The 55580-nt window shown below is 70.9% G+C and carries 52 protein-coding genes and 1 pseudogene (2 of these 53 running past the window's edge); 27 read left to right on the forward strand and 26 right to left on the reverse strand.

Annotated features, from left to right (window positions below):
- The 7 genes and pseudogenes from ACZ4N5_RS25270 to ACZ4N5_RS25300 all read left to right on the forward strand — a co-directional run.
- Positions 1-36: the final stretch of a bifunctional acetate--CoA ligase family protein/GNAT family N-acetyltransferase gene (locus ACZ4N5_RS25270; protein WP_467759335.1), read on the forward strand. It extends 2676 nt beyond the left edge of the window; 36 of the gene's 2712 nt are visible here — the last part of the coding sequence; its start codon lies beyond the left edge, outside the window; its stop codon occupies positions 34-36.
- Between the two features lie 12 nt (positions 37-48).
- The gene (locus ACZ4N5_RS25275; protein WP_467759336.1) at positions 49-780 is read left to right on the forward strand and encodes a CBS domain-containing protein; all 732 of its coding nucleotides are present in this window, start codon (positions 49-51) and stop codon (positions 778-780) included.
- 16 nt (positions 781-796) lie between these two features.
- Positions 797-1306, forward strand: coding sequence for a flavodoxin domain-containing protein (locus ACZ4N5_RS25280; protein WP_467759337.1), 510 nt, complete (start codon positions 797-799; stop codon positions 1304-1306).
- A 185-nt stretch (positions 1307-1491) separates the two neighbouring features.
- A pseudogene (locus tag ACZ4N5_RS25285) lies at positions 1492-3232 on the forward strand (sensor histidine kinase).
- On the forward strand, positions 3178-3366 hold the full coding sequence (locus ACZ4N5_RS25290) for a hypothetical protein (RefSeq protein WP_467759409.1): 189 nt from the start codon (positions 3178-3180) through the stop codon (positions 3364-3366). The pseudogene ACZ4N5_RS25285 and the gene ACZ4N5_RS25290 overlap by 55 nt, the downstream one beginning before the upstream one ends.
- Positions 3367-3689: 323 nt before the next feature.
- Positions 3690-4313, forward strand: coding sequence for a hypothetical protein (locus ACZ4N5_RS25295; RefSeq protein ID WP_467759338.1), 624 nt, complete (start codon positions 3690-3692; stop codon positions 4311-4313).
- A 191-nt stretch (positions 4314-4504) separates the two neighbouring features.
- Positions 4505-5392, forward strand: coding sequence for a universal stress protein (locus tag ACZ4N5_RS25300; protein ID WP_467759339.1), 888 nt, complete (start codon positions 4505-4507; stop codon positions 5390-5392).
- A 153-nt stretch (positions 5393-5545) separates the two neighbouring features.
- Here the strand turns inward: ACZ4N5_RS25300 and ACZ4N5_RS25305 are convergent, their stop codons facing one another.
- Positions 5546-6223, reverse strand: a complete 678-nt coding sequence (locus ACZ4N5_RS25305; RefSeq protein ID WP_467759340.1) for a DUF4389 domain-containing protein — start codon at positions 6221-6223, stop codon at positions 5546-5548.
- Between the two features lie 264 nt (positions 6224-6487).
- Here ACZ4N5_RS25305 and ACZ4N5_RS25310 point away from each other — a divergent pair, with 264 nt between their 5' ends.
- The 3 genes from ACZ4N5_RS25310 to ACZ4N5_RS25320 all read left to right on the forward strand — a co-directional run bounded on the left by ACZ4N5_RS25310 (position 6488) and on the right by ACZ4N5_RS25320 (position 8951).
- A complete protein-coding gene (locus ACZ4N5_RS25310) occupies positions 6488-7558 on the forward strand; it encodes a zinc-dependent alcohol dehydrogenase family protein (RefSeq protein WP_467759341.1) in 1071 nt (356 codons plus the stop codon).
- Positions 7559-7576: 18 nt separating this feature from the next.
- Positions 7577-8356 carry a helix-turn-helix domain-containing protein gene (locus ACZ4N5_RS25315; RefSeq protein WP_467759342.1) on the forward strand — a complete coding sequence of 260 codons (780 nt, stop codon included), beginning with the start codon at positions 7577-7579 and terminating at the stop codon, positions 8354-8356.
- Between the two features lie 154 nt (positions 8357-8510).
- Entirely contained in the window at positions 8511-8951 is a 441-nt protein-coding gene (locus tag ACZ4N5_RS25320) for a pyridoxamine 5'-phosphate oxidase family protein (RefSeq protein WP_467759343.1), read from the forward strand.
- Between the two features lie 184 nt (positions 8952-9135).
- Here ACZ4N5_RS25320 and ACZ4N5_RS25325 read toward each other — a convergent pair whose 3' ends face one another.
- Together ACZ4N5_RS25325 and ACZ4N5_RS25330 are read right to left on the reverse strand one after the other, a co-directional pair.
- Positions 9136-9717, reverse strand: coding sequence for an Rv1733c family protein (locus ACZ4N5_RS25325; RefSeq protein ID WP_467759344.1), 582 nt, complete (start codon positions 9715-9717; stop codon positions 9136-9138).
- A 196-nt stretch (positions 9718-9913) separates the two neighbouring features.
- Positions 9914-10789, reverse strand: a complete 876-nt coding sequence (locus ACZ4N5_RS25330; RefSeq protein ID WP_467759345.1) for a universal stress protein — start codon at positions 10787-10789, stop codon at positions 9914-9916.
- Positions 10790-11136: 347 nt separating this feature from the next.
- Here ACZ4N5_RS25330 and ACZ4N5_RS25335 point away from each other — a divergent pair, with 347 nt between their 5' ends.
- From ACZ4N5_RS25335 to ACZ4N5_RS25345, 3 genes are all read left to right on the forward strand, one after another.
- Positions 11137-12861: a sensor histidine kinase gene (locus ACZ4N5_RS25335; protein WP_467759346.1), complete on the forward strand. Its 1725-nt coding sequence runs from the start codon at positions 11137-11139 to the stop codon at positions 12859-12861.
- A 126-nt stretch (positions 12862-12987) separates the two neighbouring features.
- Positions 12988-13743 (forward strand): CBS domain-containing protein, encoded by a 756-nt coding sequence (locus ACZ4N5_RS25340; RefSeq protein ID WP_467759347.1) that lies wholly within the window; start codon positions 12988-12990, stop codon positions 13741-13743.
- Between the two features lie 19 nt (positions 13744-13762).
- Positions 13763-14326 carry an Rv1733c family protein gene (locus ACZ4N5_RS25345; RefSeq protein ID WP_467759348.1) on the forward strand — a complete coding sequence of 188 codons (564 nt, stop codon included), beginning with the start codon at positions 13763-13765 and terminating at the stop codon, positions 14324-14326.
- Positions 14327-14413: 87 nt separating this feature from the next.
- Here ACZ4N5_RS25345 and ACZ4N5_RS25350 read toward each other — a convergent pair whose 3' ends face one another.
- The 7 genes from ACZ4N5_RS25350 to ACZ4N5_RS25380 form a co-directional block, all read right to left on the reverse strand.
- The gene (locus ACZ4N5_RS25350) at positions 14414-15034 is read right to left on the reverse strand and encodes a CBS domain-containing protein (RefSeq protein ID WP_467759406.1); all 621 of its coding nucleotides are present in this window, start codon (positions 15032-15034) and stop codon (positions 14414-14416) included.
- 59 nt (positions 15035-15093) lie between these two features.
- Positions 15094-15552: a Crp/Fnr family transcriptional regulator gene (locus ACZ4N5_RS25355; protein ID WP_467759349.1), complete on the reverse strand. Its 459-nt coding sequence runs from the start codon at positions 15550-15552 to the stop codon at positions 15094-15096.
- Positions 15553-15672: 120 nt separating this feature from the next.
- Positions 15673-18084, reverse strand: a complete 2412-nt coding sequence (locus ACZ4N5_RS25360) for a glycoside hydrolase family 65 protein (RefSeq protein WP_467759350.1) — start codon at positions 18082-18084, stop codon at positions 15673-15675.
- Between the two features lie 57 nt (positions 18085-18141).
- Positions 18142-19017 (reverse strand): universal stress protein, encoded by an 876-nt coding sequence (locus ACZ4N5_RS25365; RefSeq protein WP_467759351.1) that lies wholly within the window; start codon positions 19015-19017, stop codon positions 18142-18144.
- Positions 19018-19208: 191 nt separating this feature from the next.
- Positions 19209-20129 carry a pyridoxamine 5'-phosphate oxidase family protein gene (locus ACZ4N5_RS25370; RefSeq protein ID WP_467759352.1) on the reverse strand — a complete coding sequence of 307 codons (921 nt, stop codon included), beginning with the start codon at positions 20127-20129 and terminating at the stop codon, positions 19209-19211.
- Positions 20130-20223: 94 nt separating this feature from the next.
- Positions 20224-20511: a DUF1876 domain-containing protein gene (locus ACZ4N5_RS25375; protein ID WP_467759353.1), complete on the reverse strand. Its 288-nt coding sequence runs from the start codon at positions 20509-20511 to the stop codon at positions 20224-20226.
- Positions 20512-20756: 245 nt separating this feature from the next.
- A complete protein-coding gene (locus ACZ4N5_RS25380) occupies positions 20757-21575 on the reverse strand; it encodes a universal stress protein (protein WP_467759354.1) in 819 nt (272 codons plus the stop codon).
- Between the two features lie 192 nt (positions 21576-21767).
- On the opposite strand from ACZ4N5_RS25380, the gene ACZ4N5_RS25385 reads away from it, so the two are divergent.
- Together ACZ4N5_RS25385 and ACZ4N5_RS25390 are read left to right on the forward strand one after the other, a co-directional pair.
- Positions 21768-22637, forward strand: coding sequence for a universal stress protein (locus ACZ4N5_RS25385; protein ID WP_467759355.1), 870 nt, complete (start codon positions 21768-21770; stop codon positions 22635-22637).
- A 91-nt stretch (positions 22638-22728) separates the two neighbouring features.
- Positions 22729-24204, forward strand: coding sequence for a bifunctional aminoglycoside phosphotransferase/ATP-binding protein (locus ACZ4N5_RS25390; protein ID WP_467759407.1), 1476 nt, complete (start codon positions 22729-22731; stop codon positions 24202-24204).
- Between the two features lie 212 nt (positions 24205-24416).
- Here ACZ4N5_RS25390 and acsA read toward each other — a convergent pair whose 3' ends face one another.
- Positions 24417-26249: an acetate--CoA ligase gene (gene acsA, locus ACZ4N5_RS25395; RefSeq protein WP_467759356.1), complete on the reverse strand. Its 1833-nt coding sequence runs from the start codon at positions 26247-26249 to the stop codon at positions 24417-24419.
- Between the two features lie 313 nt (positions 26250-26562).
- On the opposite strand from acsA, the gene ACZ4N5_RS25400 reads away from it, so the two are divergent.
- From ACZ4N5_RS25400 to ACZ4N5_RS25420, 5 genes are all read left to right on the forward strand, one after another.
- Positions 26563-27747, forward strand: coding sequence for a 4Fe-4S dicluster domain-containing protein (locus ACZ4N5_RS25400; protein WP_467759357.1), 1185 nt, complete (start codon positions 26563-26565; stop codon positions 27745-27747).
- A gap of 61 nt (positions 27748-27808) precedes the next feature.
- Complete coding sequence (locus ACZ4N5_RS25405) at positions 27809-28627, forward strand: FAD/NAD(P)-binding protein (RefSeq protein ID WP_467759358.1); 819 nt, start codon at positions 27809-27811, stop codon at positions 28625-28627.
- A gap of 1 nt (position 28628) precedes the next feature.
- A complete protein-coding gene (locus ACZ4N5_RS25410) occupies positions 28629-29528 on the forward strand; it encodes an NADH-quinone oxidoreductase subunit B family protein (RefSeq protein WP_467759359.1) in 900 nt (299 codons plus the stop codon).
- Positions 29525-30871 (forward strand): Ni/Fe hydrogenase subunit alpha, encoded by a 1347-nt coding sequence (locus ACZ4N5_RS25415; RefSeq protein WP_467759360.1) that lies wholly within the window; start codon positions 29525-29527, stop codon positions 30869-30871. The genes ACZ4N5_RS25410 and ACZ4N5_RS25415 overlap by 4 nt, the downstream gene beginning before the upstream one ends.
- Complete coding sequence (locus ACZ4N5_RS25420) at positions 30868-31356, forward strand: hydrogenase maturation protease (protein ID WP_467759361.1); 489 nt, start codon at positions 30868-30870, stop codon at positions 31354-31356. Before ACZ4N5_RS25415 ends, ACZ4N5_RS25420 begins: the two co-directional genes overlap by 4 nt.
- 72 nt (positions 31357-31428) lie before the next feature.
- Here the strand turns inward: ACZ4N5_RS25420 and ACZ4N5_RS25425 are convergent, their stop codons facing one another.
- The 5 genes from ACZ4N5_RS25425 to ACZ4N5_RS25445 are packed head-to-tail and all read right to left on the reverse strand — an operon-like array spanning position 31429 to position 37076.
- On the reverse strand, positions 31429-32085 hold the full coding sequence (locus ACZ4N5_RS25425) for a potassium channel family protein (protein WP_467759362.1): 657 nt from the start codon (positions 32083-32085) through the stop codon (positions 31429-31431).
- Positions 32082-32741, reverse strand: a complete 660-nt coding sequence (locus ACZ4N5_RS25430; protein WP_467759363.1) for a potassium channel family protein — start codon at positions 32739-32741, stop codon at positions 32082-32084. The genes ACZ4N5_RS25425 and ACZ4N5_RS25430 overlap by 4 nt, the downstream gene beginning before the upstream one ends.
- Positions 32738-35596 carry a cation-translocating P-type ATPase gene (locus tag ACZ4N5_RS25435; RefSeq protein ID WP_467759364.1) on the reverse strand — a complete coding sequence of 953 codons (2859 nt, stop codon included), beginning with the start codon at positions 35594-35596 and terminating at the stop codon, positions 32738-32740. The genes ACZ4N5_RS25430 and ACZ4N5_RS25435 overlap by 4 nt, the downstream gene beginning before the upstream one ends.
- A gap of 5 nt (positions 35597-35601) precedes the next feature.
- Positions 35602-36054: a CBS domain-containing protein gene (locus ACZ4N5_RS25440; RefSeq protein ID WP_467759365.1), complete on the reverse strand. Its 453-nt coding sequence runs from the start codon at positions 36052-36054 to the stop codon at positions 35602-35604.
- A gap of 32 nt (positions 36055-36086) precedes the next feature.
- Positions 36087-37076 (reverse strand): Acg family FMN-binding oxidoreductase, encoded by a 990-nt coding sequence (locus ACZ4N5_RS25445; RefSeq protein WP_467759366.1) that lies wholly within the window; start codon positions 37074-37076, stop codon positions 36087-36089.
- A 372-nt stretch (positions 37077-37448) separates the two neighbouring features.
- Between ACZ4N5_RS25445 and ACZ4N5_RS25450 the strand changes: the two genes are divergently transcribed.
- Positions 37449-37853 (forward strand): Hsp20/alpha crystallin family protein, encoded by a 405-nt coding sequence (locus ACZ4N5_RS25450; RefSeq protein ID WP_467759367.1) that lies wholly within the window; start codon positions 37449-37451, stop codon positions 37851-37853.
- 137 nt (positions 37854-37990) lie between these two features.
- Here the strand turns inward: ACZ4N5_RS25450 and ACZ4N5_RS25455 are convergent, their stop codons facing one another.
- Positions 37991-38638, reverse strand: coding sequence for a CBS domain-containing protein (locus ACZ4N5_RS25455; protein WP_467759368.1), 648 nt, complete (start codon positions 38636-38638; stop codon positions 37991-37993).
- A 238-nt stretch (positions 38639-38876) separates the two neighbouring features.
- Here ACZ4N5_RS25455 and ACZ4N5_RS25460 point away from each other — a divergent pair, with 238 nt between their 5' ends.
- Positions 38877-39764, forward strand: coding sequence for a universal stress protein (locus tag ACZ4N5_RS25460; protein WP_467759369.1), 888 nt, complete (start codon positions 38877-38879; stop codon positions 39762-39764).
- 49 nt (positions 39765-39813) lie between these two features.
- On the opposite strand, the gene ACZ4N5_RS25465 is transcribed toward ACZ4N5_RS25460, so the two are convergent.
- The gene (locus tag ACZ4N5_RS25465; RefSeq protein ID WP_467759370.1) at positions 39814-42255 is read right to left on the reverse strand and encodes a SpoIIE family protein phosphatase; all 2442 of its coding nucleotides are present in this window, start codon (positions 42253-42255) and stop codon (positions 39814-39816) included.
- A 269-nt stretch (positions 42256-42524) separates the two neighbouring features.
- Between ACZ4N5_RS25465 and ACZ4N5_RS25470 the strand changes: the two genes are divergently transcribed.
- Positions 42525-42722: a hypothetical protein gene (locus ACZ4N5_RS25470; RefSeq protein ID WP_467759371.1), complete on the forward strand. Its 198-nt coding sequence runs from the start codon at positions 42525-42527 to the stop codon at positions 42720-42722.
- A gap of 711 nt (positions 42723-43433) precedes the next feature.
- Positions 43434-43946 (forward strand): hypothetical protein, encoded by a 513-nt coding sequence (locus ACZ4N5_RS25475; RefSeq protein ID WP_467759372.1) that lies wholly within the window; start codon positions 43434-43436, stop codon positions 43944-43946.
- A gap of 214 nt (positions 43947-44160) precedes the next feature.
- Here the strand turns inward: ACZ4N5_RS25475 and egtD are convergent, their stop codons facing one another.
- From egtD to egtA, 4 genes are read right to left on the reverse strand one after another with little or no spacing between them, the layout of a single operon-like run.
- Positions 44161-45123 (reverse strand): L-histidine N(alpha)-methyltransferase, encoded by a 963-nt coding sequence (egtD, locus tag ACZ4N5_RS25480; RefSeq protein ID WP_467759373.1) that lies wholly within the window; start codon positions 45121-45123, stop codon positions 44161-44163.
- Complete coding sequence (gene egtC, locus ACZ4N5_RS25485) at positions 45120-45911, reverse strand: ergothioneine biosynthesis protein EgtC (RefSeq protein ID WP_467759374.1); 792 nt, start codon at positions 45909-45911, stop codon at positions 45120-45122. The genes egtD and egtC overlap by 4 nt, the downstream gene beginning before the upstream one ends.
- Positions 45911-47242: an ergothioneine biosynthesis protein EgtB gene (egtB, locus tag ACZ4N5_RS25490; protein ID WP_467759375.1), complete on the reverse strand. Its 1332-nt coding sequence runs from the start codon at positions 47240-47242 to the stop codon at positions 45911-45913. The genes egtC and egtB overlap by 1 nt, the downstream gene beginning before the upstream one ends.
- On the reverse strand, positions 47239-48576 hold the full coding sequence (gene egtA, locus ACZ4N5_RS25495; RefSeq protein WP_467759376.1) for an ergothioneine biosynthesis glutamate--cysteine ligase EgtA: 1338 nt from the start codon (positions 48574-48576) through the stop codon (positions 47239-47241). Before egtA ends, egtB begins: the two co-directional genes overlap by 4 nt.
- A gap of 256 nt (positions 48577-48832) precedes the next feature.
- Between egtA and ACZ4N5_RS25500 the strand changes: the two genes are divergently transcribed.
- The gene (locus ACZ4N5_RS25500; protein ID WP_467759377.1) at positions 48833-49666 is read left to right on the forward strand and encodes a TIGR02452 family protein; all 834 of its coding nucleotides are present in this window, start codon (positions 48833-48835) and stop codon (positions 49664-49666) included.
- Positions 49667-49848: 182 nt separating this feature from the next.
- Here ACZ4N5_RS25500 and ACZ4N5_RS25505 read toward each other — a convergent pair whose 3' ends face one another.
- From ACZ4N5_RS25505 to ACZ4N5_RS25515, 3 genes are all read right to left on the reverse strand, one after another.
- Positions 49849-50784: an RNA polymerase sigma factor gene (locus ACZ4N5_RS25505; RefSeq protein ID WP_467759378.1), complete on the reverse strand. Its 936-nt coding sequence runs from the start codon at positions 50782-50784 to the stop codon at positions 49849-49851.
- Positions 50785-50939: 155 nt separating this feature from the next.
- Positions 50940-51602 (reverse strand): DedA family protein, encoded by a 663-nt coding sequence (locus tag ACZ4N5_RS25510; protein WP_467759379.1) that lies wholly within the window; start codon positions 51600-51602, stop codon positions 50940-50942.
- Entirely contained in the window at positions 51572-52303 is a 732-nt protein-coding gene (locus ACZ4N5_RS25515; RefSeq protein ID WP_467759380.1) for a class I SAM-dependent methyltransferase, read from the reverse strand. Before ACZ4N5_RS25515 ends, ACZ4N5_RS25510 begins: the two co-directional genes overlap by 31 nt.
- A 118-nt stretch (positions 52304-52421) precedes the next feature.
- On the opposite strand from ACZ4N5_RS25515, the gene ACZ4N5_RS25520 reads away from it, so the two are divergent.
- Both ACZ4N5_RS25520 and ACZ4N5_RS25525 read left to right on the forward strand, forming a co-directional pair.
- Entirely contained in the window at positions 52422-53549 is a 1128-nt protein-coding gene (locus tag ACZ4N5_RS25520) for a sensor histidine kinase (protein ID WP_467759408.1), read from the forward strand.
- Positions 53546-54196, forward strand: coding sequence for a response regulator (locus ACZ4N5_RS25525; RefSeq protein WP_467759381.1), 651 nt, complete (start codon positions 53546-53548; stop codon positions 54194-54196). The genes ACZ4N5_RS25520 and ACZ4N5_RS25525 overlap by 4 nt, the downstream gene beginning before the upstream one ends.
- A 724-nt stretch (positions 54197-54920) precedes the next feature.
- On the opposite strand, the gene ACZ4N5_RS25530 is transcribed toward ACZ4N5_RS25525, so the two are convergent.
- A protein-coding gene (locus ACZ4N5_RS25530) for a translation initiation factor IF-2 (protein ID WP_467759382.1) crosses the window boundary here: on the reverse strand, positions 54921-55580 show its 3' portion. It continues 204 nt past the right edge of the window; only the last 660 of its 864 coding nucleotides appear in the window; its start codon lies off the right edge, out of view; the stop codon is at positions 54921-54923.

The following is a 55580-nucleotide window of genomic DNA, read 5'->3' on the forward strand; positions in this document are numbered from 1 at the left end:
CGCGCCCAGGACCCCTATCTGCGCCGACTGCGCTGAGGAGGAACGGACATGAAGCACGACAAGGTCGGATCCGTGATGACGACGGACGTCGTCCGGGCACCGTACGGCGCCCCGTTCAAGGAAGTGGCGCGGCTCCTCGCCGGCCACCGCATCAGCGGGCTGCCGGTCGTCGACGAGGACGAGAAGGTCATCGGGGTGATCTCCGAGTCCGACCTGCTCGTCCGGCAGGCGCAGACCGAAGACCCGTACGCTCCGAAGCGCCGCTTCCGGTTCGTGCTGCCCACCCACGGCGCCCGCCGGCAGGCGGTCAAGGCACGGGCCCGCACCGCCGGGCAGCTGATGTCCGTACCGCCGGTCACCGTCTACGCGGAGAACACCATCGCCGAGGCCGCCAGGGTGATGGCGCGGAACCGGGTGGAGCGGCTGCCGGTGGTGGACGAGGAGGACCGGCTCGTCGGCATCGTGACCCGCCGCGACCTGCTCCAGGTCTTCCTGCGTCCGGACCCGGAGCTCCGCTCCGAGGTGATCGACGAGGTCCTGGTGCGGTCGCTGTGGATGACACCGCAGACCGTGACTGTCACCGTCCACGAGGGGGTGATCACGCTCGACGGCCAGACGGAGCGCCGCAGCGAGGCCGAGATCGCGGTCGCCATGACCCGCCGGATCGACGGGGTCGTGGGCGTGGTCGACAAACTCACCTATCGCTTCGACGACGCGCACCTGCGTCCCGACGAGCCGGCCGTGCACGGAGTCGGCGAGAATTGGCTGCGCAAGCTGTGAGAGGAGGCGTACCACCATGCCGAGCAAGGTTCTGGTCGCCTATGGAACGACCAATGGATCCACGGCGCGGATCGCGGAGACGATCGCCGAGGTGCTGTGCAAGGAGGGAATGTCCGCCGAGGCGCTGCCCGCCGGCTCCGTGACGAGCGTCGAGCCGTACGACGCCGTGGTGGTCGGCGGCGGCCTGTACGCGGGGCGCTGGCACAAGGACGCCCGCCGCTTCGTGCGCCGGCACCGTAGCGCGCTCGCCGGGCTGCCGTTGTGGTTCTTCAGCAGCGGCCCGCTGGACGCGTCGGCCTCGGAACGGGACATCCCGCCCGTTCCCGCCGTGAAGCGGGCGATGGACCGACTCGACGTTTCGGAACACGTCACGTTCGGCGGGTGCCTCGAAGAGGGGGCGAAGGGGTTCATCGCCCGGAAGATCGTCTCCTCCGGGAAGGGCGGCGACTTCCGTGACTTCGAGCAGATCGAGGCGTGGGCCGCCGGTATCGGCACCGTGTTGACGACAGGGGCCCGGAAGGACTGACTTCCAGCCTCGCGCCACCGTGGCCGGACGAGGATCGTCCGGCCACGGCGGCGCGGCTCGAACCGTGGTCGGGTGGATGTCCGGTGCGGTCCGTCGCAATAAGGGGTGATGCCAGGTGCTTCGCGGACGGTACGGTGCGTGCAGCAGCGGGGGTGCCTTTTCTTCTGCGGCGGCCGGAGGATGCGATGCGCGGGGACGGGCGCGAACGCTCGGAGCAGGACCTTCCGAAGCTGCGTCTTGACGAGCTGTTGGGCGAGCTTCAGGTGCGCATCGACGCGGTCCGGGGTACCAGAGACCGGCTGCACAGTCTGCTGGAGGCGGTGCTGTCGGTCGGCCGGGAGCTGGACCTGCCTCAGGTCCTGCGGAGCATCGTCGAGGCTGCCGTGGTACTGGTGGACGCGGAGTACGGCGCCCTCGGTGTGATCGGCGGTGACCGGAAGCTCTCCGAATTCCTCACCGTCGGCATCGACGGCGAGCGGCGGGCGGAGATCGGGGCGCTGCCGAGCGGCCACGGCATTCTCGGCGAACTGATCCGGCACCCGGAGGCGCTGCGCCTGCCGGAGCTCTCGGACCACCCGGCCTCCTACGGCTTCCCGGCCAACCACCCACCGATGCATTCCTTTCTCGGTGTACCCATCCGGGTCCGCGACGAGGTGTTCGGGAACCTCTATCTCACCGAGAAGCGCAGCGACAAGGAGTTCGACGCGGAGGACGAGGCCGTCCTGTCCACGCTCGCCGTGGCGGCGGGCGTGGCCATCGAGAACGCACGCCTTTACGAGGAGACCAGGCTCCGTGAGCGGTGGCAGCGGGCCAGCGGGGAGGTCACCCGCCTCCTGCTCTCCGGTGCGCCGAGCGCCCAGGTGCTTGAACTCATCGTCGACGAGGCACGGAAGATCCTCTCCGCCGACATGGGGATGATTGCCGAACACCTGCCGGGCGAGGAGGCCCTGTGCCCGGCGCTCGCCGTCGGTGCGGGTGCGGAGCGACGCGACGGGATGGTGATGTCGGCGGTCGACGGGCTGGTGGCGGCAGCGCTCACCTCGGCGGAGCCGGTGGTCAGCGACGACGTCGGTCAGGACGGTCGCGTGGCGGACAGCGAGGCGCAATGGGCCGGACTCGGTCCTGTGGTGGCTGTGCCGCTCGGCGCCGGCGGGAAGGCTCGGGGTGTGCTGCTGCTCGGGCGGGTGCTGGGCGGGGTGCCGTTCGGTGAGGCGGCGACCGGGCCGCTGCTCGGGTTCGCCGACCAGGCCGCTCTGGCCCTCGAGCTGGCCGAGCGACGACGGGACGCCGAACAGGTCGCCTTGCTCCAGGACCGGGACCGGATCGCGCGCGATCTGCACGACCTTGCCATCCAGCGGCTCTTCGCATCCGGGATGACGCTGCAGAGCACGCAGCGTTTCATGGAGCATCCCGAGGGCAGACAGCGTCTGGCGCGTACGGTCGACGAACTCGATGACACCATCAAGATCATTCGCTCGACCATTTTCGGGCTGCGCGCACGGGGGCCCACAGGAGGGGAGCGGTCTGCGGGCCAGGGCATCCGAGGCGGTGAAGGCCGCGACGCTGACCTTGGGCTTTGCACCGGGGCTGCGGATCGAGGGCCTGGTCGACACCGAGGTTCCCGGCGAGATCGCGGACCACGCGGTGGCGGTGCTCGGGGAAGCGCTGAGCAACGTGGCCCGGCATTCCGGCGCCCGCGCCGTCGACGTCCGACTCCGTTTCGATGCGGGTGTATTGATCCTCACGGTCACGGATGACGGCTGCGGTGTGGCGACGGATGTGCCGCAGAGCGGGCTGAAGAACATGCGCGAACGAGCCGCCGGCCTAGGTGGGACGCTGACGCTCCGTGAGCGTCAGGAGGGCGGCGGTACATGGCTGCAGTGGCAGGTGCCGGTGCCGGTCGACGGCGCTGCGGCAATCGACTGAGGACCGGCCGCTTCGGGACTCAGCACGTGCAGTGGTGGTGGTCGGGCCGCTTCGGGGTGTTCGCGCCGGTCGGCCAGTACCACGGCCTGGACACGACGCCGGACGCCGAGTTCGGCCGCCGGCCGTCGATGTGATTCCTCACCGACTTCCCGGACGGACAGGGCTCCTTGCCGGTCTCACTTTCGTGAGCCCCTCCCCGACCAGCGCGAGGTTGTCCCGCTCGCGCCGCGGGAGACTGGAGAGCCCGGGCGAGAGGGTCGGCTCCTCGCGCAATGAACTCCGCCCCGAGCGAGCCGAGTTGAGTAACAGGGCCGCCGACCAGGCTGCCGGAGAGGGACGTTCGGCCCCGTCGGCAGGGACCCGCGACCCCTCTCAACTCCTGTGCCACCGCGAGACATTGAAGACGCAACGGAAGCAGGCAGGACCACGTCGAACATCTCTGGGAGGGATGAGCATCATGGCAGTCCACGAGCAGCCCCACCGGCACGCAGGGTTCCACTTCCCGTCGCTGCGCAGGACCCGTTCGGCGCAGGCACCGGGTGAGGCCGCGGCCACGTCGGCCACGGCGGTCAGCTCGTACGCCCTCGCGGGTCTGCGTCTGCTGACCGGGTTCGTCTTCCTGTGGGCCTTCCTCGACAAGACCTTCGGGTTCGGTTACGCCACCCCGTCCGGCAAGGGCTGGATCGACGGCGGTTCGCCCACCAAGGGTTTCCTCGGCGGGGTCGCGGCCGGGCCGATGGAGTCGACGTTCCACTCCTGGGCCGGTGCCGGCTGGGTCGACTGGCTGTTCATGGCCGGCCTGCTCGGTGTGGGTGTCGCGCTGGTCGCCGGTGTCGCCCTGCGGCTCGCCGCGGTCGCGGGCACCGTGATGATGGCGTTCATGTGGCTGGCCGAATGGCCGCCCGCGCGGCACCTGTCCGACGGCTCGCCGAGCATGTCGCCCAACCCCTTCACCGACTACCACGTGATCTACGCGGTCGTCCTGATCGCTCTCGCCGCCGCGGGCGCCGGCGCCACCTGGGGCCTCGGGAAGGTCTGGGAGCGGCTCCCCTTCGTGAACCGCACCCCCTGGCTCCGGTGACCGCACACCAGGAGGGCGACCCCGCGAGGTACGCGGGGCGTCCTCCTGCGCGCGTGCCGGAACCGTTCGGCGCGGCTGGGTCACAGAACCCACGGCATGGGCCGGTCGGCCCCCGTCGAGGACCAGCGGCCCCTGGTTCGAGGCCCGTGCGAACGCAAGACTGATCATGCATCTCTCAAGGAGGTCTCCAGATGTCCCGCAGCATCGTCGTCGGTCTGGACGGTTCGTCCGAGAGTCTCGCAGCGGCCGATTGGGCAGCTCGTGAAGCCCTGCGCACGGATGCTCACCTGCGCGTCGTCCACGCGTGGCTGTGGCACCCCCACGTGTACGCCCCGCTGGCCGGCGTCTCCATACCACCGCCCACGGCGGACGATCCGGAGCGTGAATGGGCCGAACGTCTGCCGCACGAGACCGCGGCCAAGCTCGCCGCACTCCATCCAGGCCTGTCGGTCAGCGCCGAGCGCGTAGCCGAACAGCCCGTCACCGTGCTGCTGGCCGCAGCCGAGAACACCGAAATGCTGGTCCTCGGGTCCAGGGGGCTGAGCGGTGTCCACGGGTTCCTCGTGGGCTCCGTCGCGCAGGCTCTGGTGGCCCGGAGCCGGACGCCGGTCGTCCTCGTACGCGCCGGGACAACCTCCGAGGACGACCACGAAGACCGAGACGTGGCCCTCGGTCTCGACCTGGAGCACCCGGACGCCTCCGTGATCGCATTCGCCTTCCGGGCGGCGGCCGAAAGGGCGACCGCCCTGCGCGTCGTCCACGGCTGGAGTCTGCCGGCCTACTACGGCTACGGCGGAGCCTTCGACGCGGGGGCCAACGCGGAGCTGCTCGCCGAGGCGCAGCGGCGGCTGACCGAGGTCCTGAGCCCCTGGCGGGAGAAGTTCCCCGACGTCGAGGTGCGCGAGCAGGCCGTGATCGGCGGTGCGGGCCCCCACCTCGTGGAGGCCTCGCGGAACGCCGCGCTGGTCGTGGTCGGTCGCCGCAACCGGCAGTCCCCGGTCGGCGCCCACGTCGGACCGGTGACCCAAGCGGTACTGCACCACTCCGCAGCACCGGTCGCGGTGATCCCGCACGACTGACCGTCGGTTCAGGCAAGTGCACTGACCGTCCGGGTCAGGTGAGTGCGATGAGGGGCCCCGGGGTACGCGACCCCGGGGGCCCCCTCGTTCCAGGACGCAGTACGGCTCCAGGAGCGCGGTTCCTCGTCCGCCGGCACCCGTGTCCGGCGCCGATCACCGGTCCTGCCACGGTCCCGTTTCCGGCGGGCTCTGCTCGGAGCCGCCCTGGTCCAGGCGGAACGGCGGATAGACGTCGGTCATCAGGGCGGCGTAGGCGGCCACCCGCAGCGCCCACCGGTTGAGGCCCATGATCAGGTCGTACAGGTCCTTGGGGTACTTCTCGGTGAAAGCCAGTGCCACGCCGGCGAAGAAGGTCAGCACGCCGATGAGGCCGACGTCCCACCAGCCGAGGTGGGAGGCGCCGAGGAAGAAGCCGACGACGATGTACTGCGGAATCGCCAGGAGCCACCACTTCACCAGCACCAGGCCGCGGGAGAGCCGCTCCGGGTAGGCGATGTCCAGGCGCGCCGGGTAGTCGGGTTCCTCACCGAGGCTGAACGGCGGATAGCGGTCGGTGCCGAGGGCGCCGTACGAGTAGTAGGCGACCCGCCAACTCCAGCGCAGCACACCGACGTTGAAGTCGAAGAGCCCGCGGGGGTAGCGCTCGGTGAAGAGAATGGCGAAGAACGCGATCACGCTCACCACGGTGAAGGCGATCCAGAGGAAGAACAGCACCACGTAGTGCGGTACGGCGAGGAGCCACTTCACCAGCCACAGCCACCGCGACAGCGGCGCGTCGAGACGGGCGTTCACCTTCACCGGGCGGTCGGGGAAGGCCGTCGGGATCGTCATGGGATCAGCTCCTCTGCGTGCCTGTGAGTGAGCGGGTGTCGCCTCCCCGTCCTCTCGGCGAGAACGGCGGAGTCGGCGTGCACTCTGTGCGCCGCGACGCACCGCACCTCCTCGCGACATCCCGGCAGTTCCAGGGGACCGCGCGGGCGCGTGCGCCGGCAGGGCCGCCCGGTCCCGAGTGGGGACCGACCGGCCCAAGCGTGAGCCACCCGCCCCCGGTCAGGCTGGAACTACCAGGTCAAGTCACGACTTGAAGGGGTTGTCATGAAGGCACTCGTGTTCCACGGCGCGGGCAGGTCCGCGTGGGAGAACGTGGCGGATCCCGCTGTCCAGGAGGCCACCGACGCCATCGTTCGGGTCGACAACGTCACGATCTGCGGCACCGACCTGCACATCCTCAAGGGTGACGTGCCGGAGGTCGCCCCTGGCACGGTCCTCGGTCACGAGGCCGTCGGCGAGATCGTCGAGGTGGGAAGCGACGTCCGTACGGTCCGGCCGGGCGACCGCGTCCTGGTCTCCTGCATCACGGCGTGCGGTCGCTGCCGCTTCTGCAGGGAGGGCGCCTACGGACAGTGCCGGGCCGGCGGCGGCTGGATTCTGGGCCACCTGATCAACGGCACACAGGCCGAGTACGTCCGCGTCCCGCACGCAGACCTCTCCACGCACGTTCTGCCCGGAGCAGTGGACAGCAAGGACGCGGTCCTGCTGGCCGACATCTTCCCCACCGCCTACGAGGTCGGCGTGCTCAACGGTCGGGTCCGTCCCGGAGACACCGTCGCCGTCGTCGGAGCGGGGCCCATCGGCCTCGCCGCGATCGCGACGGCGCGCCTCTACTCGCCCGAGAAGATCATCGCCGTCGATCTCGCCCCGGCCCGTCTCGACGCCGCCAAGCGCCTCGGTGCCGACGCGGTCGCCACGGCGGGTGAGGAGGCCGAGACGTTGGTCTCCGATCTCACCGACGGGCTCGGCGCCGATGTCGTCATCGAAGCGGTCGGTGTCCCGGAGAGCTTCGAGATGTGCACGCGCATGGTGCGGCCCGGCGGACACGTCGCCAACGTCGGCGTGCACGGCAAGCCCGCGACCCTGCACCTCGAAAGCCTGTGGATCAAGAACGTGACGATCACCACCGGACTGGTCGACACGTACTCGACCCCCACCCTGCTGCGCATGATGGCCGCAGGACGGCTCCCGGCCGCCTCCCTCGTCACCCACACGTTCCCGCTGGACCGCATGGAGGAGGCGTACGACATCTTCGCCCGGGCCGCCGACACCGGCGCGCTGAAGGTGGTTCTCGGCGGGCCGCAGCACGACGCCCTGACGGTCAGGACGCCCTGACGGAAGGAAGCGAAGGCCATGTCCGAACAGACACGGAAGGGCGTGCCCGGCGGGACACCGCGGGACGCGGGCGCACCCGGGACGACGCCCGTCGCGATGGGAGACGCAGGATCGGCACCACGGCCGACGGTCTCCACGCCGGCTTCGGCCGCGACGGCACCGGGTGACATCGGGCGGCGCATCGCCGCGCGACGTCAGGAACTCGGCCTGACCCGGGAAGACACCGCCGCCCGCGCGGGCACGGCCGCCGGATACCTCAGGTACGTGGAAGAACAGTCCACGGCCACGCCGGGGACCAGCGTGATGATCCGGCTCGCCGACGCCCTCGACACCAGCGTCGCCGCTCTGCACGGCGGCGAGGCCGACCTCCCGCCGGGCCTCGGGCAGGCCGCCGGCCATTCCGAGCTGATCGAACTCCGTCCCGAGGAGTGCCTGGCACGACTGTCCACGCACGGCGTCGGAAGGATCGCCACCGATACCCCGGGCGGGCTTGTGATCCTTCCCGTCAACTACAGCGTCATCGACGGCGCGGTCGTCCTCAGGACGGCTCCGGGATCGACGATCGCGACAGCGGTCGGTGCCCGTGTCGCCTTTCAGATCGATCACGTCGACGAGGCCCTGAGCCAGGGCTGGAGCGTACTTGTTCAGGGCAGCACCCGGGCTGTGACCGACCCCGACGTCAGGCGTCGACTCGACGCTCTCGCCCACAGCCGCCCCTGGGCGGGCGGCGAACGGCGTGACCTGTGGGTACGTGTCGAGCAGGACCGGATCAGCGGACGCCGGATCGCCGTGGGGTGATCCGCGCGCCGCGCGCGCCGACTCCAGGACGGAGCCCCCTCCGTTCGCCGGAGATCACCGAGGACCGAAGGGCCCGGCCCGCTCGCTTTCCCGCCGCAGGCTGAAGCGTCGCTTGTGGCCGAAGCCCCGTACCGCGTGAGAGTTGACTCCGCTGATGAATCCCCATGACGGCTTTCGCGAACTCGGCAGGCAGGAATGCCTGGACCGATTGGCCGCGGCGCGCATCGGCAGGGTCGTCCACACGCGCAACGCCCTGCCCGCCGTGCTGCCGGTCAACTTCAGCCTGGACGCCCAGTCCGCCGTCCTGCTGCGGACGTCGGCGGACTCGGAGCTGGTCCGTTCGATCGACGGTGCGGTGGTGGCGTTCCAGGCCGACGTGGTGGACGCGGCCGCGCACTCCGGCTGGAGCGTCGTCGTGACGGGGCGTGCCATGGTGGTGAGCGATCCCGTCGAGCACGATCATCTGACCCGGACAGGACCCCGTTCCTGGGCGGCCTCGCCCCAGGACGTCTTCATCCGTATCGCCTCCGAGCTGGTCACCGGCCGGGAGCTCACCGGTGACCGTACGCAATACGGCGTGGACGGGTCTTCCTGAGCTCCCACGATCGCGGGGTGGGCCGAAGGGTTCGCGACGGACTTCGGCATCGATCTTCTTCCCTCGAAGCTCCGCCATCCGGCAGATGCCCTCCCGGGCGCGCGCCGGCATGCAGCCACCCCGGCTCGGCATGGAGAAAGCTCCAGGTCGCCGTTCGACCTGGAGCTCCGTGCGCCGTGCGAAATCAGCCTGTCTTGTGGCCCCATCGCGGTCCCACCCGGTCCCATTCCTCGCCCCATCCCTCGATACGACGCCGGTCCAGTCGGTAGCGGGCGACAGCTCCGGCACCGAAGACGATGCCGGCGAGGCCGACGGCCGCCGCGATGCCCAGGAAGCCGGACTCGACGGCCGCGGCTGAGGGACTGGGCGGCGCGATGGTGAGCCGACCCTGCCGATCCTGCCAGACCGTGATCTTGGCTCCGGCCTTGAGACGGGCACTCACCTGGGTGCGGCCCGTGCGCGTGGCACCCTTCGGTGTCGTCCAGCGCACCGGGGCCATCCGTTGGCCGGTCGTCGTGCCGATCGCGGTGACGTCGCGTGGCGTGTCGCTCAAGAGCACGGCTGCGACGGGCTGCCGCTCGGCCCGCTGCTGCGTGAACACCTGATCTCCGGCGAGGGCCGTCACCAGCCCGGCGGTGGTGCCGCCCACCGCGACGATCCCCCACACGGCCAGCACGATCCAGGCTTCCGCGATGTCCTCGCGTCGGCGCAGCCGATTCTTCTTCCACCGCCAGAGCCGCTTCCTCGTGTGCTCTTCCGTGGCCATGGGTCTGCACCTCCTCGTCGCCTTGCTGACACGTTCGACGGTGACAGCCAGGACGGTCCGGGGGCATGGGCCCACCAGGTACCACAGGGGGGCCGGTCGGGTGCAACTCGACGCATGGGAAGGGCCGTTGAGCCCAGGGGGCAGCGTTCTGTCCATGCTCGCCGGAGCACGGCGTGCCCCTGCCGCTGGGGACGGTTCAGACCGTGTGCGGTACGACGGCCACCGGGCAGGCGGCGTGATGCAGCAGGGTGTGGCTCACACGGCCGAGCTGGAGACCGAAATGACCGGACCTGCGCCGTGCCCCGAGGACCACGAGGTCGGCGGCGGCCGAGCGGTTGACGAGCACCTTGCGGGCCGATCCCTCGATCGTCGTCCTGCGCAGCCGCACGTCGGGATGCTCCGCCGCCGCGTCGGCGACGAGTGCGTCGAGCTGGGCGGAGGCCTGCTTCTCGTGGTGATGCGCCGGATCCCCGGCGAGCGCCGGGTCGTCGGCTGTCTCGCGCGAGGGGCAGCGCCAGGCGCGGACGACGTCCAGCTCACACTCGCGTGCCTCGGCTTCCTGGAACGCGAACCGGACGGCCTCACGGCTCGTGTCGGGGTCTCCGGCACCGAGCAGGACGCGCCCGTGCGAGCCGGCCAGAGCGGCCTTGTCGCCCCTGACCACGATGACCGGGCAGGACGCGCGGGCCGCGACGGCCAGACCCACCGAACCGAGCAGCGTCCCCTTCAGCTCTCCGCGGCCTCGTGAACCGGTGACCAGGGCGACGGCGTTCCTGCCTTCTTCCAAGAGCGCTGACACCGGTTCGGCGGGCACTGCTTCCGCGGAGACCTTGAGATCGGGGTTTTGCCGTCGGACGCGTTCGGCGGCCGACCCGACGATGTGCTCCGCCAACACCTTCTCGGAGGAACGCTCCCGGCTCAACGTCGGCAAGGCTCCTTCGTACCGCTCCCACAGCGAGGCGTGGACCAGCCGCAGCGGAAGCCCCCGACGAGTGGCCTCGTCCACCGCCCAGTCGATGGCCACGAGGCTCCCGTCCGATCCGTCGACGCCGACGACGAGGGGGAGTGTCATTGTCTCCACCGCCTTCTCTGTTGCTCTCGTGCCGTATGGGGTACCACCTTTCACGGTTGTCCCCGGCGTCCGGCGGTGACAGGGGCCGTCCAGCCCTTTCGCGGGACTTCCGGCCCTGGACCGGATCCGGACGGCGGGGACGGTCAGGGGTCCTGCCGGGACGCGGAACGGCAGTGTCCGTTCCGGTTCGGGGACCGCTGTCCCAGGGACCGCACTGGTAGTGCCGAAGCGGTGGCCGGTTCCTCGGCTTACCGGCGCCGGTCGCGGAGGGCTACCGTGAATGGGCCCCCTGCGTGCGGGGTCCGCGCGCGGACCTCGACGCACGCAGAGAGGCCGGGAGGAGCAGCGTGGAAACCCCGGACGAGCTCCGCGGACTACTGCCGCAGTTGAGGCTCGACGAGCTGCTGGAGGAGCTGCAGGCCAGGCTCGACGCGGCCCGCAACACGCGCGACCGTGTGCAGAGCCTGCTGGGAGCCGTGCTCTCCGTCGGTCGGGAACTGGACCTGGAACAGGTCCTGCGCTCCATCGTCGAGGCGGCCGCGACCTTGGTCGACGCCGAGTACGCGGCGCTCGGCGTCATCGGACCCGACGGCACGACCCTGTCCGCGTTCCACACCGTCGGCGTCAGCGAGCGGCAGATCTCCGGGATCGGTTCCCTCCCCGAGGGGCACGGCATCCTCGGCGAACTGATCCGCCACCCGGAACCGCTGCGTCTGGAGAAGCTCTCGCAGCACTCCGCCTCGTACGGCTTCCCGGCCGGACACCCCCCGATGAACAGCTTCCTTGGCGTTCCCATCCGTGTACGCGACGAGGTGTTCGGCAACCTGTATCTGACCGAGAAGCGCGGCGGGGCGGAGTTCGACGAGGAGGACGAGTCGTTGCTGTCCACGCTGGCCGTGGCGGCCGGTGTGGCGATCGACAACGCCCGCCTCTACGAGGACTCCCGACTGCGCGAGCGCTGGCTGGAGGCGAACGCGGAGATCAGTCACAGCCTCATGTCCGGCAGTGAGCGCGCCGAGGCACTGGACCTGATCGCCGAACAGGCACGGGACATCTCCTGCTCGGCCCTGGCGGCGGTCGCGATGCCCGTCGAAGGCGGCGGGTCGCTCAGCGTGGAGATCGCCGTCGGAATGGACGCGGAGGCGCACCGGGGGCTGGTGCTGCCCTTGAAGGCGACCCTGGTGGGACTTGCGTTCTCCACCGCTGCCCCCGTCAAGAGTGACGATGTGACACAGGATGCGCGCATTTCTCCCGAACCGCCGCGTTTCCAGGGGCTCGGTCCCGCGGTGGCCGTCCCGATCGGCACCGGCGCGGGCGACGTGAGAGGAGTGGTGCTGCTGGCTCGCGAAGCCGGCCATCCTGTCTTCTCCGGACGGGAGACCGCGATGCTGCGGGGATTCGCCGTGCAGGCCGCGATCGCGATGGAACTGGCGGAGCGGCGGCAGGACGCCGAGCAGATCGCCGTGCTCCAGGACCGCGATCGGATCGCCCGTGACCTGCACGACCTGGCCATCCAGCGGCTGTTCGCCACCGGGATGACGCTGCAGAGCGCGGGCCGGTTCATCACCCACCCCGAAGCCTCCGAACGGGTGCTGCGGGCGGTCGACGACCTGGACGAGACCATCAAGATCATCAGGTCGTCCATCTTCGGTCTTCGTGTACGCGAGAACGACGCGACCGGCAGCGGGCTGCGGGCCGAAGTCGCCAGGGTCGCGCGCGAGGCCGCGTCGGGGATGGGCTTCGCGCCCAGCGTGCGTATGGAGGGCCTGCTCGACACCGACGTGCCGCGCGAGATCGCCGACCATGTCGTGGCCGTACTCATCGAGGCTCTGGCCAACATCGCCCGGCACGCCCGCGCGAGCCGGGCCGACGTGGCGTTGACGACCGACGGCCGTGAGGTACGCCTGAAGGTCTCCGACGACGGTGTGGGCATTCTTCCGCTGGACGGCCGCCGCAGCGGGCTGCGCAACATGGCCGAGCGGGCCGAACAGCTCGGCGGCCGGTTGGAGACGGGCGGTTCCCGCAACGGAGGCGCCTTGATCGAATGGCACGTCCCGCTTCCGGCGCAGTAGCGAGCACCCAAGGACGCGGGGCCCACAGGGGTAGGATTCGGGCCCGCTCGGCCCATGACGCGGACGGCCCCGAGGTGTCAGCCTGAAGATTGTCTCGTGACGGCTGCCGAGCCCTTGGAGGACGCCATGAGCGGCACTCCGACCGTTGTGAACGATGTGATGGCCCAGCGAGTTGTCAGCCTCCGCGCCGGAGCCGCCTTCAAGGACATCGTGAAGGCCATGCGCGAGTGGCGGGTCGGCGCCCTTCCGGTGCTGGATGACGCGGGAGTGGTCGTCGGGGTGGTCTCCGAGGCCGATCTGCTGGCCAAGGAGGAGTACAGCGACGGAGAGATCGGGCGATACGGGCAGGTGTGGCACCTCTCCGAGGCCCGCAAGGCCGAAGCGGTGACCGCCGGCGAGCTCATGACGGCCCCCGCCGTCACCGTGACGCCCGACACCACCCTCGCCCACGCCGCCCGCATCATGGCCCGCAACCGGGTCAAGCGGCTGCCGGTCGTCGATCGCGACGGCACCCTGAAGGGCATCGTCAGCCGCTCCGACCTGTTGAAGGTCTTCCTGCGGGCGGACAAGGACATCGCCGCGGAGGTGCGGCGGGAGGTCGTCGTACGGCTCTTCGGCACGCACACCCGAGCGATCCGGGTCGAGGTGCACGACAGTGTCGTCACGCTCGCCGGCCGGGTTCACGAGACCGGCCTCATTCCGCTGGCGGCCCGGCTCGCCCGGGCGGTGCCGGGAGTGGTCGACGTGCGATGCGCGCTGGCCGGACCGCCCCGCCACCCGAACCTCGACCCCGACCTCCCCGACCCCGACAGCCCCGCACGCAGTGAGGCGGAGCCGCAGGCACGACAAGGGGGCGGTGACGATGACACGGCCACGCCCTGAGAAGAGGACCACCGTCCGGATGTGGCGCTGGCGAAGCAATCCGCTGCGCCGGCACAGCGATGTCATCGAGGCCAGGATCGTGCTCGTCACCTGGATGCTGGCGGTTCTCGCCGGAGTTCTCGCGGGCGTGGTGGCCGCTCGGACCGTCGACTCGGACTTGTCGGCGCGCGCGGCCCGAGTCCACGCCGTGTCCGCCGTCCTCACCGACGACGCAAAGACGCCCCCGGCCACCATCGGAGGCAACGGCGCCGAACGGGTGTGGGCGGCCGTGCGATGGACCACCGCGGACGGAGCCGTCCACACCGGCGAAGCCAAGGTCGTGCCGGGCGCCCCGGCCGGCACGCGCGTCACGGTGTGGACCGACCGAACGGACCGGGTGGTGTCGGCGCCCGTGACAGGTACCGAGGCGACGCTGCGGACGACCCTGACCGGCGCCCTCGTCGCTCCGTCGGTCGGTGCGGCCGTCTGCCTCGCAGGATGGATGGCCCGAACGCGGCTCATCCGTCGGCGCATGGCGGAATGGGACGCGGAGTGGCGGCAGGTCGGTCCTCAGTGGGGGAACCTGAGCGGAGGCAGGGGCTGACCACCGAACCCGCGCGGCCGGCCGCGCGGGGGATCTTCCTCTGGACGATCGGCGCGGGAGATCCCTCCGGGGTTCTCGCAGGCAGTCTCACTCCTCGCCGGCCGCGGTGAGCCGGCAGTCCACGCCGACCACGCCCTCGACGCCCCGCACCAGGCGGACGGCAAGCGGTATCCGGGAGGCGTCCCGGACCCGCCCGGTCAAGGTCGCGACACCCTCGACCACCGTGATGTGTACGGGCTCGGCCGGAGCGGGGAACAGCACATCGAGGACGTCATGCCGGATCTCGTCGGCGAGGTCGTTGTCCGGGCGCAGGAACACCTTCAGCAGATCACTGCGGCTGACCACACCTTGAAGCACACCCTCGGCGTTCACGACGGGCAGCCGCTTGAAGTGCCGCAGTGCCATGATGCGCGCGGCCTCGGAGAGTGTGGCGTCGGCGTGCACGGTGACGGCCGGCGTGCTCATCAGCTCCTCGGCGCTCACCGCTCCGGCCTTTGCCAGGTCGGACAGCCGGTGTTGCTGGGTGGCGCGGTCCGGATCGCTGTCCCGGAATTCCTCCTTGGGCAGCAGGTCGGCCTCGGACACCAGCCCGATCACCCGGCCGTCGCCCTCCAGCACGGGGAGAGCACTGACCTGCCACTGCTCCATGCGTTCGACGATGTCCTTGAACAGGGCTTTGCGGCCCACGGCGACGACGGCATGCGTCATCACGTCACTCACCCTGTGCGGGCCGCTCTGCGTCGTCGTCCTGTCACCGGGCCGGGCGGTCACGTCAGGCCACCGCTGCCATAGGGGGCGTAGAGGTCCAGCAGCCGGATACGGGAGGCGTGCAGCCGCTGAGCGACCACGCGCCCGACCCAGACCGCGATCGCGCGGCCGAACTCCGGGTCTGCGGCACACAACTCCCGAACGGCCTCGGCCTCGAACTCGCCGGCCCGTACCGGACTCGTCGCCTCGGCGCCCAGATGCCAGATGTACGGCGGGAACTGCCAGGACCAGCCGACGAGTTCGCCTTGCCCGACCGTCTCGATCACGGCGGGCCGACGGCCCGGTACGTGCAGGTCGAGGGCGACGGTCCCGGTGCGCACGATCCAGAAGCGGTCGGCGCGCCTGCCCTCCTCGAACAGGCGCGTTCCCGCCTCGAAGGAGACAGCGCGGGCGAGCCTCATCAACCGCTCGCGATGTACCGGCTCAAGAGCCGCGGTCACGGTGGTGGCGGAGGTCATTGCTCAGGCTCCCTTCATGGCTTGTACTTCCAGACTGGGCGCGTCCGGGTTCCGGCGCCACAGGCCGCTCGGGCCCGGCCGGGTCCTCGGTCCGCCGTCGCATCGGCACGGTCCGCCACGTCACCGGGAATCACCGTCCGGCACTACGAGCGAGCAGGTTTCCCCGGGCGCGATGGTCACCGCTCGATCGGCCAGCATCACGCGAATCGCCGACTCCTCCGAGTCGGGCACGCTGATGTCCAGCCGACCGCTCCGGCGCCGCACGCCGATGCCCCAGTGACCGCGATAGCGCAGCGAAAAGCCGTACTCGGAGAGCGCCGGGAGAGGCACGGGGTCCAGCCACAGGGCGTCCTCACGTGTTTCCAGCCCCGTCAGGCCGCGCTGGACCAGATCGAGGGTGCCGGCCATGGCCCCCAGATGGATGCCCTCGCCGGTGGTCCCGCCTTGGATGTCGGCGATGTCGGCCTCCAGCGCCTCGTGGACGTACTGCCATGCGTCGGCCCGTCTGGCTCTGGCGAGGACCAGTCCGTGCACGAGTTCGCTGAGGGTGGAGCCGTGGCTGGTGCGCCGCAGGTAGTAGTCGACGGTTCTGCGCCAGGTGTCGTCGTCCAGGTCGTATCCGAGGCGCCGGAACAGCGCCCGCAGTTCCGCGGGTGAGAACAGGTAGCCGAGCATGAGGACATCAGCCTGCTTGGACGCCTTGTAGCGGTTGACCGTGTCGCCCTCGGCCTCCAGGATCCGGTCCAGCCGACGGATGGCGCCGTACCGGGCGCGGTAGGCGTCCCAGTCCAGTTCGGCAAGGTCGCCGTACCCCTCGAACTGGCTGATGACGCCCTGGTGGAACGGCACGTGCAGCCGCCGGGAGACCTCCTCCCACTGCGGCAGTTCGTCGGCGTCCAGCCGCACCCGGGAGAACAGTTCCTCGCGGCGCCATACGGGAAGTCGCCGCAGGAGTTCCAGGGTTCGGGCGATGACCCAGGCGGCGGTGACGTTGGTGTACGTGTTGTCGTCCAGCCCGGGCCGTTCCGCGCCCGGGTAGCTGTCGTGGTACTCGTCGGGGCCGACGACCCCATGGATCCGGTAGCGGCCGGTCGTGGGGTCGAAGACGGCGAGGTCCACCCAGAAGCGGGCGATCTGCAGCAGCGTCTCCGCGCCCTTGGTGTGCAGGTACTCCGTGTCGCCGGCGGCCTCGCAGTACTGCCACACGTTGTAGGCGACAGCCGAGCCCACGTGGTACTGGAGCCGGGAGTGGTCCGGCAGCCAGCGGCCCGAGGCGGGGTTGAGATGCCACTCCTGGGTCTCCTCGCGGCCGTCGCTGCCGCTCTGCCAGGGGTACATGGCCCCCGCCCGGCCGGCCGTGGCGGCCGCTCTGCAGGCCCGCGGGAGACGTCGGTGGCGGTAGTCGAGCAGTGCCCGCGAGATCTCCGGAAAGTGCAGGTTGAGATACGGCAGGACGAAGAGCTCGTCCCAGAAGACATGGCCCCGGTACGCCTCGCCGTGCAGTCCGCGGGCGGGGACGCCGACGTCCAGATCGGCGGTGTGCGGTGACAGCGTCTGGAGGACGTGGAAGAGGTGGAAGCGCAGGATGCGGCCTGCCTCGCCCGGCACCTGCAGGTCCGTTCGCCGCCACAGCCGTTCCCACGCGGCGGCGTGGGAGTCGAGCAGGTCGTCGAAGCCCGGCGCTGTGGACACCCGGTCCACCGCTTCGCCCAGCGGATCGCTGATCGCCGGGTCCCGTGAGGTGTGCAGCGCCACGGTCTTCTCCACGGTGACGGGCCGGCCGGGGGCCATGGGGACGATCAGACGGTGAACGGCCCGTTGGCGGGCCGGACGCAGCACCGATGAGACCGGAGACCGGTCGGCGCGGACAGTGGTCCGGGCGGCCAGCGCGACAGTGATGCCCGACGTACTGGTCCGGCAGCTCAGCCAGACAATGTCGGGGTCCTCCGCACCCGTCCGCACATGGGTCACATGGTGGCGGTCGAGGGCGCGGTACCGGTGCACGTTGGCGTTGAGCACCTCGCCGTCCAGGGAGCTCTCGATCTCGATCTCCCCTGACCAGTCCTCGGCTGTGAAGACCGTGCGCAGGGCGGCCAGATGCGCATCCCCCATGTGTACCAAGCGGGTCTGCTCGACGCTCAGCGAGCGGGTCGCGCCCTCCCGGTGGCGGAAGGTCCTGGTGAGCGTGCCGCGCCGCAGATCCAAGGTGTGCCGGTGGTCCAGGAACGCGTGCTTGCTCGGGGCGAACCAAGAACCCCAAGGTCCCCCGGCGCGGCGCAGACGGAACCGGAGGAGCAGCCAGTTCGGGATGTTGACGACGTCCTCGTTCACCACCTGCCGACCCGTCACGGTCGACTCGAGACGGTTGTAGCAGCCGGCCACATACGTCCCCGGATAGTGCACCAGGCCGGCCCGGCACTCGGGCAGCGCACCCCGAGTGGCGAAGTAGCCGTTGCCGAGCGTGCACAGTGATTCACGCAACCGCTCGGCGGCGGGATCGTAGCCCGTCCACTCCCACGTCCACTCCGACATCCGCCACCTGTCCCTCTCCACCGGAGGCCCTCGGGCCCAGGTATGTGCGGGCCGTCCTCAGACCGGCTGAGGGACAACGGCGACCGGGCACTGCGAGTGATGCAACAGGGTGTGGGCGACCCTGCCCAGCTGCAGGCCGAAGTGGCCGTGCCGGCGCCGAGCGCCGACGACGACCAGGTCGGCCTGGTCCGCCGCCTCCAGCAGAACGCGGTGGGTGGGGCCTTCGACCGTACGGCGACGGACATCAACCTGAGGGTGCTCCCGTACGGCCTCGCGCAAAGCCTCGTCGAGGCCGGTCGAGGCCCGCTCCTCGCGCAGCCGCGCGGCGTCGTCGGCGAGCAGCATGTGGTCCACGGGCTCTTGCGACGGGTTGCGCCAGGCCCGTACCGCCGTCAGGTCGCATCCGCGCGCCTGAGCTTCGCGGAAGGCGAACCCTACGGCTCCCGCGCCGCCCGCTTCCGCACCCACCCCGACCACGACGCGGCCGAAGCTCCCGCGGCGGTTGGATTCCGCACCCCGGATCACGATGACCGGGCAGACGGCTCGCGCCGCCACGGAGAGGCTGACCGACCCCAGCAGCATCCCGGCGATCTCGCCACGCCCACGTGAACCCGTGACCAGGGCGAACGCCTCGGGTCCCGCACGCAGCAGGGCGGACGCGGCATCCTCCGCGAGTGCCTTGCCCGACACGTTCACCTCGGGATCGCGACGCCGGGCCCGTTCCACACAGGAGGCGACGATGTGTTCGGCCATGACCTCCTCGGCGGAGCGGCCGGCGCTGAACGACTTTTGGACTCCCTCGTAGGTCTCCCACCGGGAGGCATGGACGAGACGCAGGGGCAGTTTGTGTCGTGCCGCCTCGTCCACCGCCCAGTCGACCGCCAGCAGACTGGAATCCGAACCGTCGACGCCCACGACCAGCGGAAGTTCCATCGCCGCCACCGCCTTCGCCCTTTCCGGCTGCCGAAAGTTCCGAAAGTTCTGTGAACACCGTCGCACTGCCTGCTCGGCGCCGCGACATGCCAACCGGTCCGGATCGAGGTCTCCGGCCCTCTTGCGGTGAGCCGGTCCGCGCGTTGCGGTGAGCCGGGCCACGCGCCTGCTTTCACGGCCCGTGGGACCGGCTACTGATCGGCCGGAGTGATACGGCGGCCCGTGAGACTCGTGGGCCGGATCGACACCCACATCTTGCGCTCACCGCCCGCCCAGGGTGTGGTGTGCGCGTCTCGGGTGAGCCTGCCCATGACCTCGGGGTCCGTCACCGGAGTGGCGGGGCCGACGGCGAGCACGCTCCAGCCCTGACTCAGAGCGTCGTCCACGTGGTCGACCTCGAAGGCGACCTCGGTTCCCGCGGCAGCCGCGGTCACGGTGCCGGGGGAGGTCCGGAAGACGATGGCGTCGCCGACGACGTCGTAGTTGACCGGGACGACCGCCGGGCGGCCGTCGGGCGGCGACACCGCGACGCGCCCCACGCCGTGCGTGGAGAGCAGGGTGCGGCATTCGTCCACGCTGAGGTCCCGCAGTTCAGGACGCAGGAGCGCGTGGCCCTGCCCGGGCGGGAGATCCGTGCCTCCACCGCGCAGAGCGGCGACGGTGGTGCCCAGCGCGTCGGCCAGTTTGATGAGAGTCGCCAAGGTCGGGTCGGCGGGCCGTTCCTCGAGGTAGGCGAGGTAGTTGGCTGACATGTGGGCGCGGCCGGCCGTCTCCTCCCGGCTCAGCCCCCGCCTTTGGCGCTCGACGGCCACCCTCCGGCCGATGTCGCCGGGGTCGGGTGCCCCGTCCGGTGCGGCGGCGACGGACGGGACCTCCGCCTCACCCGGGCCCGGCTGCACCTCCCGCGTGGTCATCGGCTGTTCGTGCTCGAGATGGCGGACGTGGGCATCAGGTCCGGGAAAGACGAGCGTCACCTCGTCCGTGTCCGACCAGCGCACGTCGTACGGGGGCGTTCCGTCCTCGTGGTGGAGTCCGACGATCTCGCCGTCGCGTCTGGCGGCGCCGGTCGCCTGGCTCTCGATGACGAGTTGGTCGCCGAGGTGAGCTCGCATGATCGCCGCCCTCTCCTCAGAATGGTGTCGTATCCAACCTGGCACGCGGGACACGGTGCCGCACGGGGCACAAGCCTTTGGGTTCCGTCCGGCTTCACATGGGCCATCCAACCGGCTGGGGGGTGCGGGGCCGCTCCGACGTCATGCTTTGGACGTCCTTTTCGGCGGCCTTGAGCAGTTGGTGGGCGAGGTCGTGCATGGCCCGGCCTGCCGCCAGTTCGTCGCCGACCTCCGGCACGTTCGTGTCCGTCGGACTGCAGTGCGCGGTTCCGCGGCCGGTCAGCGCCGTGGTGCCGGTGTCCAGCACGACATGCGCCTTCGTTGTTCCGTCGTCGTCCTCGAAGAGGTGGAGACGTACGTTCCACTGTCCCGTGTGCGACATCGCTCTCTCCTTGCCCGCGTGGCTCCGTGCTCTGAACTCCGTGTACCAGCGGTGTGCGAAGGGCCATCAGCGCACGGGCGGCATGTCTCCGAAGAGGTTGTCGGCCTCCCCGCAGGTGTCGGTCGGCTCTCCGGTCCCTCCCACGATCGAACGGCGGCGGTCCCCGGTCACAGGGCCGAAGGTCCCTGCGGGACCGGCGACCGGCCCGGAAGCCGACGCGGATCCGCCTCCTCGTTCCGCGGCCGTCACATCTGGGGGACGATGGCGACGGGACACGGTGCGTGATGCAGCAGTGCGTGGCTGACCAGGCCCAGTTGCAGACCCGGATGTCCAAGTCGCCGCCGGGCGCCCACGACCAGCAGGTCCGCGGTCGACGCGGCTTCCAGCAGTGCCTGGCGTGCCGGTTTCTCGATCAGCCGCCGGCTCACCGTGGCGTCGCCGTACTGTCCGGCACGACCGCGCAGGGCGTCGTCCAGCACCTGCGCCGGCGGACGCCGATGAGCCTCCATCAACCACGACGTGGCTCGCGGTGTCGTACAGGCACCGGCCGGTGCGTTCCAGGCGTGCATCGCCACGAGCTCACAGCGCCGCACCTGCGCCTCACGCAACGCGAAGTCCACGGCCGTGCCGCTGCCCTCCCCGTCCTCGACACCCACGACGACGCTCCCGAAACGGTCCGCGCGATGCTCCGGGGCGCCGCGGACCACGACGACCGGGCCGTCGGCGCGTGCCGCCACGGCAAGGCTGACCGAGCCCAGGAGCAGGCCGGTGAGGTTCCCGAGTCCTCTGGATCCCAGGACCAGGGCGAAGGCGTTGCGCCCCTCATCGACGAGGGCCGAGGCCGCGTCCTGGTGCGAGATCTCGCTGGACAACCGCACCGCGGGAGCGGTTTTCACGGCACGTACCGAGGCGGCATCGATCACCGCGGCCGCCTCCCGCTCACCGGCCGCCGCGTGCAGAAGGCGGAGCGGCACCCCGTGCCGGACCGCCTCGTCGGCGGCCCAGTCGACGGCCTCCAGGCTCGTCTCGGATCCGTCCACTCCGACCACAAGGGGAATCGCCACGCTCGTGTCACCTCTCATGCCGGATTCCGTGCCTTTCACTCCCTCTCCGTGGCTCCACATGCGCCAGGGAGAGGTTGGGGGTGATCCTGAGAGAACGCATCACCCCGGTGCGCAGGCGACGCACGGACCAAGCTCCGGTCGCGGACTCGTTCATCATCATTTCCAGCTTCTTACGAGATGGAGGCCGCCGCCATGCAACCAGCCGTCACCGTGGGCCTCGACGGATCGCCCGAGAGCCTGGCCGCCGCCCGCTGGGCCGCCGACGAAGCCGAGAAGCGCAAGCTCCCTCTGCGCCTGCTGCACGCGTGGCCGATGCTGGCGCCGGAACCGCCCCGGGTCGCCGGCGAAGTCGATCAGAACTATTGGGCGAAGCGCCTGGTCCACACCGCGCAGGCGGAGCTCCAAGCCCGCCACCCGGGCCTGACCGTCGTCGGGAACCTGGTCGCCGACGACGCCCAGAGCGCCCTGCTCCAAGCGGCGTCGGAGTCGGAGATCACGGTGCTCGGTTCGCGCGGGCTGGAGTCCGTCGAGAGCTATTTCCTGGGGGACATCAGCATGCCCGTCGTGGCACGGGCCGAACGGCCGGTGGTGCTGGTCCGCGCCGACCCCCAGGAGCGGAAGACGTCTCCCGCGCCCGGGAGCCCTGTGGTCGTCGCCCTGAAGCTGCACGGATCCTCCGACGACCTGCTCGAATTCGCATTCCGGACCGCCGCGGCAAGAGACGTACCGCTCCTGGCCGTCCACGGTCGCAGCGTGCCGCTCCACGCACATGTGCCCTGGGGTGTGGACCACGGGGTCACCGAAGACATGACGCGCGAGGCGCACGAGGAGGCGAGCAAGGCGCTCCACCCGTGGCGAGAGAAGTACCCGCGGGTGGAGGTGGCCGACAGCATCCTTCTCGAAAGCCCCGCCAAGGCCGTCGTACGGTCCGCCGAGGGCGCCGCGCTGCTCGTGGTGGGCCGGCGCCGGCACCGTCATGGTCTGGCGCCGCACCTGGGGCCGGTGGCGCAGGCCGCCATTCACCATGGGCGCTGCCCGGTCGCCGTCGTTCCTCATGACTGAACGAGGCCCCGACGGGACGCCGGGGCCTCACCTCGCTGCCGCGCCCCGCCCGGGTGCCCGGCACGACGGCGATCCGCCGGCCCGGGCGGGCGTGTGCGAGACCCACACCGCGGTCCTGTTCTTCGTCGGCGACCGTGCGTACAAGCTCAAGAAGCCGGTCGATCTCGGGTTCCTGGACTACACCACGGCGACCGCGCGCCGGGTCGCGTGCGAGCGGGAAGTCGCCCTCAACCGTCGGTTCGCCCCCGATGTGTACCTGGGACTGGGAGAGTTCCGCGGTCCGGGCGCGTCGGCGGCCGAGCCGCTCGTGGTGATGCGCCGCATGCCGGAGGACCGCCGGCTCTCCCACCTCGTACGAACAGGAGCCTCCGTCGACGACATCCTCCGAGTCGTCGCCCGGCACCTCGCCACGTGGCACGCGGACGCACCCCGTGGTCGTGAGGTGGACGAGCAAGGCACCCGGGATGCCCTGTCATCACGGTGGGAGGCCAGTTTCGCTCAGGTCCGCACGCTGGGCGCCGACGGTTCCGTACCCGATGACCTGGCGGAGATCGAGAAGCTGGTGCGCCGCTATCTCGCCGGCCGTGAGCGGCTTTTCGACGCCCGCATCGAGCAGGGGCGTGTGGTCGACGGCCACGGTGACCTGCTCACCGAGGACATCTTCTGCCTTGACGACGGTCCTCGGGTCCTGGACTGCCTGGAGTTCGACGACCACCTCCGGTACGTCGACGGCCTGGACGACGCGGCCTTCCTCGCCATGGACCTCGAACAACACGGCGCCCCGGAGGCCGCGGCGCACTTCCTCGCCCAGTACGGCGAGTACTCCGCCGATCCCGCGCCCCCCTCCCTCTGGCACCATTACGTCGCCTACCGTGCGTTCGTCCGTGCCAAGGTCTCTCTCCTCCAAGCCCGTCAGGGCGCTGCGGGCGCGGAGGCGGCGTCGCGGCGGCTGATGTCGACGGCGCTGCGCCACCTGCGCACCTCTGCCGTCCGCCTCATCCTCGTAGGCGGACTGCCGGGCAGCGGGAAGTCCACTCTGTCCGGAGCTCTGGCCGACCGGCTGGGAGTCACCCTGCTCAGCAGCGACCGGATCCGCAAGGAACTCGCCGGCATCCCCGCCGAGCAGTCCGCGGCAGCCGGCTACCGCGAGGGCCTGTACACGCTCGAGTGGACCGTGAAGACGTACACAGCCGTGCTCGACCGCGCAGCTGCTCTGCTGTCTTCCGGCGAGTCCGTCGTCCTGGACGCCACCTGGTCCGACGCCGCACAGCGCGAAGCGGCTCTGCGTGTGGCCGAACGCACCAGCGCGGACCTGGTGGCCCTGCACTGCCAGGTGCCGGGCGACGTCTCGGCCGCCCGTCTGAGCACGCGCAGACGCGGAATGTCCGACGCGGACCTCGACATCGCCACCGCCATGGCGGCCGCCGAACCGCCATGGCACGAGGCCGTGCCGGTCGACACCAGCGGCGCGCTGGAGTCAGCGGTCGCCCGGGCGATGACTGCCGTGCGCCCGTGGGGCACCGCTCAGGCGCAGGTCTTCCGCCGCCCCTACATGGAGCCGGACTGAGGTGAGGTCCTGACCGTGTCGCCCAGGGGATCGACTCCTTGAGGCTGACCTTGAGGCCGGCCATGAGGGCGTCGGGCGGCAGTGTGTCGGCGCGGTGGATCACCGGCGCGAGCAGTGCGCCGTGCCGGCGCGACACCGCGACACCCCGACCCCGGAATCCGGCACGAACCCGCCGTTCCGCCCCGAGCCGGGGCTCCGGGTGCGGGTGGCGCTCATGCGGACTGCTCCGTCCTCGCCGGGGAGGAAGCCTCCAGGGTGGAGTCCTCCAGGGTCGAGATGTCGCCCTCGGGGAGGCCGAGTTCACGTGCCCGCAGCAGGCGGCGCATCACCTTGCCGCTGCGGGTGTGCGGCAGGTGCTGGTCGAAGACGATCTCCCGGGGCGCCACGGCCGGCCCCAGCCGACGCCTGGCGAAGGCCAGCAGTTCCTGACGCATGGTGGTGCTCGCCTCGAAGCCGGGACTCAGCGTGACGAACGCCTTGACGATGTTCCCGGCGACCGGATCAGGTCGGCCGATCACCCCGGACTCGGCGACCGCGGGATGCTCGATCAGGATGCTCTCGACCTCGAAGGGCCCGATGAGGTGCCCCGCCGACTTGATGACGTCATCGGCGCGCCCGACGAACCAGTACCAGCCGTCCGCGTCGCGCCGTACCAGGTCGCCGGTGAGGTACCAGCCGTCGGCGAAGGCCGCGGCGGTGCGGGGCTCGTCGTGCAGATAGCCGCGGAACATGGACGGCCAGCCGGGCCGGAGCGCCAGCTCGCCCTCCAGGCCGGGCTCCGCCAGTGCGGTGACATGCTGGTCCGCGACCTCGGCACGGCCGTCCTCGCCGCGCCGGAGAACCGCCGCCTCCACACCGGGCAGCGGACGCCCCATCGATCCGGGGCGGATGTCGCAGGCCGCGAAGTTGGCGATCATGATGGCGCCGGTCTGCGTCTGCCACCAGTTGTCGTGCACCGGCAGTCCGAGCACATCCTGTCCCCACACCACGGCCTCCGGGCCGAGGGGTTCGCCGGACGACGCGATGAACCGCAGCGCGCTCAGGTCGAACGAGCGGGGCAGGTCGTACGGCCCGGTCCGCGGCGTCGTCCGCATCAGCGTGCGCAGTGCCGTCGGCGCGGTGTACCAGACGTTCACCCGCTGCTCGGCGAGGATCCGGTACCAGCGGCGGGCGTCGAAGTCGCCCTCGTCCACCACGACCGTCACGCCGTGCATCAGCGGTGCGATGATCCCGTAGGACATGGCGGTGACCCAGCCCGGGTCCGCGGTGCACCAGAACACGTCGTCCTGGTGGAGATCGAGGGCGTACAGCGCGGAGACGTAGTGGGCGACGGCGGCCTCGTGCACGTGTACCGCGCCCTTGGGAATGCTCGTCGTGCCGCTCGTGAAGTGCAGCAGGGCCATGTCGTGGGGCGAGGTCGGCGGAATGGCGAAGGTGTCGTCCGCGTCGGCCATGAGCGCGGTGAGGGACACGGTGCCGGGCAGTTCGTCCGCGCCCTCGCCGACGATGAGCACATGGCGCAGTGCGGCAAGGCCGCTCCGTCGCCCGGCGACCTTCCTGCGATAGAGCTCCGCCGTGGTGACCAGGACCTGGGCGTCGCTCAGGGTCACTCGCTGGGCCACCTGGTCCGGTCCGAACGCGGGGAACAGCGGGCACAGCACGCTGGTGTTCTTCAACGTGCCGAGGACCACGGTGTAAAGATCGGGGCACTGCCCCAGCAGCGTCACCACGCGGTCGCCGTGGCCGATACCGAGAGTGCGGAGCAGGTTGGCGAACCGTGCCGTGGAACGTGCCAGCTCCGCGTAGGTCACGCAGGTCACGGAGTCGTCCCGCCCCACACAGCGCAGCGCGACCGCTGTCGCGCGGGCCGATGCCGCATGCCGGTCCACGGCCTCGTGCGCGATGTTCAGGCCCCGGCCGCCGGGCAGCCCCTCCAGGCCGGCCCGCGCCTTCGACCACGAGAAGTCCGCACACTCCTTGTCGTAGTCGACCAGATTCGGGGCGGTCCGCGGGAGGGTGTCCTTCCGGATGGTCTCCCACCGCATGCCGGCCCTCCTTTCGTCGGGCTCTCTTCGACCATCCGTCCCCGCCGCCCCGCCCGCACTGGGCCGTCCGGCCTCCGTACGTGGCCGGACGGCCCGGATCCGCGGCTCCCGCTCGTTCGAGACGGTGGCAGCCGTCCCGGATCACAGCCGTCGGCATCCATGGGGCCAAGGGGACCAATGGACCCCTGGTATTTCCCCGCATGGCTCTGCCGGCGCGGCACCCTGCACCAAATGCTGCGGTAATGGGCCTGAAGGGCGGTAAGTCCAGTCAGTCGTCCCAGTCTGTGGTCCGCGGTGCTGAAGGAGATCGGTGATGAGATCGGACGCCGAGACGAACTCCTCCCCGCCTGCCGAGCCGGACGGGCGGGTGATGGGCAAGGACGGGATGGCCGCGCTCGTCGACGTGCTGCTCCGGCGCGGGTTCACCGTGGTCGGACCCACGGCGCGGGACGGCGCGATCGTACTGGCGGAACTGCGTTCGGCCGACGAGTTGCCGTACGGATGGGGTGTGGAGCTGGAGGCCGGGCGATACCGGCTGAAGGAGCGGTCGGACGGCGCCGCCTTCGCGAACGCGGCGGGCCCCCAGTCGTGGAAGCCGTTCCTGCATCCGCCACGGGTGCGGGAGTGGAGTGCCGACCGGATCGACGGCCGGTCGGTTCTCACGGCCGAGGACACCGCGCCACCGCGGTATGCCTTTCTGGGCGTGCGGCCCTGCGATCTGCGGGCCATCGCCATCCAGGACCGGGTCCTGACCGGCGGGGCGTACCGGGACCCCGTCTACGAGGGGCGCCGCACCGGAGCACTGCTGATCGTCGTCGAGTGCACGGAGCCGGGCGCCACGTGCTTCTGCGTCTCGATGGGCACCGGCCCCGCTTCCGGACCCGGCTACGACCTGGTGATGACCGAAGTGGCCGATGAGGAGGGGCACCGCTTCTGGGTGCGCGGCGGCAGCCGGGAAGGCGCGGAGATCCTGGCGGAACTGCCCGCGCGTCCGGCCGACCCGGAAACCCGGGAGACGGCCCGCGCAGGTGTCGCGGCCGCCGCGGACCGTATGGGACGGACCATGCCCGAGGCCGATCTGCGGGAGCTGATGGCCGGAACGCTCGACGCGCCCCGCTGGGACGACGTCGCCGGACGGTGTCTGACCTGCGGCAACTGCACCATGGTGTGCCCCACCTGCTTCTGCACCACCACCGAGGACGTGACCGACCTGACCGGCGACCACGCGGAGCGGTGGCGGCTCTGGGACTCGTGCTTCGACCTCGACTTCTCCCACCTGCACGGCGGACCGGTTCGCGCCTCCCCGCGCAGCCGCTACCGGCAGTGGATGACCCACAAACTCGGCACCTGGTACGACCAGTTCGGATCGTCCGGCTGCGTGGGCTGCGGTCGCTGCATCGTGTGGTGCCCGGTCGGCATCGACATCACGGAGGAGGCCGCCGCCCTGCACGACTGGACACGGCCGGGCGCGTCGACGGAGGAGGAGGCGGTGCCGTGACCGGGCTTCTCGCGTCCCAGGTCTTCGGAGCGGCCGCACGGCTGCCGGTGAGCGGGCGGCCATGACCACCGTGCTGCCCCCACTGCCGTACCGCGTCGCCGGGACGCGGGCCGAGACCGCCGACACCCGGTCGATCGAACTGGTACCGGCCGGACGGGAGCTCCCGCCCTTCGCACCGGGGCAGTTCGCGATGATCTACGCGTTCGGGGTCGGTGAGGTGCCCATCTCGGCCAGCGGTCTGCGCGGCCGTCATGGGGGTCTCGTGCACACGGTGCGCGCGGTGGGCGCGGTCTCGACCGCGTTGTACCGGCTGCGCCCGGGCGACACCGTCGGGCTCAGGGGGCCGTACGGATCAGGCTGGGACATGGAAGCGGCCGCCGGTCACGACGTGCTGGTGATCGCGGGCGGCATCGGTCTGGCCCCGCTGCGGCCGGTCGTGCACGCCCTCCTGGACCGCCCGGACGCGTACGGCCGAATCGCCGTCCTGGTGGGCGCGCGCAGCCCCGACGACCTGGCTTTCGGGAACGAGATCGAGAGCTGGCGCGGCACGGCCCACGTGGAGGTGACCGTCGACCGCCACGCCCCGGGCTGGCACGGCGCCGTGGGCGTCGTCACCACCCTCCTCGACCGACTCGAACTGCGTCCCGAACGGACCTGCGCGCTCGTCTGCGGGCCCGAGGTGATGATGCGTCACACCGCCCGCGAACTCGTCGTCCGGGGCCTTGTGCCGCACCGCGTCCAGTTGTCCCTGGAACGCAACATGCGCTGCGCGACCGGCCATTGCGGTCACTGCCAGCTCGGTCCGCTCCTGCTGTGCCGGGACGGGCCGGTCGTCGGCTACGACCGCGTGGCAGATCTGCTCCAGGTGAGGGAGTTGTGACATGACCAGCGATCCGGGAACGGCCACCGACACACGGCCGACGCTCGCCGTGTGGAAGTTCGCCTCCTGCGACGGCTGCCAGCTGACGCTTCTCGACTGTGAGGACGAACTCCTCGCCCTCACCGACCGCGTGCGGATCGACCACTTCCTGGAGATGACCCCGGTCGAGGGCGCAGGCGGGGAGCGCGCGCGGCTGGACGGCCGGGGGCCGTACGACCTCTCCCTGGTCGAAGGGTCCATCACCACCGCCGCGGACGCCGAGCGGATCCAGCACGTCCGCCGCGTGTCCCGGTACCTCGTGACCATCGGAGCCTGCGCCACCGCGGGCGGCATCCAGGCCCTGCGCAATTTCGCCGACGTCGACGATTTCCTCGCCGCGGTCTACGCCCGTCCGGAGTACATCTCCACGCTGGAGACCTCGACAGCGATCTCGGCCCACGTCCCGGTCGACTTCGAACTGCGCGGCTGTCCCATCGACCGTCGCCAGCTCCTCGAGGTCATCACCGCCTATGTGACCGGACGCAGACCCGGGATCCCCGGCCACAGCGTCTGCTTCGAGTGCAAGAGGCGCGGCACCACCTGCATCACCGTGGCCCACGGCACCCCCTGTCTGGGCCCGGTGACGCACGCCGGGTGCGGCGCCATCTGCCCCGCCTACGGACGCGGGTGCTACGGCTGCTTCGGACCCACGGACCGCCCCAATCTGCGCTCCATGGTCGCGCAGCTGCGCCGCGACGGGATGAGCGAGTCCGACATCCAGCGCTTCTTCCGCACCTTCAACGCCGCGTCGCCGGAATACGCCCCCGTGCCCGACCTCCTGGCCGAGGAGCAGGACGACCCTCGGGCCAGGCAGGACAGCTCTCGGGCCAGGACGGAAACCCGCCCGGAAAGGCCCGTATGAACGATCGCGGACGCCGTGTCCTGCGGCTGGGCTCGCTGGGCCGGGTGGAGGGCGAAGCGTCCCTCCACCTGCGCGTGCAGGACCGCTCGGTCGCCGGGACGCAACTGCGTATCTACGAACCACCGCGCTTCTTCGAGGCGTTCCTGGTCGGCCGTGGCCACACCGAACCCCCCGACATCACCTCACGCATCTGCGGCATCTGCCCGGTCGCCTACCAGATGAGTGCCTGCCAGGCGATCGAGAAGGCCTGCGGCGTCACGGTGGACGGCCCCCTCTCGGAGCTGCGCCGCCTGCTGTACTGCGGCGAATGGATCGAGAGTCACGCCCTGCACATCCATCTGCTGCACGCGCCGGACTTTCTGGGCCGTGCGGACGTGCTGGGAATCGCCCGCGACCAGCGAGCCGCCGTGGAGCGCGGGCTGCGTATCAAGCAGGCCGGCAACGCGATCCTGGAACAGCTCGGCGGCCGGCCCGTCCACCCGGTCAACGTCCGGGTGGGCGGCTTCTACCGGACGCCGGCGCCGGCCGAACTGCGACCACTGGCGGAACGACTGCGGCAGGCCCGTGCGGATGCCCTGGAGACCGTCCGCTGGGTGGCGGCGTTCGACTTCCCCGATGCCGTCTGCGACCACGATCTGCTCGCACTGCGTGACCCCGGCCGCTATGCCGTCGACTCCGGGACGCCCGCCGTCATGGCCGCGCAGAACCGGAGCCCGGCGGCGCGCGAGTTCCCGGTGTCGGATTTCGAGGAGCACGTCCAGGAAGGACAGGTGCCGCACTCCACCGCACGGACCGCCACTCTGGACGGCCGCCGCTTCCTGACCGGCCCGCTGGCCCGCTACGCGATCAGCGGCCGGTGGCTGCATCCTGTGGCGGCCGAGGCGGCGCGGAACGCCGGGCTGGGCGACCCGGCCCGCGGCGCGGTCTGCGACAACCCCTTCCGGAGCATCGTCGTACGTGCCGTGGAGGTGGTGCAGGCCGTCGAGGATGCCCTGCGGATCATCGACGGATACGAACCACCTGCCCGGCCGAGCGTCGAGGTCCTCCCGCGCGAGGCGTCCGGCGCGGGTGCCACCGAGGCACCCCGGGGCCTGCTGTACCACCGCTATGCCCTCGCGGCGGACGGCACGCTCACCGAGGCCCGCATCATTCCGCCCACCGCCCAGAACCAGACGGCCATCGAGGAGGACGTACGGAGGGCGGTCCAGGCGCGCCTGGACAGGGCGGGACCCGCCGCCGACGACGAGGAGCTGACCCTCCTGTGCGAGCGAGCCGTCCGCAACCACGATCCCTGCATCTCCTGCGCCGCCCACTTCCTCGACCTGACCATGGACCGCACATGACCGGCCGGGTCGTGGTGATCGGCGTGGGCAATCCGCTGCGCGGTGACGACGGGATCGGTCCGGCGGTGGTGGAGGCCCTGCGGGGCCGTGTGCCCGATGACACCGTCCTGGCGGTCAGCGACGGTGAACCGGCGCGACTGCTCGATCTGTGGCGTGGCGCCGACACCGTGGTCGTCGTGGACGCCCTGCGGACCTCGCCGGCCCGGCCCGGAGCGCTGCACACCCTGACGCCGGCGGAGGCGGCCGGCCGCGCCCGGGGTACGGCGAGCACGCACGGCTTCGGCCTCGGGGACTGCCTCGCCCTGGCGGAGGCCCTCGGCCGGCTGCCGCCGAGGCTCGTGGTGCACGCCGTGGAGGTGGCCGACATCGAACTCGGCACGCCTTTGAGCGAAGCGGTGCGGTCGGCCCTCCCCGCATTGACCGACCGTGCCGCCGCCTCCGTACGACAGGCCTACGCACGCAACCATGAGTCGTGGCGGACCTGAGGGTCTGCGGTGAGTGTCGCCCCGGCGCCTGTCCGGAAGCGGCCCGAGGCCCGGGTCCCGGCCGGGCCACGGCTACTGGAAGGCCGCGTGGATCTCCTGCTCGGTCGCCTCGTGCGACACGAGCAGGACTTCGTCGCCCGGCTGGAGCCGTACCCCGGGTTCGGGAACCGTGGGCCTGCCGTCACGGACGACCGTGGCGACGACGGTGCCGGACGGCAGGGGGATCTCGCTCAGGGCGTGCCCCGCGGCTCGGGACCGCTCGGTGATCGCGGTCTCGATGACCTCGACGCCCGCCTTGCTGAGCCGCAGGAGTGCCACGGTGTCCGTGGCCCCGGTGGCCTCCTCGATGAGGGAGATCAGGGGAGTGGCCGCGGGTACGGCCACGTCCACGCCCCACAGCTGGTCGAAGAGCCAGGCGTTCTCCGCGTCGTTGACGCGTGCGGCCACCCGCCCCACTCCGAACCGCCGCTTGGCGAGCAGGCTGATGACGAGGTTGTCCTCGTCACGCCCTGTGGCGGAGATGACGAGATCGCAGCTGGACACCCCGGCGCGCTCCAGGAGGGAGGAGTCGCAGGCGTCACCGGCCATCAGGCGCACGCGCGGCAGGGCCGCGAGCGCCGCAACGCGGTCGTCGTCCTGCTCCACGAGGATCACCTCGTTGTGCGCGGCGGAGAGGACCTGGGCGATCTGGGTGCCGAGACGGCCGGCGCCGCCGATGAGGACCTTCACGTTCCCAGCTCCTTGTCGAGGAAGCCGCGCAACCGGCCGAGCGCGGTCGCGGCGACGGCGAAGGTGACCAGATCACCCGGCTCGGCACAGACACCGTGCGCGGGCAGCAGCGAGCGGCCGGCGCGGGTGATCTCCACGACGCGGATCTCGCCGTCGACGTCGAATTCGGACAGCTGCCGCCCGGTGAGGTACGCCGGCACCTGGGACCGGACCAGGCGGGTCTCGCCGTTGCCGAAGGTGAGTTCGGCGGTGAGGTGGCGGTGCAGCAGTGCCTGGTGGATACGGCTGACGGCCCAGCGGACGCTGGAGATGGCCGGGATGCCCAGCTCCCGGCAGAGGTCGGCGCGCCGGGGATCGTGGATGCGGGCGAGGACGACCGGGACCCGGTAGAGCTCCTTGGCGGTTCGCGCGCTGACGATGTTGCTGTTGTCCCCGGAAGCCACCGCGACCAGCGCGTCCGCCTCGACGACCCCGGCCTGTTCCAGCACGGAGCGGCTGAAGCCGTTGCCCACGAGGAAGGCGCCGGGGAAGCCTGTGGGCAGCAGCGTGCGCGTCTTGGGGTCACGATCCACGAGGCGCACGTCGTGGCCCTCGGTGACGAGCTGCGTGGCGAGGGTCGAACCGACCTGGCCGCACCCCACAATGACCACCCTCATCGTGTTCCTCCCTTCGTGGACGTGCTCCGGTGCCGCAGCACCCACTTACGGGCTTCCTCCGCGGCCAGCAGGAGCACACCGAACCCGGCGAGAACCGCCCAGTCGGCGAGGGTCAGCGGGGCGGTGTTGAAGATTGCCTGGAGCGGCGGCGCGTAACTGATGGCGGCCATCAGCGCGATGCCGAAACAACCGGCGGCGATCAGCCACGGATTGCTCAGCAGACCGGCCCGGAAGACGCTCTGCCGGTCGGTGCGCACCGCGAGCGCGTTGAAGAACTGGCTGACGACGATGCCGGCCTGGACCATGGTGATCGCCTCCCGGTAGACGGGTGTGTCCCTGGTGAAGTCCGCGTACGGGATCCCGGAGGCATGGATGTGCCAGAAGAAGACGGCACTCACACCGAGGGCCTGAATGCCGCCGAGGAAGAGGACGCGGCCCGTGACAGCCTTCGAGAAGAGCCGCTCCCCGCGAGGCCGCGGCGGGCGGTCCATCACGTCGGGCTCCATCGGCTCCGCGCCGAGCGCCAGCGCGGGCAGCACGTCCGAACCGAGGTCGATGGCGAGGATCTGCACGGCCGTGATCGGCACCAGCGGGAACCCGGCAAAGGTCGCCGCGATGATCGGGACGAGTTCGGCGATGTTGTGGCTGAAGAGATAGATCAGGAACTTGCGGATGTTCCGGTACACCGAGCGGCCGAGACCCACCGCTGTGGTGATGGAGGCGAAGGAGTCGTCCAGGAGCACCATCACCGCGGCCTCACGGGCGACATCGGTGCCGGAGACGCCCATGGCGACGCCGATGTCCGCATGTTTGAGCGCGGGGGCGTCGTTCGCACCGTCCCCTGTGACGGCGACGACCTCGCCGAGCCGTTGGAACGCGGTGACCACGCGCATCTTGTGCTCGGGACTGACCCGGCACAGCAGCATCTCTGCGGAACCGGCCAGCAGAGTATCCAGCCCGTCGTCGTCGAGGTCGTCCAGCTGCGCCCCCGTCTTCACGCAGGGGGCCGGCCCGCGCACGACGCCGACACGGCGGGCGACGGCTTCCGCGGTCAGGGGATGGTCACCGGTGACCATGACGATGCGGATGCCCGCTCGTCGGCACGCGGTCACCGCGTCCCGCACCTCGGGCCGAGGCGGGTCGTACATCCCGGCGAGACCCAGGAGCGTCAGTCCGGACTCGACGTCGCCGAGCGGTGGGTGGGGCTCGGTCACTTGCCGCCGGGCGACCGCCAGGACCCGCAATCCCTGGCCGGCCATGTCGTCCGCGGCCGCGGCCACCTGGGCGCGTGCGGCATCCGTCAGCGCTGTCCGTGCGCCACCCCGGTCCATCGCATCGCAGTGGGAAAGCAGCTCAAGCGGTGCGCCCTTGACGTACGCGAGGTACCTGCCGTCGTCGTCGTGGTGCACGGTGCTCATCAGCTTGCGGGCGGAGTCGAAGGGATACTCCGACACCCGCGGCGTACGGGCTTCCTCCCGCGCCCGGTCGAGCCCGGCCTTCTCGGCCGCCACCAGCAGGGCACCCTCGGTGGTGTCCCCGAGCACCCGCCACGCGTCCCGCCCGGTCGGTGGCACCAGCCGGGCGTTGCTGCACAGAGCCGCCGCCCGCAGCAGCTCCCGTACCGGGCCGGGTTCGGTGATCTCGCCGACCGGCGCGTACCCCACGCCGGTCACCGCATGGGACTCCCCGTGCGCCCACAGCCGTACGACGGTCATCTCGGCTTGCGTCAGCGTGCCCGTCTTGTCGGTGCACACCACGCTCGTCGAACCCAGCGCCTCCACCGCGAGCAGCTGCTTGACGAGCGCGTGACGACGGGCCATCCGGCGGACACCGATCGCCAGTGACACGGAGAGCGTGGCCGGCAGCCCCTCCGGCACGAGGGCGACCATCACGCCCAGTGAGAAGACGAAGGTGTCGACGAACGGCTGACCGCTCGGCAGGCGCACCGCGAACAGGACGGCGCCGGTGGCGAGCGCGACGCCCGCGACCCGGCGGGCCATGGCGGCGACCTGGAGCTGCAGCGGGGTCCGCTGCCTCGGGGCGGACGCCGCGAGCCGGAAGATCCGCCCGAACTCGGTGTTCGTACCCGTGGCGAACACGACGGCCTTGCCCGTGCCCGCGACCAGGTCGGTGCCCATGAACACGCAGTTGCGCGACTCCAGCGGCGGACCGGGCCGCACGGCCGCCGAGACGCGCGCGACGGGATCGCTCTCTCCGGTGAGCGCTGCGTTGTTGACGGTGGCCTCCTGGGCCTCGGTCAACCGGCAGTCGGCCGGCACCGCGTCCCCGGCCTCCAGAACCACCACATCGCCCGGCACCAGATCGCGCGCGGCCACCTCCCGCCGCTCCCCGTCGCGCAGCACCCGGCTGGTGTGCGGCACCATCGCCTGCAGAGACTCCGCCGTGCGCTCGGCGGAGTACTCCTGGGCGAAGCCGATGCCGGCGTTCAGGAACACCACTCCGAGGATCGCCACGGCCAGCTGAAGGGTGGCAGGATCGCGGGGCTGTCCGAGGACGTAGGCGAGGAAGGTGATCGCCGAGGCGACGAGCAGCACGACCGCGAAGAGGTCGGTGAACTGCGCGACGAGCTGACGCCACACATGGCCATGGCTCACGCCGGGCAGCTCGTTGGCGCCGTAGCGGGTCCGGCGCTCGGCCGCCTCGGCCGACGTGAGACCGCGCGAAACGGTGCCCATCGCGGCGAAGACGTCGGGGACCGGCAGAGAGAGGATGGCGGACGCGACGTCCGGCCGGTCCAGAAGCGGGGCCGCTGCTGCGAGGGCGGGGGTGACGCGCGTGGGTGGGCCGCCCTCGCGAAGAGCGGCCGTCCCCTGCCCGTCCGAGTCGGGGCTCATCCGGCTCATCCTCGGGTTCCGGCCTGCGAAGGCGGCGCGGGCGGCTCTTGCAGGACGCTCGAGGCGACCGGGCCGAGCAGGTCGGCGAACCTGCGGAAGACGTCGAGCAGCAGGTCGTCGAGCGTCAGCACGCCCACGACCCGGCCTGACTCCAGGACCGGAAGCCGGCGGACCCCCGTGCGACGGAACGTCCGGTAGGCCACCTGGAGATCGTCGGCGGCTTCGACCGTGATGACGCGTGGCGACATGACCGCGTCCACCCGGGCCGTCGCGTCCAGACCTCCACCCAAGCCCCGTACCGCCAGGTCGCGGTCGGTGACGATGCCGTGCAGCGCTCCGTCCTCGACCACGAGGACCGACCCGACGGCGTACTCGGCCATCCGTCCGGTCACCTCGTCCAGGGGAACGTGAGGTGCCACGCACACCGGAGGAGCAGTCATCACCTCCGAGACCTTCATGGGACTACCCCTTCCTGTCCTGTGTGTCCGTGTCAGCGGACGTCGAGCAGATCAGCCACCGGCCGCCGTGGGCTCGCCTGGCCCTCGGGGCCGTAGCCGAGTCGGATCACCATCTGGACGTGTGCCATGGCCGAGATCGGGTCGCGGACGGCCCACCGGATCTCCGACCACTCCAGGGGCTGGGACGTCACCGAGGTGACCAGCCCGTCCGTGGTGGCCCGGAGCAGCACCCTCTCCAGTGCCTGACCGGCGCACAGCCAGTCCGCCGGCTCGTCACGGGCCGTCCCGAGCAAAGCGATGTTCGGGTTCTTCTCGAAGTGCGCCCAGCCGCGCCCGGGCACCGGACGGCCGACGGCGAAGTCACGTACGGGGGCCGATGAACCCTGCTGCCGCGGTCCGAAGGCCTCGGCAGGGATGCCGTCCGCCGCCCCATCGGCAGCTGACGGCTCGGTGCGTGTCCACCGCACCGTTTCCTCGCGCACTCCCGGGTCGATTGCTTCCCGGTCCTCGGCGTCCCGCACCGACGCGAGAATCGACTGCACATGCCACATGTCGGGGAACTGCAACTGCGCGCCCTCGGCGCGGGCCGCCTCGTCGAGCCCTTCCCTTGTGACGGCCGGGATTTCCTTGTCGCGGAAGGGCAGACGGCTGGAGTGACGCCGCTGGATCGAGGCGGCGAGCCGGGCGAGCGCGGCGTCGGGTGGTCCGGTGCCGCGCAGATGTACCTCGGCGAGGAACTCGGCGCGGGCCGGATCGGGCAGCAGTCGGACGACCGGCGCCAGGCCCGCCGCCGCGGCGGCCACGCGCAGGTTGAGCAGCGCGGCGCCGCAGCCTATGTGCAGGCCACGATTCTCCGGGTCGGTGCGCGGGAGTGTGCGCTCGAGGTCGGCGTACAGGCGCAGGACGCCGGTGTCCTGCAGGTAGCGGAACGCCCAGGGCTGAGCGTTGTGGAGAGAGGGCGCGGCGGTGGCGTCCGTCACGAGCGCTGTGACGGTGTTCACGTCAAGAGCTTCTGTGGCCATGATGGCTTCCCTTCGTGCCGGTCCGGCCAGTCGAGCACGGCTCGCGGCTCGGCGCCGCGCAGGGCCACCGCCTCGAACGCCGCATCGTCTGCGCTGCGAGGGTTCGCTGCCGTCGCCGTAATACGCGGGGGAGCGGGATACAGCGGTGTCCGAGGGCATGGTCACGTCGTGGAGATCGGTGCTGGTGACTTCGGACATGGTGATCGCCGCTGGATATCGCGGACCCCCTTCCTCACCAGTCTGCCGACGATCGCGCGGGAGAACAGGGACTTCAGGGACCCAGATAGGGGCTGTTCGGCCTCAGCGGGAAGGGACCGGGTGCGATGGACTGGAGGTGTCGGCAGACGCGACGACCGCCGAGGAGGTAGGGCGATGACCACACTGACACGCAGGCAGAGGTTCCAGTTCCCGGAGATGCCGGATTGGTTCGAGACCATTCCTGGCAAGTTCACCATGCCCGCGGTCCGTATCGAGGACTACATGGAGGACGACTGCTACGTCATGCGCGCCGAACTTCCGGGCATGGCTCCCGAGGACATCGACGTCGTGATCAGCGACGGGATGCTGACGGTCCAGGCCGAACGCACCGAACGGGACGTGGACAAGAACCACAGCGAGATCCGGTACGGCGCCATGAGCCGCAGCGTGACGCTGCCGCCGGGCGCCGACGAGGATGATGTCAAGGCCGACTACACCAAGGGCATGCTGACCGTCCGCGTGGGCCTGGCCGCCGCGAAGGCGGAGGCCAAGCACGTGGAGATCCGGCACGACAGCTGACGGAACGGCTTCCGTCTCCGGCGGGCCCCGCGTGGGCCCGCCGTCGCCCGTGTTCCGCGCTGTCGTCGTGGGCGATCAATCGCGCCGCCATGTCCCTGTCGGCTTCGTACCCACTGGGGCCGACCGGCGCCGCTCACTCACGGTCGTTCGTGCGGGAGGTCGAACCGTACGTCCACCACGCCTTCGACGGCCCGCACCAGGCGGGCGGCCACGGGGACCATGGTGGTGTCGCGGACGCGGCCCGTCAGCGTGGCGACTCCGTCGTGCACCTCCACCTGGATGGAGGACGGCGGCGGGAAGACAGTGGACACCACCTCGCGGCGGACTTCCTCGGCGATGTCCTCATCGTCGCGCAGGAAAACCTTGAGCAGGTCGGAGCGGCTGACGACCCCTTCCAGAAGCCCGGTCCCGTTGACCACGGGCAGCCGTTTGACCCCGCCCCGTGCCATGATCCTCGCGGCCTCGGCGAGTGTTGCGTCCGCATGGACGGTGAGGGCGGGGGAGGACATCAGGTCTTCGACGGTGGTCGCTTCGGCCTTCGCCACATCGACCGGTCGACGTCGTTGCGGAAAGGCCACATCGGGGTCGTCCCGCAGTTCCTCCTTGGGCAGCAAGTCCGCCTCGGAGACCACACCGACCACCCGGCCCTCGCCTTCGATCACCGGCAGGGCGCTGATCCGCCAGTCCTGCATCAACTGCACGATCTCTTTGAAGGGTGCCCGCCTGCCGACGGCGGCGACCGTGTGGCTCATGACATCGCTCACGATGCGCGGGGTGCCGTACATGATGACTCCGTGAGGTCTGGATCTGTGCTGCCCCTACCAGCGTGCGCCGGTGCGGAGGGGACGGCCAGGGGGCACACCCCTTTGCGGTCGCTCTCGAACCGGGTCCGCCGGTGCTCCCCTCGTGGAGGGGCGACCATGCGGTCCGCTTGGGCCGTGCGGCCCCACTTTTGGGACGAATGGCGACTTTCTGGGCTCCGTATGCGGTGGCAGGGTGGAATCACCTGAACCTGGAGGGATCATGGTTGCCGTGCACGGGCCGGTTGTCGCGGGGGCGGACGGATCCGAGGGTGCCGCACTGGCGGTGCGGTGGGCCGCCGTCGAAGCCGAGTCCAGGGGCGTGCCCCTGCACATCGTGTGTGCCACCGGCCTCGACACCTGGGGCCCGGAACTGTCCCCCGAATCCGTGGTCCAGCGGGTGCTCGACGCCGGTCTGGACACCGTGGAACGTGCGGCTGCACTGGCGGAGGACCAGGCTCCCGGGATCCGGGTCACCTCCATGGTCAGCCGGGACGCCGCTGTCCCGGCGCTGCTCGGCGAAGCCGGCGACCACGGCCTCACGGTCGTGGGTTCCCGTGGCGCCGGAGGGTTTTCGGCGCTCCTGCTCGGCTCGGTGGGACTCCGGGTCGCCGCTTGCGCGGCCGCTCCTGTCGTCGTGGTACGCGGCACACCCAGTCACGTCACCACTGGCGTCGTGCTGGTCGCCGTACGCGACGAGCGCGACCTCGATGTGATGCGGTTCGCGGCGGAGACCGCGGACCGTCACAAGGCCTCGTTGCGGGTGCTGAGCGCCTACGCCTACTACCAGTACGCCGGGAGCATGGTGCCGATGCTCGGCGACCTCACGGACGTCGCCGAGGAGCAGGCGAGTTCCATCACCCGCCTGATCGGGCCCGTGCGGGACGAATTTCCCGGCCTGACGGTCACCAGTGACATGGTGCGCGCCCATTCCCCGGCCGGTGCCCTCGTCGACGCGTCCGCTCATGCGGACCTGGTTGTCGTCGGTGCCCGTCGGCCGGCCCATGTGCTCGGCACGCCCCTGGGGCGCGTCGTCCACGCCGTGCTGCACCATGCGCACTGCCCCGTGGCGGTGTTCCCCTACGGTGAGGGTCACCGTTCTGATGGCTGACCGTACGTACCGCTTCGAAGGGTTTGGCGCCGCCGGACAGTGACCGCCCCTACGGCTGCTCGTTCGCGATGTCGATCTCTGCCCAGATCGACTTCCCTCCGGGCAGGTGGCGCGTTCCCCAACGCTCGGCCAGCTGGGCGACCATCATCAGGCCGCGCCCGCCTTCGTCGAACATGCGGGCCCTGCGCATGTGCGGGGCGGTGCTGTTGCTGTCACGGACCTCGCAGATGAGCGCGGTGCCTCGGATCAGGCGCAACTGGACGGGAGGGCCGCCGTAGCGGATCGCGTTGGTGACCAGTTCGCTCACGATCAACTCGGTCGTGAAGGTGGCCTCCTCCAGTCCCCAGTCCGCCAATCGCAGGGAAACCTCGCGCCGGGCGCCCGCCACGGCCGCCGGGTCGGAGGGCAGGTCCCAGGTGGCGACCTGGCCCGAGTCGAGGGACCGCGTGCGTGCCAGAAGGAGGGCGACGTCGTCCGACGGCTGCGCAGGGAGCATGGTCCGGATCAGGTCGTCGCAGGTGGCGTCGAGTGAGCGCGCGGGTTGATCCAGTTGCTGGAGCAGCAGTGCCATGCCCCTGTCGAGGTCGTGTTCGGGGACTTCGACGAGGCCGTCTGTGTACAGCGCCAGGAGGCTGCCCCGGGGTACCTCCCATTCGACCGCTTCGAAGGGGAGGCCGCCCACCCCCAGCGGAGGTCCGGCAGACAGCTCGACGAACGCGGCCCTGCCGTCGGGCGTCAGCACGGCGGGTGGTGGATGACCCGCTGTGGCGGCTGAGCAGCGGCGCGAGACCGGATCGTAGACCAGGTACAGACACGTGGCGACGAGATCGGTGACGACGTCGAGTTCCGAATCCGCGGTCGCGCCCTCCTCCGACTTGAGGTGAGTGACCAGGTCGTCGAGATGGACGAGGAGTTCCTCGGGAGGCAGGTCGACGTCGGCCAGCGTGCGCACCGCGGTCCGCAGCCGCCCCATCGTGGCGGAGGCCCGCAGCCCGTGGCCGACGACGTCTCCGACCACCAGGGCGACCCTGGCGCCCGACAGGGGGATGACATCGAACCAGTCGCCGCCCAGCCCGGCCCGGGAGCGAGCCGGCAGGTAGCGGTGAGCCACCTCCACGGCATCCTGGGCGGCGAGCCGATGAGGAAGCAGACTTCGCTGCAGGGCCAGGGCGGTGGTCCGCTCGCGGGTGAAGCGGCGGGCATTGTCCACGGCGACGGCGGTCCGAGCGGCGATCTCCTCCGCGAGAAGCAGATCGTCGTCGTCGAACGGATGGCGGCGCCGGTGGCGCACGAGCACGGCCACCCCGAGTGTGATGCCCCGGGCACGCAGGGGGACCACCATGATCGAGTGCATCCCGAAGGAGCGGACCTTCTCCGCGCGCTCGGGGTCGGCCGTCTGCCAGCTGCCGACGGCCGCGTCCAGGGTGCGGTGCAGCGAGGAGCGGCCGGTGAGCAGGCAGCGGGCGGGGGGTGAGGATTCCGGGTAGTAGTCGACGTCTCCTGGCTGGATCACCGACTCGGGCACACCGGGCAGGACGGACTGCTGCGCGACGCGGCGCAGACCGATGGAACCGTCGTCCGACGGCCTGGGCTCGAAGCCGCGCAGCAGCGAGTCCAGCAGGTCGATGCTGATGAAGTCGGCGAGTCGGCCCACCGCTATGTCGGCCATCTCCTGTGCCGTACGTGCCACATCCAGCGTGCTGCCCACCTGCGAGCTGACGTCGTTCAGCAGGGCGAGCCGCTCCCGGGCCTGGTGCAGTTCGGTGATGTCGAGCGCCATGAGCTGAACGTGGCGTACCTCGCCTGCCGGGTCCCTGACGGGGGACACGGTGACGGCCCAGTGGCGGCCGTGGGCTTGTGGCCGTGGTCGGCCGTGCACTTGGAAATACTCCGGCCGTCCCGTCTCGAAGACTCTGCGCATCCCCTCCTCGACCTTGGCGCAGACATGCGGAGGCAGGATGTCGGTCACCCGCCGACCGCGCATCTGCCGCTCCGAGAGCCCCAGTGCGCGGACCGCGCCGGCGCTCCCGCGCACGGCCCGCAACTCGGCGTCGTAGATCATCACAGGCAGGTGGCACTGCGTGAAGGCTTCCTCTGTCGTGACCTCGGTTTCATCCGGAGCCGGCGCCGGACGCGGATACGGCTGCTGCGACGGCGTGGCCACGATGAGCCACTGTGTGCCGCCCTCGCGGTCGAGTGACGCGTACGCCTGCAGCTCGGCTTCCACGTCGTGGCCGTCCCGGTGTCGCAGGGCCGGGTTTCCCTGCCATCCCACACCAGCCGCCGAGAAGTCCACCGGGGCGTCGGCATTCCGGCCGAGCAGGCCGGCCGCGGGACGCCCGACGACGTCCTCGGACGGGTAGCCGAGGAACCGCTGGGCGCCGGTGCTCCATCCCGTCACGATCCCGCGCGCGTCGACCACTGCCGTGGCCGCGGTGACCGGATCCGGAAGCCGCCCGTTTCCGGGGGAGCCGGCGTTCTCCATGTCCATTCATCGCCCATCTTCCCCGGGGCTCTCGGTCCCGCAGAGGCACAGCGGAGCCGTGGCGCGGCGTACGTGTCGGCCCGTCGCGTCGACTCCTTTCTCACTTGTATCTCTCCTCGCCGGTGAACGCAGGTTGGCGGGTTGGACTGGCGGGCTTCGGCGGCGCAAGGGCCCGTCCCTACCTCATGTGAACCCGCTTGGCTCATGTGCCTTGATTCCCGATGGAGTTGGCTGCAAGTGAAGGAAACGAAGGCGACTCGGAGGAAGTGAGAACAATGGGTACGAGTCTCACGCCGGAGTTCTGGACGATGTTCGCGGTACTCCTCGTTGTCGCCACAGGCGTCACGTTCGTCGCCGCGGCGACACTCGACGCGCTCGCCGTTCGGTTGCTGCGCCGTCACGTGCACAGGTCCCCGACAGCCGCGCGGCCCCGATCGGCGGACACGGACAACCGTGTGTCTGCCGGGCGCTGAGGCGTCGGATCGCGACCTGCCTCCGGAAAGCGGAAGCTCTCGGTACCCCTCGCGTCTCCCAGGGGGTATGAGGCCGTCCCGCCGCTCTCCAGCCGGACCGCATGGGCCGAACGCCCCTGACAAGGGTCGAACTGCCGCTACCCCCGCGTCCGGCGATGCGACGGTGACAGCCGACCCCCTCGGCCGCCGACCCCCTCGGCCGTCGGCACCTGAGGCGCCGCGCATCCGGCGAACTTCTGAAGGCCCGCGTCCGGACCCGATCCACGGCGCGGTGACGTGAGAGGGCCGGTTGTCGTCGGTGGGGGCCGGACGGCCCCTGGGGCGACCGCACGGCCGGCTGGACGCTGTAGGAAGAATCATCGGCCGCCGCGGCTGTACTGCCCGGGGCGGCACCGTACGAGAGACGTGAGGACCATGACCCGCCGCCGTACGCAACAGACTGCCACCGTCGCGGCCCTCGTTCTGGCGGGCACCGCCGTCCTCGGCGCGTGCGGCGGGAACAGTGCCACTTCCGGTACCGCCGGCATGCCCGGCCGTACCCCCACCGTGTCGGCAAGCCCTACCCCCACGGGCCCGGGCGGTGGTACTCCTGCCGCCCCCGCGTCCACCGTACCCACCACGGGCCCGACCAGCGGCTGGGGACCTTCCGCGTGGAGCGGCGACCGGGGCTCCGGAATGATGGGAGACGGCTCGGGCTCCTGGAGGCCCGGCATGATGGGCCCGGGAATGATGGGCAACTGGTGGCTGGCAGGCGACGGCAACCAGGTGCGCACCCTCGACGCGGCCCGACAGCGGGCCACGGCCTTCGCGAACAGGCTGGGTCTGCGGGTCGGCGAGGTCATGCGGTTCTCCCGGAACTTCTACGCCGAACTCGAGACCACGGGCGGCCGTCCGGCCACCGAGGTCCTGGTCGACCCCGCTGACGGAGCCGTACAGATCGAGTACGGCCCGGCGATGATGTGGAACACCGCATACGGCATGCACTCCGGCCGGCAGGGCCGGGCCCGTATCTCGGCCGCGCAGGCCCGCAGCAGCGCCCAGCGGTGGCTCCATGGCCAGGACGGCGCGCTGACCGCGGGCGCCCCGGAGGCGTACCCCGGCTACTACACCCTGCACACCATGAAGTCGGGGAAGATCACCGGCATGTTGTCCGTCAACGCCTACACCGGCCAGGTCTGGTACCACTCCTGGCATGGCGCCTTCCTCGGCACCAACCGGCGATGAGTACCGCCGAGAGGACGGCCGGGTGCTCAGGGCCGGGGCGCGACGCAGGGCCGGCAGTTCGACGGGCACCCGCGAGGCATCGTGTCGACCGCGGGTCTCATCGAAGCGGTCTCCGAGGTGAGTCGCTCCACCTCGGAGACCGCTTCGAAGGCAGTCCGGTCGCGTTCGGCAGCGGTCCACGGCGCGCACCGGACCACCACCGCCCGGACCGGTACTACGCCGCCGCGCTCAGGGACAGGGCGAAGCGGCCCTCCGTGTCCGTCCACCAGTGCGTCAGGCCGAAGCCCGCCGCGGCCAGTTCGCCGCGGATGCCGTCCTCGCGGAACTTCGCCGAGATCTCGGTCCGCAGTTCCTCGCCCTCCGCGAAGTGGACGGCGAGGTCGAGGGCGGGGATCTTCACGGTCTGCTCGATCCGCGACCGCAGCCGCATCTCGATCCACTCGTGCTCGGCGTCCCACAGCGCGACATGCTCGAACGCGTCGGGGTCGAAGTCGGCGCCGAGTTCGCGGTCGACGACGCTCAGCACGTTCTTGTTGAACTCGGCCGTCACGCCGGCCGCGTCGTCGTAGGCGGGCACGAGGACCGACTCGTCCTTGACCAGGTCGGTACCGAGCAGCAGGGTGTCACCGGGCGACAGCAGCGCCCGTACGGACGCCAGGAACGTCGCGCGTTCGGCGGGCAGCAGATTGCCGATCGTGCCGCCGAGGAAGGCCACGAGCCGCGGCCCCGGAGTGCCCGGGAGAGTGAGACCGCCGGTGAAGTCGGCGATCAGCGCGTGCACGTTCAGGTCCGGCCGCTCGGCGATCAGCGCGTGCCCGGCCTGGGTGAGCGCGCTCTCGCTGACGTCCACCGGCACATAGGTGTGCAGATCCGGCAGGGCGTCGAGCAGATGACGGGTCTTCTCCGACGAACCGGAACCGAGCTCGACGAGAGTGCGCGCACCGCTCGCCGCGGCGATCTCCCCGGCCCGCGCGAGCAGGATCTCGCGCTCGGCGCGGGTCGGGTAGTACTCCGGGAGTTCGGTGATCTTCTCGAAGAGCTCGCTGCCGACGGCGTCGTAGAACCATTTCGGCGGCAGCGTCTTGGGCAGGTGTCCGAGGCCGTGCAGGACGTCGGCGCGCAGGGCCGCGTCCGTGGCGTCCTCGGGAAGGGTGCGGGTCAGCAGGAACGGACTCACGTACGGGGCTCCTTGTGCTGTTCGGATGCCATGTCGTCGCTCATGTCCTTGAGCGGGGTGAGAAGTACCTCGGTGCGGTCGGCGGTGAGAAGGGTGCGGTCGGGGACCTCCCGCCAGCGGGGGTCGTCGTCGTGCGGCTCGGAGGCCACGACGGTGCGACGGCCCGGTTCGAGGAGGTACCAGAGGGTGTCGCCCCAGGCGGTCGCCGTGATCGTCTCGCCGTTGGTGAGCAGCAGGTTGAGCCGGGACCCGGGGGCCGCCTCGGCGACCTCCACGACCGTGTCGGCCAGCGACTGTCCCTCCTCGTCACCGGCGCGCAGCCGGTGCAGGACCAGCGCCCACACGAACGCCGAGTCGCACCGGGCCTCCAGCGACAGCAACTCGGCCGGGGGCAGGCCCGATACGAGCTGGGCGAGCGTGTCCGGCCACCCGGCGACCGCGCCGTTGTGGCTGAACAGCCAGGGGCCCGCGGCGAACGGCGCGGCCGCGGCCTCGCCGTCCGCGCCCGCCACGGTCGCGTCCCGCACCGCGGCGAGCAGCGCCCGCGTCCCGACCACCCGGGCCAGGTCCGCGAACGACTGGTCGCCCCAGATGGGCCCGGTGCGCCGGTACCGGGCGGGCACCGGGTCGCCCTCGGCGTACCAACCCACCCCGAAGCCATCGGCGTTGACCGTCCCGTGCCGTTGCCGCCGGGGTGCCCACGACTGCCGGTACAGGCCGTGCTCCGGCTCCACGAGGAGCGCGCCGAGCCTCTCCTCGCCTCCCAGGAACGCCAGATGACGGCACATCAGGAATTCCCGTCGCGGGCCGTGCGGAACCCGGAGAAGATCTGCCGCCGGATCGGGTAGTCCCAGTTGCGGAACGTGCCCCGGCAGGCCACTTGGTCCACCGCGAACGAACCACCGCGCAGCACCTTGTACTCCGGGCCGAAGAACACCTCCGAGTACTCCCGGTAGGGGAAGGCGACGAACCCGGGGTAGGGCTCCAGATCGCTCGACGTCCACTCCCACACGTCACCGATCAACTGCCGTACGCCGAGCGGCGAGGCGCCCGCCGGATAGCTTCCCGCCGGGGCCGGGCGCAGATGGCGCTGGCCCAGGTTGGCGTGCGCCGGGGACGGGTCCTCGTCGCCCCACGGGTAGCGCGTGGAACGGCCGGTGGCCGGGTCGTGGCGGGCCGCCTTCTCCCACTCGGCCTCGGTGGGCAGCCGCCGCCCCGCCCAGCGCGCGTACGCGTCCGCCTCGTACCAGCACACGTGCAGGACCGGCTCGTCGGGCGGCACGACCTCGGTGACGCCGAAGCGGCGCCGCAGCCACTGCCCGCCCTCGCGCCGCCAGAACAGCGGCGCCTCGATGCGGTGCTCGCGGATGTGGTCCCAGCCGTCGGGGGTCCACCAGCGCGGCTCGCCGTAGCCGCCGTCCTCGATGAAGGCCTGGTACGCGGCGTTCGTGACGGGAGTGGTGTCGATGAAGAACGCCGGGACCGTACGCCGGTGCGCGGGACGCTCGTTGTCGAGGGCCCACGGTTCGGTGGAGGTACCCATCACGAACGGGCCTCCGGGCACCAGGACTTCGGCCGGACCGGTGAACGGCGGCGCGGGCTCGGGGTCCGGCGCGGTGAGGGCGGCGGGTCCCCGGCGCAGCTGATGGGTGATCAGCATGGTCTCGTCGTGCTGCTGTTCGTGCTGTGCGATCATGCCGAAGGCGAATCCCGACTCGGTCAGCCGGGTGCCGTGGAACGCGGTCTTCTCCAGGATGTCCAGCGCCCGGCCGCGCACCTCGGCCGCGTAGGTACGGGCCTCGGCGGGCGGCAGCAGCGGCAGCGAGGGCCGTTCGGCGCGTGCGTGCTCGAACGCGTCGTAGAGCCCGTCGATCTCGGGCCGCATCGCCTCACGCCCGGCGACCCCCCGCAGCAGCCACAGCTCCTCCTGGTTGCCGATGTGCGCGAGGTCCCACACCAGCGGGGACATCAACGGCGAGTGCTGCGCGGTCAGATCGGGGTCCTCCACACATGAGGTGAGGAGGGCGGTGCGGTCGCGGGCGGTGGTGAGCGCGTCCAGCGCGCGCTGCCTGAGCGACTCCGGATCCGTGAGCGGATCGCGGGCGGTCGTGCCGGTCATGAGCTGATGTCCTTCCCGTCGGACCGACCCTGCGGGCGGCCGTCGGAGCGGCGCCCGGATCGACCGTCGTGCTGTGAACGGACCACGCCGACCAGGTCGTCGGCGGGGCAGCGGCCCCGGGCCACATAGCGGTCGGTGAACTCCGCCACCGCGTCGAGGACCTCGGTGGTGGCGCCGAGCCGGGGCAGTGCCTCGGACGCCGCCGCGAAACAGATCGCCGCGGCCTCGCGCAGCTCCGGATCGGCGAGCCCGAACCGCGCCGCGTCCCGCCACAGCGGGTTGCGGGGCGCCGGACCCGGGCCCGCACGCTCCGCGAGCGGCTTGACGGTCCGGTAGGCGACCTCGGCCGCGTCCGGGTCGTCGAAGAGCGCCGCCGTCACCGCGAGCGGCACGATCCAGCCGTTCTCGCCGGGCTGTGCGTCGATCATGCGGAGTTCCAGATGACCGCGTGGACGCACCGGCGGGAACAGTGTCGTCAGGTGGTAGTCGAGGTCCGCCCGGTCCGGTGGCGCGCCGGACCGGGTCCAGTCCCGGAAACTCAGGTCCTCCGGGACGTCCCAGGGCCCATCGGGCGCCCGTACGCACATCACCGGTGAGTCCAGCACGTGCCGGGCCCAGGCGGCACGGGGATCGCCGCCCAGAGCCGGCGCGTCACTGCGCCCGGGGTCCATGGACGCCCACAGCGACTGGCGCGTGGAACGCCAGCCGGTGTGCCGTCCCCGGGCCATCGGGGAGTGCGCGAACGCGGCCACCAGGACCGCGCCGAGCTGGTGGGCCAGCCACCAGCGGCGCCCGTGCCCGAGCGGGCCCGGCTCCTCGTAGCCGGCGTCCAGGCACACCTGGACCGACGCCGACGTGCACATCATGGCGCGGCCCTCGGGTCCCGCGCGGTCGAGGTAGCGCTCCATGGCGTCGTACCGGGGCTCATGGAGATAGCGGCTCGGGGGGTTCCAGGGGTCCTGGCCGTAACCACTGAGGCCGAGACCCGCCTCGCGCAAGGTGGCGCGTACGGCGTCGAGGTCGGCCGAGACGGACCCCACGCACTCCATCAGGGAGGTGGCGGGAGCGGAACTGAGCTCCAGCTGTCCACCGGGTTCGACGGTGAGCGCCGAACGCAGGGGCAGGGTCCGCAGTGCGGCATATGCCGCTTCCAGTCGTTCAGGTGGTACGGGGAGCCGCGGCCTGCGCAGCTCGTGGACGAGCCATTCGACTTCGACACCGAGGAGGCGGGGCGGACCGGTCTTGAAGCAGATGCCGCGGACCAGCGCCTCCACCTCGGCCTCGGTGACGGCGGAGCGTCGGCGCTCCGTACAGTCACTCACCGAATCGGACATGTAGGGATCCTCCTGAGATTCCACCATGCCGCCGGCCCGGGGTCTGGTGGGTCGGGCCGACAATCACCTGTCCACCCAAGACCCTCTCGGCGGTTCGCACAAGGGTGCAAATGCTCGCTTTCGGGACCGGGAAACACTGTTTGCGGGGCCGCGAAACTCTGTTGCGCCGCACGACCAGCATCGCTCACGATGCGTTCATGGGCACGACGGGGGAGCGCACGCAGGCCGCGCCCGTGGCGCGTACGGGGGTCGCGCCATGAGCGCGCGCCTGCGTGCGATCGCGCGGGAGACCGAGGGGATCGTGGCGGCGGGTGGCTATCGCGCCCCTTCCGGGGGCGCGGTGTCCATCGCCGCGGCGGTCGAGGCCGCGCGGGCCGGGACGCGCCTGTACGGCCCGGAACCGGTGGAGACACCGACGGTGACCCCGGTCGGGACATCGTTCGAGGTCACGGGCGAGAGCAGCCTGGAGGCGGCCCGCCGGCTGACCACCCTGGGCGGGGATCCGGTCGCCGTGCTGAACTTCTCCTCGGCGCGCAATCCCGGCGGCGGCTACCTGAACGGCGCCCAGGCCCAGGAGGAGGCGCTGTGCCGGGCCTCCGCGCTGTACACCTGCCTGCTGCGGGCCCGGGGTTTCTACGACCATCACCGCGCCCACCGTGACGCGTTCTACACGGACCGTGTCATTCACTCACCCGGCGTACCCGTCTTCCGTGACGACCGGGGCCGGCTCCTCGACGAGCCGTTTCCGGCCGGATTCCTGACCGCGGCCGCTCCGAACGCGGGAGTCGTCCTGCGCACCGCCCCGCAGCGCGCGGCCGAGCTGCCGGGCGCGCTCGCGATCCGTGCCGAACGCGTCCTGGAGACGGCCGCCGCCCACGGCTACCGTCGTCTGGTCCTCGGCGCCTGGGGCTGCGGGGTGTTCCAGAACGATCCGGCGCAGGTGGCGGGGGCCTTCCGCGGGCTGCTGGTCGAGGGCCCCTTCGACGGGTACTTCGACCACGTGGTGTTCGGGATCCTGGACCGCACCCCGGGCCGGACCACACACCGGGCATTCGAGCAGGCGTTCGCATTCGAACTCCGGGGAGCGTGACGCGCCCTCGTCCGCGGGCCTCACCCGTCGGCCACATTCAACTTCAGTAGCCGTTGGCGGGCGATCTGTTCGGGCCGTCGACGCCGCCCACACCCGGCGATCACGGGGCCTCGGAGTCGGTTTCCGGGTCGTTCAATGAAAAGATGTGTAGTAGCCGACAGCGAAGCCGACGATGAAACCGGTCATGAGCGGAACCACCTGGCTATGGTGAATCGTCTTCCGTGCTTGCGCTTTCGAGAACGGCTCCTTGAGGTCGCGGACGGCATCTTGTGCAGGGCCCGGGTGAGGAACGGCGGATCCGGGAACGGCACCGGAGTCGATTCCTTGATCCATTCGTAGTTCTTGCCCGGCCACCATCCCAGGAGTTGTTGAGGAAGCTGATTCAATAATCGGGCTTCCAGATGAATGATGTCCAAGTAGATCTGGCGGCAGGCCGGGCAGTCACCGGCGTGCGCCATCGTCGTCTTATTCGCCGGTATCTCTGGAAGACAGGTGAGAAGTTCCCGAACTGACTTCCTGCAGTCGGGCAGTGTGGTCCTGGCCAGATGGAGGTCGACTCGGTACCGGCGCAGTTCTGTCAGGCCCGCCTGGCAGAAATCGTCCAGAAGGCGTTCGCTGATTCCGGTGATATCGGCGATCTGCCTGGGGTTATCTCGCTCAACAATCCTGTGCCAGAGAAGGCACCGCACGGTGCGCGGCAGCCGTTCCCAAGAGAATGCCAGATCTTCGTCCCCTTGCATGGGCCACTGGGCGCCGCGCGTTACCCAGTGCCGAAATTGCGACGCTGCGGAATCCGGGTCCTCCGAATATCGCGAGACGGCAGCTTTCCGCACCCGCTCCAGAAGTTGCAGCCGCAGGCAGTCAGGGAAGCGTGATTCAGTCCGGATCGACCCGGCTTGGATTTTCTGCAGCAGATCCGCGAAAGACTGGCAGGTAATTTCATATGCGTCCGCCGAGGTGTACATGCATTCGGCGGCGTATGCATAGACGCCCTGGTAGTGCCGATTGAAGATGGTTCGGAAGGCGTCGAGTCGGCCGGACTGTGCCTTTCTCGCGAGCGTCGTGTCCGGGTCGGTCTCGTTACGGTGGGGTGTGGTGGAGATCTGAAGCGGATTCATGAGATCTACCTGGCGTCAGACGTGGACATGGCGATTGATGGAGAGAACGTCCTCCGGTTCGCGAACTTTCACCGACCCGGCAGATCCGCTGGGGCGCGGTCATCAGCCGGACCTTCGACGGCCGACTCCCGGCAGCCCGTCAGTGACCGACAACTTCAGTCACACCGTTCGTTTGACCGACCCGAGCGCGAGCGATTGTCGCCATGCCGTTTTGCGCAGGTCAGGGCGGCACCTCCGGCAGCGCCGACGACGGCTGCCGCCGTCCATCCGCCGACGGCGCCGAGGTGCCCCGTGCAGGCAACCGCCGTGTATCCGGCGCCGACCTCACAGCCTGCCCACAGGACCGCTGCCAGCGCGCTGTACGGCGCGATACGGCGGTAGGGCAAGTGGGCGGCGCCGGCCAGGTGCGGGCCGATGGTACGGATGACCGGCAGGAACCGGCCGGTGAACACGGCCCGGCCGCCGTGCGCATGCATGAGGGCCTCGGCCCGTCTCCAGGCCGCGCCGGGGATGCGGCGCCCGAGCCGCCCCGCGCGCATGTGACCTCCCAGCAGGCGGCCGGTCCGGTGGCCGAGCGCGTCGCCGGCGACCGCGGCCAGCGCGGCGACCGCGACGACGACGGCGAGGTTCAAGGGGCCGGTGCGGGCAAGGGCGCCGGCGGTCAGCAGCAGCGTGAAGGACGGCACGAGGACACCCACCAACAGGGCGGACTCGGCCAGCACGGCAGCGGCCAGCACCCCGTACGCGACCATGCCCGACTCGCGGCTGAGCAGGACGCACAGCACACTCACCTCGGCGTCCCGGCCGTGGCGGAGCACGAGTCGCACACCGTGGGTCCGGCAGCGGGGGCGCGCAGCCGCCAAACCCTGGCGGGCGGAAGGTTGGCCCACACCGTCCTGTGATCGGTCGTGCACCGACCTTGATGGCGGGCCAGGACTGCTTCCACAGCCTGGTGACGGCGCACCTCGACCCGGGAGGCCACCAAGGCGCGCAGGGGACCGGAGCCCCGGTAGGCGAAGTAGGTGAGCACCCCTCCCGGGCGGAGCAGTTCCCGGTACCGACGCATGATCGTCTCGACTTGGCCGGAGGTGAAGTTGGTGAACGGCAGGCCGGAGACGATCACGTCGTAGCGGCGGTCGGTGACCAGTTCCTCGACCCGCGAGTGGTGGACACGCACCCGCTCCGGACAACCGGCCAGGAGCGGATGGGTGCGGACCAGACGACGCAGACGGTCGGCGAAGACGGCGTTGGCCTCCACTATGTCCAGGCTGCTGCCCTCGCTCAGGAGGGGGATCAGCTCACGGGTGACCGCCCCCGTCCCCGCCCCTGCCTCCAGGACCGTCAGCGGCCGACCGCCCTGCTCGCGCAGCGGCTCGACGAGGGATCGTGCCAGGCGTCGGCTGCTGGGGGCGATGGCGCCGGTGGTGCGCATGTCCCGCAGCGCCTCGGTCAGGAAGGTCCAGCCCTCGGCATCACGCTGGGCGGGAACATGGTTACAGGAGGTGGTCGAGTCGTCCATGGCTCGACGCTAGGCACGGTCCGTGCCGGGGAAATCCGCCGATCTGCGATGGAAGGGGGCGACGAAGGTCGGGGGTGCTCGGGCCGTCGGCCTGCTTAGTCTTGGCCCGGTGAAAGATATGGAGAAGGCAAGCTGGCCGTGGTGGGCGGAGAGCGTGATGGTGGGGGCGGTCTCGGCCCTGTCGGCGCTGGACGCCGTCCTCGCCTCGGGCGGCAGCCACGTCGCAGTGGTGCTAGGGGTGGCGCTGCTCAGCGGTGGTGCGGTGGCGCTGCGGCGTCGGCTGCCGTTGCCGAGTGCCGTGGTCGCCACGGCCCTGGCCGGGGCGTGCGGCCTGATTCTGCCCCTGCTGGTCATGGTCTTCGAATTCACCGTGCGGGGACGTGGCAGGCAGGCGATCGGCTGCGCCGCCGTCGCCATAGTGCTGAACGTGTTCGGCAGGACGCAGCTGACCGTGTGGGCTTCCCGCTCGTACGGCTCCGCCCTGCTGCTGGCCCTGGTCCTGGCGCTCGGGATGTGGGCGGGCAGCAGGCGCCGTCTGGCCGACGCACTCGCCGTCCAACTGCAGCACCTGCGCACCGAGCGCGACCTGCGTGAGCGGGCCACCCGGCTGTCCGAGCGGGCCGCGATCGCCGCCGAGATGCACGATGTCCTGGCCCATCGGCTGAGCCTGATAGCCCTGCACACCGGTGTTCTGGCCAACCGATCGGACGCGCTGCCCGCACCGGTCGTCGAGCGCCTCGCGCTGTTGCGCACGGCCTCCACCGAGGCCCTGACCGACCTGCGTGACGTCCTTGGTGCTCTCCGCATCCCCGGACACACGGAGCGCGTGCAGGACCGGGCACCGGCCGTGCGCCAGGTCGACGACCTGATCGCGCAGGCACGCGCCGCGGGCCAACACGTCGAGGCGGCCGTCGACGGCCGACCGGAGGACGTGCCGGCCGCGCACCGCCTCGCGGTCTTCCGCCTGGTCCAAGAAGCCCTGACCAACGCCCGCAAACACGCCGGCGACGCCCCGGTCACCGTGCACGTCCACTACGGGCCACCGGCCGTCGAAGTGGAGGTCGCCAATGCCGCCGGCAGGCATGTCGAGGGTCCGGCGCCGTCCGGTTTCGGCCTGGTCGGCCTGCGTGAACGCGTCGAAGCCCTCGGCGGCAGCCTCCACGCCGGGCCGGCCGACGCGGGCGCCTGGCACCTCCTCGCGCGTATCCCCCACTCCGCCACCGGACAGAACGGCTCCCTCTCGTGATCCGCGCCATGATCGTCGATGACGACGCCCTGGTCCGCCTCGGCCTGGCCGATCTCCTCGCCGGCGACGACACCATCGAGGTCGTCGCCCAGGCCACGGACGGCCTGCACGCCGTCCAACAGGCCACCGCGCACCGCATCGACGTCGCCCTGGTCGACGTACGGATGCCGCGCATGGACGGCATCGCCGCCACCGCGCGGCTGCGGGGTCTGCCCCACCCTCCCAGAGTGATCACCCTGACCACGTTCGACCTCGACGAGTACGTCTACGACGCGCTCGCCGCGGGGGCCGACGGTTTCCTGCTGAAAGACTGCGATCCGGCCGAGATCCTGCGTGCCGTCCACCTGGTCGCCGCCGGGTCGGCGATGCTCCATCCCGCGGCCGCCCGCCGACTCATCGATCGCTACCACCACACGGCACGCCCTGCGGGAGACCGGGCCCGTGCCCGGATCGACCGCCTCACCCCGCGTGAGCGCGACGTACTCGGGCGGCTCGCCCAAGGGGCCACCAACGCAGAGATCGCCGCTGTCCTCGGTATGCGGGAAAGCACCGTCAAGGCACACGTGAGCCGCATCCTGACCTGCCTGGAGGTCTCCAACCGGGTCCAAGCCGCACTCCTGGCCCGTGACGGCGACCTCACCGGCTGAAATCCGACCCACTCACCATGCGGGAGTCGATGGAGACCGACAGCGGCAGGGAGGGCACCCAGCCAGCTCGACTCGGCGAGGAGCAGATCCCCATATGCCGAGGAGGATTAGTGCAAGAACCGGGACGTGCGGTGGGCCTTCCTGTCCATGCACAGGCCGCTGTGGAATGGCGTGCACTCGGCCTGCGGAGTGACTTGGGGGAAGAGGGGCCGCCGGGGCGTGCTTCTCGGGCCGGTCCGGCCACGGGGGATTGCCATCGCGGCCCGTGTCACCGTGCCCCGGCGGCCGGTCTACAGGTGGGGGTGGTTGATCATGTCGGCCACCCCCGTATGGTGCGGCTGATGGTCGAGTGACGTGCCGTCCATGGTGACGGGGGCTACGACCACGCTCACCTTCGTCTTTCCGCCGTCCTCGCCCGGTGGGTGGCACGGCGACGACATACTCGCAGCCAGACCACAGCGGCACGGACGATGGCGGCCGGGGCGGTGAGGACCGCCCCAGCAGTTGCCGAGCGCATCGCTGCAGATCACTGCGGCAGCGACGGTGGCCACCACGAGTGCGAAGTACAGGGGTCCGGAGCGTGCGAGTGCACCCGCTGTGAGCATGACGGGCACATCGAGAACAAGTGCACCAATCGGCGGCATGGACTCAGTGAGGACCGCGATGCCCAGTACGGCGCAGGCGGTGGTCGCAGGCAGGTGGACCAGAGGGTCGGGTTGAGAGTTCACGGGGTCCAGGCAGACCGTGCGGGTGCGGACGGGCGATCGGCGAGGCTCAGCTGCCAGACACGGGCGGGCGGAAAGTTGCGCCACACCGGCCGGGAGCCCGTGGCGTACCGGCGCTGATATGCGGCGAGGACCTGCTCGGCACCTCGGCGGCGGGTCGCCTCGCCGCGGGAGAGCAGTCGGCGCGGAGCTGCGACGGTGGTGTAGTACGTGAGCGTTCCGTTCGGATGCAGGAGGCGCATGCAGCTGTTCATGATGGCCTCGACCCGGTCCGGGGCGAACGCAGTGAACAGGAGGCCACCGATGATGACGTCGTAATGGCGGTCGGTTTCGAGACGCTCGATGGGGACCGGAAGGACACGGACCCGCTCCGGGCCGGCGAGGAGGCCTGGGTTTGTGTGGAGCAGGTGTCGAAGCCGGCCCGCTCGGGAGGGGTCGGCTGCGACTATGTCCAGGCGGCTTCCCTCACTCAGTAGCGCAAGGATGGTGTCGCTGACCAAACCGGCACGCGCTTCGGTGACAAGGACGTTGATCGGACGTCCGCTTCGCGCACGCACCGGATCGGCCATCAGCGCGATCAGCCTCCTGCCCGGGCCGGCTCGGCCGGCGTTGCACACACCATGAATGGTGTCGGCGAGGAAGAGCCAGCCTTCGGCTTC

This window comes from Streptomyces sp. NPDC026500, assembly GCF_055567635.1.

What these genes read in the sequence shown, in the direction of transcription:
- ACZ4N5_RS25470 (WP_467759371.1), top strand. Translation starts at nt 42,525, where the DNA reads ATGGGTACGAGTCTCACGCCGGAGTTCTGGACGATGTTCGCGGTACTC.
- acsA (WP_467759356.1), bottom strand. Translation starts at nt 26,249, where the DNA reads ATGCGGTGGGAGACCATCCGGAAGGACACCCTCCCGCGGACCGCCCCG.
- ACZ4N5_RS25275 (WP_467759336.1), top strand. Translation starts at nt 49, where the DNA reads ATGAAGCACGACAAGGTCGGATCCGTGATGACGACGGACGTCGTCCGG.
- egtA (WP_467759376.1), bottom strand. Translation starts at nt 48,576, where the DNA reads ATGTCCGATTCGGTGAGTGACTGTACGGAGCGCCGACGCTCCGCCGTC.
- ACZ4N5_RS25290 (WP_467759409.1), top strand. Translation starts at nt 3,178, where the DNA reads ATGGCTGCAGTGGCAGGTGCCGGTGCCGGTCGACGGCGCTGCGGCAAT.
- ACZ4N5_RS25500 (WP_467759377.1), top strand. Translation starts at nt 48,833, where the DNA reads ATGAGCGCGCGCCTGCGTGCGATCGCGCGGGAGACCGAGGGGATCGTG.
- ACZ4N5_RS25300 (WP_467759339.1), top strand. Translation starts at nt 4,505, where the DNA reads ATGTCCCGCAGCATCGTCGTCGGTCTGGACGGTTCGTCCGAGAGTCTC.
- ACZ4N5_RS25465 (WP_467759370.1), bottom strand. Translation starts at nt 42,255, where the DNA reads ATGGACATGGAGAACGCCGGCTCCCCCGGAAACGGGCGGCTTCCGGAT.
- ACZ4N5_RS25440 (WP_467759365.1), bottom strand. Translation starts at nt 36,054, where the DNA reads ATGAAGGTCTCGGAGGTGATGACTGCTCCTCCGGTGTGCGTGGCACCT.
- egtB (WP_467759375.1), bottom strand. Translation starts at nt 47,242, where the DNA reads ATGACCGGCACGACCGCCCGCGATCCGCTCACGGATCCGGAGTCGCTC.
- ACZ4N5_RS25385 (WP_467759355.1), top strand. Translation starts at nt 21,768, where the DNA reads ATGCAACCAGCCGTCACCGTGGGCCTCGACGGATCGCCCGAGAGCCTG.
- ACZ4N5_RS25445 (WP_467759366.1), bottom strand. Translation starts at nt 37,076, where the DNA reads ATGGCCACAGAAGCTCTTGACGTGAACACCGTCACAGCGCTCGTGACG.
- ACZ4N5_RS25305 (WP_467759340.1), bottom strand. Translation starts at nt 6,223, where the DNA reads ATGACGATCCCGACGGCCTTCCCCGACCGCCCGGTGAAGGTGAACGCC.
- ACZ4N5_RS25505 (WP_467759378.1), bottom strand. Translation starts at nt 50,784, where the DNA reads ATGAATCCGCTTCAGATCTCCACCACACCCCACCGTAACGAGACCGAC.
- ACZ4N5_RS25460 (WP_467759369.1), top strand. Translation starts at nt 38,877, where the DNA reads ATGGTTGCCGTGCACGGGCCGGTTGTCGCGGGGGCGGACGGATCCGAG.
- ACZ4N5_RS25345 (WP_467759348.1), top strand. Translation starts at nt 13,763, where the DNA reads ATGTGGCGCTGGCGAAGCAATCCGCTGCGCCGGCACAGCGATGTCATC.
- ACZ4N5_RS25400 (WP_467759357.1), top strand. Translation starts at nt 26,563, where the DNA reads ATGAGATCGGACGCCGAGACGAACTCCTCCCCGCCTGCCGAGCCGGAC.
- egtC (WP_467759374.1), bottom strand. Translation starts at nt 45,911, where the DNA reads ATGTGCCGTCATCTGGCGTTCCTGGGAGGCGAGGAGAGGCTCGGCGCG.
- ACZ4N5_RS25365 (WP_467759351.1), bottom strand. Translation starts at nt 19,017, where the DNA reads ATGGAACTTCCGCTGGTCGTGGGCGTCGACGGTTCGGATTCCAGTCTG.
- ACZ4N5_RS25375 (WP_467759353.1), bottom strand. Translation starts at nt 20,511, where the DNA reads ATGTCGCACACGGGACAGTGGAACGTACGTCTCCACCTCTTCGAGGAC.
- ACZ4N5_RS25370 (WP_467759352.1), bottom strand. Translation starts at nt 20,129, where the DNA reads ATGCGAGCTCACCTCGGCGACCAACTCGTCATCGAGAGCCAGGCGACC.
- ACZ4N5_RS25355 (WP_467759349.1), bottom strand. Translation starts at nt 15,552, where the DNA reads ATGACCTCCGCCACCACCGTGACCGCGGCTCTTGAGCCGGTACATCGC.
- ACZ4N5_RS25420 (WP_467759361.1), top strand. Translation starts at nt 30,868, where the DNA reads ATGACCGGCCGGGTCGTGGTGATCGGCGTGGGCAATCCGCTGCGCGGT.
- ACZ4N5_RS25455 (WP_467759368.1), bottom strand. Translation starts at nt 38,638, where the DNA reads ATGTACGGCACCCCGCGCATCGTGAGCGATGTCATGAGCCACACGGTC.
- ACZ4N5_RS25320 (WP_467759343.1), top strand. Translation starts at nt 8,511, where the DNA reads ATGAATCCCCATGACGGCTTTCGCGAACTCGGCAGGCAGGAATGCCTG.
- ACZ4N5_RS25520 (WP_467759408.1), top strand. Translation starts at nt 52,422, where the DNA reads ATGGAGAAGGCAAGCTGGCCGTGGTGGGCGGAGAGCGTGATGGTGGGG.
- ACZ4N5_RS25295 (WP_467759338.1), top strand. Translation starts at nt 3,690, where the DNA reads ATGGCAGTCCACGAGCAGCCCCACCGGCACGCAGGGTTCCACTTCCCG.
- ACZ4N5_RS25515 (WP_467759380.1), bottom strand. Translation starts at nt 52,303, where the DNA reads ATGGACGACTCGACCACCTCCTGTAACCATGTTCCCGCCCAGCGTGAT.
- ACZ4N5_RS25405 (WP_467759358.1), top strand. Translation starts at nt 27,809, where the DNA reads ATGACCACCGTGCTGCCCCCACTGCCGTACCGCGTCGCCGGGACGCGG.
- ACZ4N5_RS25415 (WP_467759360.1), top strand. Translation starts at nt 29,525, where the DNA reads ATGAACGATCGCGGACGCCGTGTCCTGCGGCTGGGCTCGCTGGGCCGG.
- ACZ4N5_RS25410 (WP_467759359.1), top strand. Translation starts at nt 28,629, where the DNA reads ATGACCAGCGATCCGGGAACGGCCACCGACACACGGCCGACGCTCGCC.
- ACZ4N5_RS25350 (WP_467759406.1), bottom strand. Translation starts at nt 15,034, where the DNA reads ATGACGCATGCCGTCGTCGCCGTGGGCCGCAAAGCCCTGTTCAAGGAC.
- ACZ4N5_RS25315 (WP_467759342.1), top strand. Translation starts at nt 7,577, where the DNA reads ATGTCCGAACAGACACGGAAGGGCGTGCCCGGCGGGACACCGCGGGAC.
- ACZ4N5_RS25475 (WP_467759372.1), top strand. Translation starts at nt 43,434, where the DNA reads ATGATGGGCCCGGGAATGATGGGCAACTGGTGGCTGGCAGGCGACGGC.
- ACZ4N5_RS25435 (WP_467759364.1), bottom strand. Translation starts at nt 35,596, where the DNA reads ATGAGCCCCGACTCGGACGGGCAGGGGACGGCCGCTCTTCGCGAGGGC.
- ACZ4N5_RS25450 (WP_467759367.1), top strand. Translation starts at nt 37,449, where the DNA reads ATGACCACACTGACACGCAGGCAGAGGTTCCAGTTCCCGGAGATGCCG.
- ACZ4N5_RS25325 (WP_467759344.1), bottom strand. Translation starts at nt 9,717, where the DNA reads ATGGCCACGGAAGAGCACACGAGGAAGCGGCTCTGGCGGTGGAAGAAG.
- ACZ4N5_RS25330 (WP_467759345.1), bottom strand. Translation starts at nt 10,789, where the DNA reads ATGACACTCCCCCTCGTCGTCGGCGTCGACGGATCGGACGGGAGCCTC.
- ACZ4N5_RS25340 (WP_467759347.1), top strand. Translation starts at nt 12,988, where the DNA reads ATGAGCGGCACTCCGACCGTTGTGAACGATGTGATGGCCCAGCGAGTT.
- ACZ4N5_RS25360 (WP_467759350.1), bottom strand. Translation starts at nt 18,084, where the DNA reads ATGTCGGAGTGGACGTGGGAGTGGACGGGCTACGATCCCGCCGCCGAG.
- ACZ4N5_RS25430 (WP_467759363.1), bottom strand. Translation starts at nt 32,741, where the DNA reads ATGAGGGTGGTCATTGTGGGGTGCGGCCAGGTCGGTTCGACCCTCGCC.
- ACZ4N5_RS25280 (WP_467759337.1), top strand. Translation starts at nt 797, where the DNA reads ATGCCGAGCAAGGTTCTGGTCGCCTATGGAACGACCAATGGATCCACG.
- ACZ4N5_RS25310 (WP_467759341.1), top strand. Translation starts at nt 6,488, where the DNA reads ATGAAGGCACTCGTGTTCCACGGCGCGGGCAGGTCCGCGTGGGAGAAC.